This is a genomic window from Azotobacter armeniacus, assembly GCF_054779355.1.
Window position 1 is genome coordinate 1 of sequence record NZ_BAAGYK010000172.1, and the last position, 54,935, is coordinate 54,935.

The following is a 54,935-nucleotide window of genomic DNA, read 5'->3' on the forward strand; positions in this document are numbered from 1 at the left end:
CATCGCCGATGGTAGTGTGGGGTTTCCCCATGCGAGAGTAGGTCATCGTCAAGCGCCTATCCCGAACCCCCGAGCCACGACAGCGGCTCGGGGGTTTTTGCTTGGGCTCGCTAAGGAGAGGCATCCTACAAGCCTCCATGCTCGTTTAAAATGGGCGACCGTTTCACTTGGGCACTTGCCATGCATGATTTGAACAGGTCCCCTGATCTTACAGGGCTTCCTCTAAATGAGCTGGTTGCCTGCCATGAGTGCGACCTGCTGATGCTCAAGCCCAAGCTCGTAGCGGGTGAGCATGCCGAGTGCCCCCGCTGCGGTTTCGAACTGTTCAGCCATCGGCCCCATATGCTGGGGCGCAGTCTGGCGCTGGTCATTGCCGCCTTGCTGCTCTATGTGCCGGCCAATTTCCTGCCGATTTTGCACCTTCGTCTTCTGGGCCAGACGACCCAGGACACGGTCTGGAGCGCTGTTGCCGCTCTTTATGAAAGTGGCCTGCGGGGTATTGGCGTGGTCGTCTTTCTCTGCAGCATGGGGATTCCGTTGCTCAAGCTGCTCTGCCAATTAGCGGTCCTGTTGAGCATCCGCTGGGATGTCGGTCGCGGTTATGGCCTGCTGCTGTATCGCATCTACCACTATCTACGCGAGTGGGGGATGCTGGAGGTCTACTTCATGGGCATCCTGGTTTCGATCGTCAAGCTGGTCTCCCTAGCCGATCTGGCGGTTGGGGCAGGGCTGGTCTGCTTCGTCTGCCTGCTTCTGGTACAAGTCTGGCTGGAGGTCACCATGTCACCGCACCAAGTCTGGGAAGGCCTGTCCCGGGGGAGAGCCCATGCGAGCCATTGATGCGGGTATTCTCGTCTGTCCGGAATGCCATCAGCTGAATCGGCATGAAAAGGGCCTCAGCGGGCAACACTGCGTTCGCTGTGGCGCGCGAGTGCATGCGCGCCACCCGAATAGCCTGGGGCGCACTTGGGCACTACTGCTTACCGCGGCCATCCTGTATATCCCGGCCAATCTGCTGCCCATCATGACCGTCAGCTCCCTTGGCAAGGGAGAGCCGGACACCATTATATCCGGCGTGATCGCCCTGGTGCATATGGGATCCCTGCCTGTTGCGTTGGTGGTGTTCGTGGCAAGCATCCTAGTACCTACCTTCAAGCTGGTCGGCATCGCTCTGCTGCTGATTTCCGTGCAGCGTCACCAGCCGCTATCCGCCCGTCAGCGCATCATCATGTTCCGCTTTATCGAATGGATTGGCCGCTGGTCGATGCTGGACATCTTCGTCATAGCCATCTTGGTGGCCGTGGTCAATTTCGGCACCTTGGCCAAGGTCGAGCCGAACCTGGGAGCCGTCGCCTTCGCCACTGTGGTGATCCTGACCATGCTGGCGGCCGTTACCTTCGATCCACGCCTGATTTGGGACAACACGGAGTCCGACGATGAGCATGAATGACCTGCCCGAGGCCAGGGCTCGCCCGGCTTCTACCTGGTCAGCGATCTGGGTGCTGCCGCTGATCGCCTTGCTGATCGGCGCCTGGCTAGCTTGGCATGCCTATAGCCAGGCTGGCATCGAGATTCAGGTGCGCTTTTCCAGCGGCGAGGGTATTCAGGTCAACAAGACTGAGGTGATCTACAAGGGAATGCCGGTTGGCAAGGTCGTGGAGCTCACCCTGGATGACGAAGGCTCGAACAAGGGGGTGATCGCCACGCTGGAAATGAACAAGGAGGTTGAGTCCTATCTGCGCAGCAATACGCGTTTCTGGCTAGTCAAGCCGCGGGTCACCCTGGCTGGCATCACCGGCCTGGAAACTCTGGTATCGGGCAACTACATTGCGGTCAGTCCGGGGGATGGCGAGCCAAGCGAGAAGTTCACCGCCTTGTCCGAAGAGCCGCCGTTGCCGGACAGTACGCCGGGCTTGCATATCACCCTGAAGGCCGAGCGGCTGGGCTCGCTGAATCGAGACAGCCCAGTGTTCTACAAGCAGATCCAGGTCGGTCGGGTAAAAAGCTACCAGCTGGCTGAGGACCTGAGTACGGTGGAGATCAAGATCTTCGTTGAGCCGGCCTATGCCCATCTGGTGCGCAAGCACACGCGTTTCTGGAATGCCAGCGGCATCACGGTCGATGCGGGGCTCGGTGGTGTCAAGTTCCGCACCGAGTCCCTGGCCAGTATCGTGGCTGGCGGCATCGCCTTCGCCACGCCGGAAAACCGCCAGGACAGCCCGCCCACCGATCCGCGCTTGCCGTTTCGCCTCTATGACAGCTTTGACGCCGCTCAGACCGGCATCAAGGTCATGCTCAAGCTGAGTGATTTCGAGGGGCTGGAGGCCGGGCGCACCCCGGTGGTGTACAAGGGCATCCAGACCGGCATCCTGAAGACGCTGAAGATCAAGCCCGGCCTTTCCAGCGCCACGGCCGAGCTGACCCTGGACCCTCTGGCCGAGGACTACCTGCTTGAGGGAACCGACTTCTGGGTGGTCAAGCCATCGATCTCCCTGGGCGGCGTCACCGGCCTTGAGGCGCTGGTGAGGGGCAACTACATCGCCATGCGTCCGGGCGAGAGGGGCGCAGCGGCCAAGCGTGCATTCGTTGCCCGCTCCAAGGCGCCGCCAATGGATCTTGGCGCTCCTGGCCTGCATCTGGTGCTGAGCAGCGACACCCTGAGCTCGCTGGATATTGGCAGCCCGGTGCTTTACCGGCAGATCAAGGTCGGTTCGGTGCAGAGTTTCCAGCTGTCCCGCAACCGCCGCCGTGTGCTGCTGGGCGTGCACATCGAGCCGGAGTACGCCAGTCTGGTGAACGGCTCGACGCGCTTCTGGAACGCCAGTGGCATCACCCTGACTGGCGGCCTGTCCGGGATTGAGGTGAAGAGCGAGTCCCTGCAGAGCCTACTGGCCGGCGGCATCGCCTTCGAAACGCCGGATCCCAAGGTGCCCGCCAGTACCCGGCGGATTCCACGCTATACGCTGCATGCCGACCGCGAGAGCGCCCTGCAGGCAGGGCTGGAGCTGCAGATCCGCGTGGACAGTGGCGACGGGCTGAAGGCCGGTACGCCGATCCGCTACAAGGGGATGGACGTCGGTAAGGTGGAGCGGGTCGAGTTGAGCGAGGACCTGCAGTCGGTGCTGCTCGACGCCCGGATCACCCAGGCTACCGAGCGCATCGCCCGCGCCGGCAGCCTGTTCTGGGTGGTCAGGCCCGAACTGGGGCTGATGCGTACGGCCAACCTGGACACCCTGATCAGCGGACCCTATATCGAGGTACGCCCGGATCCGGATAACTCCCCACGGCAGACCCGTTTCGTCGCCGTGTCCCAGGCGCCGGCCGCCTTTACCCAGGAGGCCGGACTCAACCTGGTGCTCAGCGCGCCGCGGCGTGGCTCGCTCAAGGCGGGCGTGCCGGTCACCTACCGGGAGGTCACTGTGGGCAAGGTCACCGGATTCGAGCTGGGCCCTAATGCCGATCGGGTGCTGATCGGCATCCTCATCGAGCCGCGCTACGCGCCGCTGGTGCGCAGCGGCAGCCGCTTCTGGAACACCAGTGGCTTCGGCTTCGATTTCGGCCTGCTCAAGGGCGCGCAGGTGCGTACCGAATCGCTGGAAACCCTGCTCGAGGGCGGCATAGCCTTCGCCACCCCGGAAGGTGAGCAGATGGGCAAGCCAGCGATCCCGGGGCAGACCTTTCCGCTGTTCGGCGAGGCGAATGACGAGTGGCTGCAGTGGGCGCCGAAGATCGCCCTGGAGAAAGAGAAGAAGTAGCTCTGGATTAGGACCGATGCTGCGGCCCTTCGTCGTTTCTGACGGCAGGCCGTCGTCTCGAAGGCCTCCTGGATTCGCCCCCGGCTGCTTTCCGCCTGCCACGTTTCCGGCCACAATTCCGCTATTGGCTTGTCCACGGCAAGCTTAAACAATGCCCGAACCCCGCCGCTCGCCCGGCGGGGCCATGAGGAGCCCGCGAATGAGCAGCAAAGACCGCGTCATCATCTTCGACACCACCCTGCGCGACGGCGAACAGAGCCCAGGCGCCTCCATGACCAAGGAAGAGAAGCTGCGCATCGCCAAGGCACTGGAGCGGCTCAAGGTGGACGTGATCGAGGCCGGCTTCGCCATTGCCAGTCCGGGTGACTTCGAGGCGGTCAAGGCGATCGCCGAGAGTATCAAGGACAGCATCGTGTGCAGCCTGGCGCGTGCCGTAGACGCGGACATCGAGCGCGCCGCCGAGGCGCTGAAGAGCGCCAATTCGGGGCGTATCCATACCTTTATCGCCACCAGCCCGATCCACATGCAGTACAAGTTGCGCATGCAGCCCGACCAAGTGGTCGAGCAGGCCGTGCGGGCAGTGAAGAAAGCGCGCGGCCTGTGCGCCGACGTGGAGTTCTCCTGCGAGGATGCCGGCCGTTCGGAAGTCGATTTCCTCTGCCGGATCATCGAGGCGGCTATCGATGCCGGCGCACGCACCATCAACATCCCGGACACCGTCGGCTATGCCATTCCGCACCAGTACGGCGAGATGATCGGCCAACTGCTCGCACGCATCCCCAACGCCGATCAGGCGGTATTCTCGGTGCACTGCCATAACGACCTGGGCCTGGCGGTGGCAAACTCGCTGGCCGCAGTGGTGGCCGGGGCGCGTCAGGTGGAATGCACTATCAACGGCCTCGGCGAGCGCGCCGGCAACGCCGCGCTGGAAGAGATCGTCATGGCGATCAAGACCCGCCACGACCTGCTCGGCGTCTACACCAACATTGATACCCCGCACATCCTCGCCGCCTCGCGGCTGGTGTCGGGGATCACCGGCTTCCCGGTACAGCCGAACAAGGCCATCGTCGGTGCCAACGCTTTCGCCCACGAGTCGGGCATCCACCAGGACGGCGTGCTCAAGAACCGCGAGACCTACGAGATCATGTCGGCGCAGTCGGTCGGCTGGCACACCAACAAGATGGTGCTGGGCAAGCATTCCGGACGCAACGCCTTCCGCACCCGCCTGGAGGAGCTGGGCATCCAGCTCGCCGACGATGGCGCGCTGGATGCCGCCTTTACCCGCTTCAAGGCGCTGGCCGACAAGAAGCACGAGATCTTCGACGAAGACCTGCAGGCGCTGGTCTCCGAAGCCCAGGATGAGGAAGCACCGGAACACTACCGTCTGCACTCACTGGAGGTCGTCTCGAAGAGCGGCACGGTACCGCGGGCGCACCTGCTGCTCGCCGTCGCCGGCCGCGAACAGGAGGCGACGGCCGAGGGGGCAGGCCCGGTGGATGCGATCTTCAAGGCCATCGAGTCGATCGCCGCTTCCCAGGCCAATCTGCAGCTCTATTCGGTCAATGCCATCACCGAAGGCACCGACTCCCAAGGCGAAGTCACGGTGCGTCTGGAGACGGGCGGGCGCATCGTCAATGGCAACGGCGCCGACATCGACATCCTGGTGGCTTCGGCCAAGGCCTACATCAATGCGCTGAACCTGATGCGGGCCGGCGTGCCCAAGGCCCACCCGCAGGCGGCTGACGTTTGATCGACGAGGCCCGTCGCCGCGCTTATCTCGGCGCCATGCAGGTGGTCAGCTGGCTGCCGCGGGTGGCGCTGCCGTTCGCCGCGCCGTCGCGTCCGGAGTTGCTCGAACCACTGGAGCCTGTCGAGGCACCGACGCCGGTGCGCCCGGAAGCGGCGCCCGTCGTTCCACTCCAGGGCCCGCGGTCGATGATTGCCCGACCGAAGATCGAGGTGCCGCGCCCCGCCGCCAGGACCGAAGCGCCAGTCGCGGCCGCCAGCGATCGCGCGGTCGAGCCCGCCGCGCCCAGGGCTGCGCCGATGCCGCCGCCGCGCTTCGCTCTGCAGTTGCTGCGCGCCGGGCGCTGCGCGTTGCTGGTCGAGCTGCCCACCGGTGACCCCTTCCAGAGCCGTGACCCAGCCTATTTGCTGCTCAGGGACCTCTTGCGCGCCGCCGGCCTGGTGGACAGCCCGCGCCCGCTCGGTGAGCCGGTACGCTGGCCGCTGCTAAGGGGCGGCAATCTGGACCAGGGGCCTCAGGCGGCGCTGGAATACGTGCAGACCTTTGTCGCCGCGCGGCTGGAGGAGGAGGGTGAGTGCGCCTGCCTGTGGCTGGTCGGCCTGCCGGCGCTGCGTTTCGCTGGCGCGGTCGAGGCCGATGCCTGCAGTCGCGAACTGCAGATCGAGGGTCTGCCGCCGGCTTGGGCGCTGCCCGGTCTGGAAACCCTGATGGATGAACCGGCCCGCAAGGCCGAGCTGTGGCGCGCCATGCGCCGAGTACGTGTGCGCTGGATGTCCGTGAATGAATGATGCGATTAGCTTTCGCCCAATGACCGAAGCGGATCTGGATATGGTGCTGAAGATCGAATACGCTGCCTTCAGCCACCCTTGGACCCGCGGCATCTTTCAGGATGCCCTGAAGTCTTATGAATGCTGGCTGATGTTCGAGGGCGGCCAGCAAGTCGGCCATGGGGTGATCCAGGTGATCCTTGACGAGGTGCACCTCCTGAACATCACCGTCAAGCCACAGAACCAGGGCCGTGGGCTCGGTCTGCGGCTGCTGGAACATCTGATGGCTCGGTCACGGGAGCGCCAGGCCGCGGAGTGCTTCCTCGAGGTGCGGGCCAGCAACGGCTCCGCCTACCGGCTCTACGAGCGCTACGGTTTCAACGAGGTTGGCCGGCGGCGCGACTACTACCCGGCCGCCGGCGGACGCGAGGACGCCTTGGTGATGGCCTGCACCCTGCTGGATTGAGCGCTCACGATGCTCTGTCGTGCGACGAATCCAGTGGTGCGGGGCCTTTGAGTTCCTCATCGGAAAGGACTTCCTCGTCTGACTCGGCCTCCTTGTCCGCAGGACCGTCCCAAGGCTGACCGTCGAGGGGGAGGACACGTGCCACTTCGGCCTCGTCCAGACCGCCGCCTGCGCCGATCCGGTCGGCAGAGACGATGCTCAGATTCTCGTCTGCCGGTAGCCCGTGGCCGCGCTCCCGCGGCGAGCGGGCGCCATTTTCCAGAATAAGGATTTCCAGATCCGCATCATCCATGGTCGGCTGGCCATTTGGTATTTCGCCACCGGTCATGCCAGCCTCGCGGACCCGTTCCGGCGGGAATTCCTCGCGCAGCTCCTCGGCCGGCCGCAGATCGCCGGCATGACCTTGGCGCTCATCCTTACGGTCGCTGAAATCCAGCGGCTCCAGCGAGCCCATGCGATCCTCGATGTCATCGATTTCCTGCACTTGGGGTTTGCGATGTTTCATGGGAACCTCCTGCCGGGGCTGCGTTCTTGCAGGGTGTGACCCGCGCCACGGCAGATGATTCAGGCAGGCCGCCGGCCGGCATGAGCCGGCTGCTCCTGTGCCATTGATCCAGGTGTGGCGAAACTGCGCCGCTGATTGGCGGTCCCAATCGATATGAACGGTCAATGCCCCCCAAGTGCGCAGGACCTGCAGAGCTGCGCCTTCTTCTTCGATGTGGACGGAACGCTTGCCGAGATACAGCCCCGCCCGGAGCTGGTATTTATTCCCACTGTCATCCTCGCTGCTCTTGACCGGCTCCAGGCCGTCGGTGTTCCGATCGCTGTGATTTCCGGGCGTCGGCTGGAGGATCTCGACCGTTTGTTCGATCCGTTGCGATTGCCGGCCGCGGGCGTGCATGGCGCCGAGCGCCGTGACGCCGACGGGCGGCTGCGCCGGTTGAGCCTGGACCCGGAGGCCCTGCGCCGGGTCGAGAACGAACTGGTGCAGGCCTGCGCCCGGCACCCCGGCCTGCATCTGGAGAACAAGGGCCTGGCCTTCGCGCTGCATTTCCGTCTGGCACCCGAGCTGGAGGCGATCGCCCGCACCCTGGCCGAGGATTTCGCCCGCCGTCATGCCGAACTGCTGACTCTGCAGCCGGGCAAGTGCGTGTTCGAGCTCAAGCCCCGTGGGGCCAACAAGGGGGAAGTGATCCGCGAATTCATGCGCGAGCCGCCGTTCAGCGGTCGGGTGCCGGTATTCGTCGGCGACGATCTCACCGACGAAGCCGGTTTCCAGGCGGTCAACGTTCTGGGAGGGCATTCGTTCAAGGTAGGCCCCGGCGAGACGGCCGCGCGACAGCGGTTGGATTCTGTCACGGCGGTGGAAAAATGGCTGGACGAGTTGGTCCAGCCTCTCAAATCGGAGGTTTATCCATGAACCGTCTAGTCGTGGTTTCCAATCGGGTCGCTCCTATCCGCGAGGGCAAGGTCGCTGCGGGGGGACTGGCCGTGGGCGTGTACGATGCATTGCGGCAGAATGGCGGCATCTGGTTCGGCTGGAGTGGGGAAGTCAGCAAGAGACCGGAGACTGCCTGCGAGACCATCGGCAATATCACCTACGTCACCCTGGGCCTCAGCAAGTCGGACTACGACCAGTACTACCGCGGCTTTTCCAATGCCACGCTCTGGCCGATCTTCCATTACCGTATCGATCTGGCGCGCTACTGCCGTGAGGAGTACGAGGGCTATCGGCGGGTCAACGCGATGCTGGCTGAAAAGCTCAAACCTTTGCTGCGCCCCGACGACATCCTCTGGATCCACGATTACCACCTGATTCCCTTCGCCGCTGTCTGTCGTCAGCTGGGCATCACTAACCGCATCGGCTTCTTCCTGCATATCCCCTTTCCAGCGCCAGAAGTCCTCACCGCCATCCCCCCGCACGAAGATCTGTTTCGAACCTTTTGCTACTACGATCTGATCGGCTTCCAGACCGAAACCGACCGGCTGGCCTTCCAGGACTACATCAGCCGCGAAGTGGGCGGGGTGGTCAAGGCGGACGGCAGCCTGAGCGCCTACGGACAGAACTTCCGCGCCGGCGTCTATCCCATCGGCGTGATGCCTGAGGATATCCGCCGTCTGGCCGAGTCCTACCGGGGGCGCCGCCCAATGATTGGGCAGACCACGGACGGCAGGCTGCGCAAGACCCTCATCAGCGTCGACCGGCTGGACTACTCCAAGGGGCTGGTCGAGCGCTTCCAGGCCTACGAGCAATTTCTCGAGCATTTCCCCGAGCATCGACGCAACGTGGAATTCATCCAGATCGCCCCGACCTCACGCTCGGACGTGAAGACCTACCAGACCATCCGCAAGCAGCTGGAAACCGTGGCCGGGCACGTCAATGGACGTCTGGCGGACCTCGACTGGACGCCGTTGCACTATCTCAACAAGAGCCTCGACCGACGCACCCTGATGGGGTTGTTCCGCTCCGCCAATGTCGGCTTGGTCACCCCGTTGCGCGACGGTATGAACCTGGTCGCCAAGGAGTATGTCGCCGCGCAGAATCCTGCCGACCCTGGCGTGCTGGTGCTGTCGCGATTCTCCGGGGCAGCCCGCGAATTGACCTCGGCGCTGATCGTCAATCCCTACGACTGCCTCGGCGTGGCCGAGGCTCTGGACCGCGCCCTGCACATGCCGCTGGAGGAGCGCAAGGAACGTTACGAGCAGATGATGCGGGCCCTGCGCGCGGCGGACCTGAACACCTGGCGGGACAACTTCCTCCGCGACCTGCGTACGTTCGGCCGGCACCGGGTGGTGACTGCGAGTCGAGCCGCTTCCTGAGACGCTGTGCCCCAGAGGCGGCCTGGTATGGCGAAAAGGCCGGCTTGCCGGGCCTCAGCGCAGGTGCAGCTGCAGGTCCGCTGCCTCCGGCAGCACCAGCGACAGGCCATACCAGGTGAGCATCAATGCCATGCCACCGAGCCAGGTACCGAGGGCGATCTGCAGCACCAGGCTGCCGGTGCTGCTCCGGCGCCGCTCGGCGAGACGGGGCTGGTCAATTTCCAAGCCGAAGTCTTCCAGTTCATCTTCGCGGGCGCTGAAGCCTTCCAGTCTGTTTCGCTTGTTCATCAACTCATCCTGCTGCGCCGTGCTCCGCTGAGGCCGGCCTGTAGCGTACGTAGGTATGTGCGAGCGGTGCTTGCTCGAGAGTCGGGAATGCATCTGCGGAGATACAGCATGCCGTTTGCGGGTTTCGGCTGAATCTTACCGCATCTTTCCAAAGCCCTTGGCCGTTTTCCGCCCCGTCGCGCCAGGGCGTGCAGGTGCCTCACGAGACGAACGAAGCGTACGCGATCTCCAGGCCGGAACGCTGGCGCCGTGCCGGATGAATATCGACCTGGGGCGCTGCGGCCGGTCCGGTGGGCAGCCGCAGCCGGATTTCGCGTTCAAACCTGACGCATGACTTCCTGAGACTGCATATCTAGGTACTTCCCGAGGCGTTGCGAGCGAACTCGACGAAGGCCCGAAGCGCGGCCGGTACATGGCGGCGGCTGGGGTAGTAGAGGTGCAGGCCAGGGTAGTAGGGGCACCAGTCCGACAGCACTTGGATCAACCGGCCGTCGGCGAGCGGCTCCCTGACCACCTCCTCGAAGACATAGGCGAGCCCGACGCCCTGTTCCGCGGGTGCGACCATCAGGCCGACGTCGTCCAGGGTGAGCGGGCCGTCCACCTCGATCTCCAGGTCGATGCCGTCGCGCTCGAACTCCCAGCGGTAGAAGCTGCCACTGGGAAAACGGTGCCTGATGCAGGGCAGCCCGTGCAGGTCTTGGGGTTTCTGCGGCTTGGGGTAGCGCTCGAAGAGCGCCGGCGCGCCGACCACCACCGAGCGCATATAGGGGCCGATGGGCAGCGACACCATGTCCGCCTCCAGGCGCTCGCCGAAGCGCACGCCGGCGTCGAAGCCGGCAGACACCACGTCCACCAGCGCGTCGTCCGAGGCAATCTCCAGGCGCACGTCGGGATAGGTGGCGAGGAAGCGGCTCGCCAGCGGCAGCAGCACCAGCTGGGTGGCGGGGCGGCCGGCGTTGATGCGCAGCGTGCCCGAGGGCTTGTCGCGGAAGCTGTTGAGGTCTTCCAGGGCGTCGTCGATGTCGCGAAACGCCGGCTTGACCCGCGCATAGAGACGCTCGCCCGCCTCGGTGAGGGCCACGCTGCGGGTGGTGCGGTTGAACAGGCGCACGCCCAGGCGCTCCTCCAGCCCGCGCAGCGCATGGCTGAGGGCCGACGGCGATAGGCCGAGCTCGACCGCCGCGCGGCTGAAGCTGAGGTGGTGGGCGATAGCGAGGAAGATCGCCAGATCGGCGGCAGAGACGGGCTTCATTTGTGAGTACGGCTCAAAAGCTCATGCCATTTTATTGGGATTATCACATGAGTAATCCAGCTCTAGAGTGACGTCAACGGCCTCGCACGGTGCGAGACCGAAGACCGGAGGAATCGATATGCGCACTTGGCTGATTACCGGGGCTTCGCGTGGCTTTGGTGCCCTGATCGCGGAACAGGCCCTGCAAGCCGGCGACGCCGTCATCGTCACCGCTCGCAAGCCCGCCGACGTGATCGCGCGGCTGGGCGACCATCCCAACCTGCTGGCCGTCCGGCTGGACGTGACCCAGGAGAGCGAGGCCCGTCAGGCCGTCGCCGCGGGCATTGAGCGCTTCGGCCGTATTGACGTGCTGGTCAACAACGCCGGCTACGGCGTGCTCGGCGCGGTGGAGGAAACCAGCGCCGGCGAGGTCGAGCGGTTGTACGCCACCAACGTTTTTGGTCTGCTCAACGTGACCCGCGCGGTACTGCCGCACATGCGCCGGCAGCGCTCCGGCCACGTCATCAACATCTCGTCTCTGGGGGGCTACCAGGCCTACATGGGCTGGGGCGTGTACGGCTCCACCAAGTTCGCGGTGGAGGGCATCACCGAAGCACTGCATCAGGAGGTCGCGCCGCTGGGCATCCGCGTCACGGTGGTCGAGCCCGGTTTCTTCCGCACTGACTTCCTCGACGAGCAGTCGCTGGTGAAGACCGCGCTGGAACTGCCGGACTACGACGAAACCGTCGGCGCCATGCGGCGCTTCGCCCACTCGGCCAACCACGTGCAGCCCGGCGATCCGGCCAAGCTGGCGGTTGCCATCCTCGCCTTGGCGGATGCTGAGCAGCCGCCGCTGCGCCTGCCGCTGGGCAGCGATGCGGTAGCGCGGATCGAGGAAAAGAATGCGCAGGTCGCCGCCGAACTGGCCGCGTGGAAGGCGCTGTCGCTGTCCACCGATTACGCAGCCTGAGCGGCTGGTGAAGGCCCGCCGGCACAGTGCCGGCGCCCGCCAACGATCAGCCCGAAGCCATCGGCAGAAGCCACGCGGGACACACGAGCAAGGTCCATCAGGCCGTCGATGTGCATGGATTGCCCGTGGCTTTCGAGATCACCAAGGGGCACGCAAGAGGCATGACAGTGAGTTCATCCGCGAACGGATCTTTGTCGCCTGAGCATCTGGAGTCGACATTGCGCCTTTCGCCGCTGGCTCAGTGGGGACACGTTGTAGCCACTTCGTAGTCACAGGCGCAATAAAAAAGGGTTAGCTTTCGCTAACCCCTTGTTTTATATGGTGGCTACACCGGGACTTGAACCTGGGACATCAGCATTATGAATGCTGCGCTCTAACCGACTGAGCTATGTAGCCAAGTGGCGCGCATTATTATCAGCAGTGATTCGGGTGTCAACCCTATTTTTTATAAAAAAGATCAGGAAAATCCGGGCCTTGGCGACGGCAGGAGGGAAAGGGCCGGGCGAGGTTCAATGCCCCGAACTCGTTGGGAGTCGGGGGTGAAGGGCGAATGCCGGTGCACAGGGCGGCGGTGATGGCAGCGATGACGATGCTGATCGTCCGCAGCCTGCCGCCGGTGCCCCAGCTGACCTGCGCCAGCGCCGGCTACGTGGCTCGCCACGGCCTGCCGGCCACGCTCGACGAACTGGCGGAACACCGCTGTATCGACTTCACTGGGCGGCTGCTGGCGCTGGAATTCAGCATCGACGGCCGGATCGAGACGCACAGCCTGCCGGCCAGCCTGGCAGTCAACAACGGCGAGTCCTACGTGGCGGCCTGCGAAGCGGGACTGGGCATCGTCCAGGTGCCGCGCTACCACGTCGAGCGCCAGCTGGCCGCCGGCAGCCTGGTCGAACTGCTGCCGCAACACCCGCCGCCGGCGCTGCCGATGACGGTGCTCTATCTCCATCACCGGCACCTGACGCCGCGTCTGTGGGTATTCATTGACTGGTTGGTGATGCTGTTCGGCTGAGGCCGCTGCGGGATGAACGCAAGGCTTCATCCCGCCAGCGCGCCGGAACGTCCGGTTTTCCGCCGGCTATCGCGTTCGCAAGCGGCGGGCCTCGGTCCGCAGCGGACCCGGTGCGGCGACTACCAACGCGCAATGACGGCCCGGGGATGGTGGCTATCCGATAGCTGGCCCTGTCCTCTTCGAGTCCGTAACATCCGAAGCCCTTTTTCCAGCCATCCCCCCTGCGGTCGGCTTCGCCGGCCAACAGCTCAGGTAAACCATGAAACCGAAACATCTGCGCGCCGATATCCTGGCCGGACTCACCACGTCTTTCGCCCTGGTGCCCGAGTGCATCGCCTTCGCCCTGGTCGCCCACCTCAGCCCGCTGATGGGGTTGTACGGCGCCTTCATCATCTGCACCCTGACCGCCCTGTTCGGCGGCCGTCCGGGCATGGTGTCCGGCGCCGCCGGCTCGATGGCCGTGGTGATCGTCGCGCTGGTGGTGCAGCATGGCGTGCAGTACCTGCTCGCCACCGTGCTGCTGGGCGGGCTGATCATGGTCGCCTTCGGCCTGTTGCGCCTCGGCAAGCTGATCCGCATGGTGCCGCATCCGGTGATGCTCGGCTTCGTCAACGGCCTGGCGATCATCATCGCCCTGGCCCAGCTGGAGCACTTCAAGGACGGCGAGGCCTGGCTGAGCGGCACGCCGCTCTACCTGATGCTCGGGCTGGTGGCGACGACCATGGCCATCGTCTACCTGCTGCCGCGCCTGACCCGCGCCGTGCCGCCGGCGCTGGTGGCGATCCTCGGCGTCGGCCTGCTGGTCTACCTGCTCGGCCTGCCGACCCACACCCTCGGCGACATGGCGCACATCGCCGGCGGCCTGCCCGTCCCGGCCGTGCCGGACGTGCCCTGGAACCTGGAAACCCTGGGCATCGTCGCGCCCTACGCGGTGCTGATGGCGCTGGTCGGCCTGCTGGAAACCCTGCTGACCCTCAACCTCACCGACGAGATCACCGAGAGCCGTGGCTACCCGGACCGCGAATGCGCGGCGCTGGGCGCGGCCAACCTGGTGTCCGGCCTGTTCGGCGGCATGGGCGGCTGCGCGATGATCGGCCAGACCATGATCAACCTCAGCTCCGGCGGCCGCGGCCGGCTCTCCGGGGTGGTCGCCGGGGTGATGATCCTGCTGTTCGTGCTGTTCCTCGCGCCGCTGATCGAGCGCATCCCGCTCGCCGCGCTGGTGGGGGTGATGTTCGTGGTGGCGCAGCAGACCTTCGCCTGGGCCTCGCTGCGGGTGCTCGACAAGGTGCCGCTGCACGACGCGCTGGTGATCGTCGCGGTGACGATCGTCACCGTGTTCACCGACCTGGCCACCGCCGTGCTCTGCGGGATCGTCATCGCCGCGCTCAACTTCGCCTGGCAGCAGGCCCGCGAGCTGTACGCCGACACCCATCGGGAAGCCGACGGCAGCAAGCTCTACCGCCTGCACGGCACGCTGTTCTTCGCCTCCACGACGCCCTTCCTCAACCAGTTCGATCCCGCCGGCGACCCGCCCCAGGTGACCCTGGATTGCCGCCACCTGAGCTTCGTCGACTACTCGGCCATCGCCGCGCTGAAGACCCTGCGCGAGCGCTACGCCAAGGCCGGCAAACACCTGCGCGTGCTGCACCTGTCCGAGCGCTGCAGGCAACTGCTCAAACGTGCGGGGGTGCATCACGATTGATGCAAGGGCTCGTGAGGCCCAGCTCTTTCAAGGGCTTTGCGTAAACTCTCCCCCCGATAATCGATCAGGAGAACAAGGCGATGTGGGATGCGGTTCTGGCGCGGTTCGAGAAGCAGGCACCGGCCAGCGTCATGGTACGTCTGACGCTGGAGCGGGCAATTTGAACATGATGTTGGTTTAAACCGCACTGGGGCCGCATCGAGTTGCGCCTGGATCGGCCGACAGCGTCGGGCGAGTCCGTGCTCTGGCTCTGGAGCAATCTGCCAGCCAGGATCGGTGCGCAGCAGAGCCTCAAAAAGCAAAAGGCCTTGAAAGGGCTGGGCTTAAACCGGCAGCAGGTCAGTGTCAACATAGCCTGAGACAGATCACTTTTCATGAGCGGTGTTCATGGCTCCATTCGCTGCTAGCGGATCAATGAGTGGCGGATTTCGTATATAGATGGCGCCGCAACGAGAGAACTCCAGGAGGCGTCATGCTGGTTAGGCTTTTCAGAGCGCGGTTACTACCGATAGCGGTGTTGATGGCATCCATGGCCACGATTTCAGCCAACGCAGGAGCGGGCGGTGGCGCGGATCACCCTGACACTCAATCACCCGTCATCCGCCAGGAGAACACCATGCAGATCAGCATCGAGATAGAGGGAACCACAATTACCGCGACACTCGAGGATAGTGAGGCCGCCAGGGACTTTGCCTCTCTGCTGCCGCTTTCGCTGACGCTCGAAGACTATGCCGCCACGGAGAAGATCAGCGATCTGCCGAAGCGTTTGTCGACCACCGGTGCATCCGCCGGTATCACCCCCAAAGTTGGCGATCTGGCCTACTACGCCCCTTGGGGAAACCTCGCCATCTTCCATAAGGACTTTCGCTACTCCAGCGGCCTGGTGAAGTTGGGCACGCTCGACTCCGGCATCGAACTCATGCGTCGCCCCGGATCCTTCAAGGCCACGATCCGCAAACTCGAGCGTTGACCGCGAGGCCCGGAGCTGCGGTGATTCACCTCAGTTGAGCATGATCCGCTCGGGCTCGACGACCGAGAGATGGCATTGCCCCTGGCGCGGTATCGCCACGATGCCACGCGCGACATGAGCGGGCACCGGCGGCGGCATAGCTGCCGCCGAGCGGAAGGCGAGGCAGATCAGACGCTCCTCCTAAGGGGCGTCATTTCGCGTACTGTTCGTTGCTGACCTGCTCCAGCCATTCGACATTCTTGCCATCGGCAGCTTCCTGGAGGGCGATATGGCGCATGCCGTTGGTGGCGGTAGCGCCGTGAAAATGCTTGACGCCAGGGGCGATCTGAACCACATCGCCCGGTTTGATCTCTCGCCTCTCCTTGCCCCATTCCTGCGCCCAGCCCTTGCCGGAAGTGACGATCAGCGTCTGCCCACGTGGATGGGTATGCCAGGCCGTGCGGGCGCCCGGCGCGAAGGTGACGTGACCGCCGCTGACCTGGCTGTATTCAGTGGGAGTGAACAGCATGTCGACCACGACGGCGCCGGTAAAGTAGTCGGCCGGGCCCGCCATGCTGGCCTGGTCGCCATTGGGTATCACCTTGATGCCATCGGCGAGCGCGGCGCCGGTGCAGAGCTGGGCGAGAAGCAAGGTGGCCTGGAAGGGACGCTTCATGGTCATCGGTTTCCTTACTGGTAGCGGGGGATGTGATGAGACCGGGCTGGCGCATCAAGCGCCAGCGAAGCGGGTCTTGGACAGGGGGAGGCTGCGTACCCGCTGGCCGGTGAGAGCCGCGACCGCATTGATCACGGCCGGCGGCACGCCCGGCAGTCCGGGTTCGCCAACGCCGCCCATGGGCGCGCCGCTCTCGACGATGCGTACGTACACACGGGGCATCCGGCTGGGCGGCAGGATGGCGTAGGCGCCGAAGTTGCGCGCGCGGGGCATGCCGTTCTCGTACACGACCTCCTCCAGCAGCGTGGACGAAAGCCCCAGCGCCACGGCGGACTTCACCTGGGCCTCGACGATGGCGGGGTTGACGATGCTGCCGGGGTCGAAGGCCACCCAAACATCGTGGATCACCACCGAGCCGCCCTCGATGGACACCTCGGCGATGGTGGCGACCTCGCTGCCGAACGGCGACGCCATGGCCACGCCCCGCGCGCGCTGGCTGCCGTCGCCGGCGGTGAAGGGGCCCCGTTTCCAGCCGCCCGAAAGCTCGGCGACCGCCTGCAGCAGCGCCTTGTGCCGTGGTTTGTCGGCCAGCAGGCGCAGGCGCAGCGCGTACGGGTCCTGCTGGCCGGCATCGGCCACTTCATCGAGGAAGGATTCGTAGAAGAAGTCGTTCATCGAATGCCCCACCGAGCGCCAGTAACCGATGGTGGGCGGATGTTCCAGGTAGACCTGCGCCACTCGCCGATTGGGAATGGCGTAAGGTTTCCTGGCGATACCTTCGACCGCCGACTTATTGGCCTTGTCCGGCTGGCGGCCGAACCAGCGCTCGGTGGGACTCTCGCCGACGGCCTCGGCGTACAGGGCCTGCGGCAGGCCGTTCTCGTCGATTCCGGCGCGAAAGCGCGCCAGGCCCATCGGCCGCAGCGCATCGCGCAGGAACTCCTCTTCGCGGCTCCAGATGAGCTTCACCGGGCGTCCGACGGCCTTGGCCAGCTGGATCGCCTGGGGGAAGGGGTTCGCCGTGCCGTAGAGGAAGTGCCGCCCGAAGAAACCGCCCAGTGGCGAGGAGTGGATGATGACCTTGTCGGGGGCGATGCCCGCGACCTTGGCTGCGGCCTGCTGGAACAGTTCCTGGGCCTGGTTGGGTAGCCAAAGCTCGAGGGTGCCGTCCGCGTTCCAGCGGGCGATCGCCGATGGCGGCTCCAGTTGGCCGTGGACCAGATAGGGGGCGTCGTAAGTCGCCTCGATCACACGGCTGGTCTGCTCCAGCGCCCTGGCGGCATCGCCAATCTCCTCGGCGGCGATGCCTGGGCCGGGAGCGGCGGCAAGCGCGGCGCACATACCGGCGGAGGAGAAATCAGCGGGCATGGCGTGCGGGGTTCCCGGCGCGGCTTCCTTCCAGTTGACCTTGAGCGACTCCACGGCGCGCCGGGCCTGCCACCAGCGCTGGGCCACCACCGCGACGGCGCCGGGCAGGCGATGGATCGAGTGCACGCCCGGCATCGCCTTGACCTCAGACTCATTGGCGATGGCCTCGGGTTCGCCACCCATGCGCGGTGCGTGCTGGACAGCCGCCAGGAGCATGCCTTCGACTTCAGTGTCGATGTTGTACGTCACCTTGCCGGTGGACTTGTCGTGGGCGTCGAGGCGCGGCACAGGCTTGCCGATCCAGCGGAAGTCCTTCCTGGCGCGCAGGGGCACCTGCTCAGGGGGCAGCAGCGCAGCGGCGAGGGAGGAGAGTTCGCCGTAGCCCAGGGTACGGCTGGAAGCCGGGTGCACCACGATGCCGGGTTGCGTGGTGAGGCTGTCCAGCGGCACGTCCAGCTTGGCGGCGGCGGCCTGCAGCAGCATGTGGCGTGCGGAGGCCCCCAGGCGGCGCATCACCTCGTAACTGGAGCGTACCGAGAAGCTGCCGCCCGTGAAGCGGGCGCCATTCACCAGCAGGTAGTCGGCTCCCGGCGGAGCGCATTCGACGGAAAAGCGCTCCGGCGCGATATCGAGTTCTTCGCCGACGATCTGGGCGAAGGCAGTGTAGATGCCCTGGCCGCCTTCGACGAAGGGGCTGCGCAGCAGGGCCGTGCCGTCCGGACGGATTTCCAGGAAGGCCGGAATACGGGTGCCAGGCTTGATTTCGGAGGCCACGCTCTGGGCGGCTCTCACGACCTTGCCGGGCAGCAGGACGCCCAGTACCAGGGCGCTCAAGGAGGTCCCCACAAACCGGCGGCGGGAGAGATTGAAGGTCTTGCCTTCCGTGGGCAGGGAGTCGGGAATGTGAGGCATATTCATCGGCATCATCTCCTTAGCCCTTGGCCAGTTGCTGCATGGCATTGGCAATGGCGTTGTAGGTTCCGCAGCGACAGAGATTCACCATCGACGCGGCGATTTCCGCCTCGCTGGGCTGGGCGTTCTGTTTCAGCAAGGAGGTCGCGGTCAGCACTTGGCCGGACTGGCAGTACCCGCACTGCGGCACCTGGTGTTCGACCCAGGCCTCGACCACGCGCTTGCCCACCGGGTCCTCCTCGATGGCCTCGATGGTGATGATGGACTGGTTGGCCACGCTGCTCACCGGCATGACGCAGGAGCGGATGGGGCGCCCATCCGCCAGTACGGTGCAGGCCCCGCACTGAGCGGCCCCACAGCCGTACTTGGTGCCTGTCAGGCCCAGTTCCTCGCGGATGACCCAGAGTAGAGGCGTATCGGGGGTGGCATCTACCTGGCGCTTCTTCCCATTGATCATCAACTCCATAGGTCTCCTCCTCGGATGGATTGGCTATCGCTGGCGTGCGCGCCAGGCATCGTAGTGTTCTTGACTCGGTGAGAAGTGGCCGGGGCGGCCGTGGCGACAACAGACGGCGCCGTTCCAGCACGCCGGATTCTTCGCGTTCTGCAGCCTGGCGGGCGCGGCCCGGTTGCAGTCTCCGGGTATTAGCCCAGATGAAATACCAGCTCAGGTAGATGGAAAAATTGCATGGACCTATGCGTCCCATCGATTAATCGGTGTGGGGTGGCAGGCGAGGGTGTCGCCGATGCATGCGGTGGTTGCAGCCGAAGAAGATCGCCGGGACCGGAGGCATTGCGGGAATCAGGGGCTTTTACCTGCATGCCGGGACGGGCTTATCGAGAGCGTGGCCTGGGCGGTCCGTGGCCGAACCCCTCGCAAACGGCTCCGTGCGCAGAATGTTGCGGAATGTTTGAGAGGCCGGGCTTGCGCACAGCGAAGGGTCAGCGTGCCCGCAATTTATCAATGGAGCTCATGGAGCCATCCGCTCCAGGCGCCTTATGGAGAAAGAGGGCCAGTGCTAGCTTGGCGTCCGAGCGTTCATCGGGGACTCGTTCTCTCCGCTCGGCGATGCGCGCCAGCGCAACGCTGATCTTCGGCCGTTTGGCAGCCCCTCTTTTTCATGAACTGATGCCCATCGGGCAGGATTGGGTCGTTTGAGTATGCAGCATCTGGACTTGCAGGTTATCGAGCAGGCGTTGGCGTGGTCGCGCGCGGGGCAGGAGGTGTGGCTGTGTACGGTACTGGCCACCTTCGGTTCCTCGCCCCGCGAGCCGGGGTCCCTGCTGGCGGCGCGTCGCGATGGTGTGCATATCGGCTCGCTGTCCGGTGGTTGCGTGGAGGAGGACTTTCTCGAGCGGCTGCAGGGTGGGGCGTTCGAGTGCACCGTCACGACCCTGCGCTACGGTGATCCCCCGGGGCCGCAGGGGTCGCGGATCGCACTGCCATGTGGCGGGATTCTCAAGGTGCTGATCGAGCGCCTGCCCGCGGACAGCGCCACCTGGGATCACCTGGAGAGCCTGCGTGCAACGCTGCAGGGGCAGCGTCATCTGCTTCGGTATGTCGATCTGTGCAACGGCGAGCTGCAGTTGCGCGAGGACGATGGCCTGGGGCCGCGAGTGGTCGAGTCGGCGGATGGGCATTCGGTCGAGATACGCGTTGGACCGGCCGCGCGGTTGATCATCGCGGGTATCTCGCCGGTGTCCGTGGTCTGCGCGCAGTTCGCACTGGCCCTGGGTTTCGAGGTCATTGTCTGCGATCCGCGCGAAGAGGCTCATGCCGGCTTCGATGTGCCCGGTATCGAGGTGCGCCAGGAGCTGCCTTCGCTGTTCATCGGCGCCGATGGCTGCCACACGGCCACCGCCGTGGTGGCGCTGACCCACGACCCGCGAATCGATGATCTGGCGATGATCGAGGCCGTGCGCACGCCCGCGTTCTATATCGGTGTCATGGGGTCTCAACGTACCTCGGCGGCGCGTGCCGAGCGCCTGCGTCGCTCCGGTGGCCTGAGCGAGGCAGAGATCGCCCGTCTGCAGATGCCCATCGGTCTGGCGCTGGGTAGCAAGACGCCGGCGGAAATCGCTCTGGCCGTCATGGCCGATGTCGTCCGTGTCTATCGAGGCAGGCCGCGCGATGCGCTCTGAGCCGCTGCTCAACGATGATGAACAGGACCGGATCATCGACGCGCAGGGGCGGCGGCTGCGTAACCTGCGCGTGAGCCTGACCAGCGCCTGCAACTACGCCTGCGTCTACTGCGTGCCGGATGGCAAGCGCCTGCATGCCGATCGGAAGGCGTTGTCTCTGCCCAGGCTGCTCCTGGCCGTCGAGTACCTCAAGGTCGTCAACGACCTTCGCACCTTGCGCATCACCGGTGGCGAGCCCCTGATCAGTCCGTTGTTCGACGGCTTCATGGCCGAACTGGGGCGATTGAGGTTCGCGGATGTCTCCCTGACCACCAATGGCCAGTTGCTGTCGCGCAAGCTCCCGGTGCTGCTGGCGGCTGGCGTCGAACGCATCAACGTTTCGCTGGATACCCTGGACGCCAAGGTTTTACGCCGCATCGCCCGTGGCGGCGACCTGGATGAGGTGCTGGAGGGTATCGATCAAGCCCTCGCGGCCGGTGTGCGGGTGAAGATCAACATGGTGCCCCTGCGCGGGTACAATCACGAGCAGGTCCTGCCGATGCTCGAATACTGCCTGGCACGCGGTATGGAGCTGCGTTTCATCGAGTTGATGCGCATGGGGCACCTGGCCCGGGACCCTCGCACCTTTCAGCGCCAGTTCTTCGGGATGGCCGAGATCCTCGCGACCATTTCCGAGCGCTACGCATTCGCGAGCGCTCCCCGCGCCCTGGACGCCACCGCGCAACGCTTCGAAATTCCGGGGCGCGGACACTTCGCTGTCATCGCGAACGAGAGTGCGCCGTTCTGCAGCCATTGCAGCCGCGCGCGGCTGAGCTCCACGGGATGGCTGCATGGCTGCCTATCTTCCAGTCGGAGTCACTACCTGGGGGATGTGCTCGAGCTGCCCCGCGCCGAGGCGCTGGCGCGGATTCGCGAGCTCTCCGCGCGAGCGCTGGCGGACAAGCAGGCCGAGCGCTTCTCCGGCGATGTGATGGTGATGAGGGTGATCGGTGGCTGAGGCCCGATAGCGTTTTTGCCGGTGCGGGGTCAGCTTCCTTCCCGGGCGGGGCTGGACTGGGGCTCGTAACGCAGGGCCGCAATCAGCAAGGACATGGCCCCCGACGGTTGCCGCCGGCTGGGGTAGTAGAGATGGTATCCCGACCAGTAGGGGCACCAGTCTTCCAGCACGGATACGAGGTGGCCGGTGCGGATGTAGGGCTGCGCCATGTCCTCCGGCACGTACGCCACGCCGAGGCCGGCCATCGCGGCATCGAGGCAGTCATAGATGCTGTTGTAGGTGAGCTGGCCGTTCACGCGGACGTTCATCTGCCTTCCGTCTTTCTCGAACTCCCAGGCCCAGAGTCCTCCGTGGGTGGGCAGGCGCAGGTTGATGCAGTTGTGCTGCATGAGGTCATCCGGCGTTCCGGGGAGGGGATGCCTGGCAAAGTATCGTTTGGTGGCCACCACGGCGAATCGGATGTCCGGGCCGATGCGTAGCGCGATCATGTCCTGCGCGATGATCTCGCCCAGGCGAACACCGGCATCGAACCGCTCGGCCGCGAGATCGACCAGGCCATTGTCGGCAAACAGTTCGACCTGGATGCCCGGATACTTCGGCAGGAATTTCTTCAGTCTGGCTGCCAGCACGCTACGGATCGCATGATCCGAGGCGGTGATGCGTATCGTCCCCATGGGGCTGTCGCGCAGCGCCGACAAGGCGGACATCTCGGCATCGATCTCCTCCAGCTGCGGAGCGACCGACTGCAGCAGCCTTTCGCCAACCTCGGTGGGCGAGACCGTGCGTGAGTTGCGCGCCAGCAGGCGAGCGCCAAGCTTCGTCTCCAGCGCCCGCACGGCGTGGCTGACGGCCGATTGCGACAGCCCAAGGTGCGCCGCCGCCCGGGTAAAGCTCTTTTCGCGGGCCACGGCAACGAACGCCACCAGTCCGCCGAAGGATTCCCGCAGGATGTCGTCTCTCATGCTCGGTCAGTCTTCGTCATACGCATGGCGCAACCATACCACCGCCGTTCCTCACCCAAGGCGCCTGACAAGGGCGCGGGTCGAGCCGCGGCTTTTGGCTCAGGCCTGTGCCGGTCTCCTGATCCGGGTGCCGTTGCCGATGACCAGCACGGAAAGGATCAGCAGGACCGCGCCTCCCACCAGGGGAGCGGAAGCATTGGCATGGTCCAGCAGTTGGCCACCCAGTGCGCCGCCCATCATGATCGCCAGCTGGATCGAGGCGACCAGCAGTCCGCCGCCGCTTTCCGGCTCGTCATCGATTTCCCTGGCCAGCCAGGTGGACCAGCACACCGGTATGGCGGCGTTCAGCGCTCCCCAGCCGACCATCATCGCCGCCACCGCCCAGAAGAGATGCCCGGCCTCCATCATGGCCAGGGTGACGGCGGCGAGGGCCAGGGGGAGGTAGCGCAGGAGCGGGTAGAGGCGCTGCCGATGAAGCATGGCGCCGGCAAAGTGGGTTCCCGCGAATCCGGCCAGGCCCAGGCCGAGCAGCAGAAGCGACAGCTGGCTCGGGCTCACAGCCATTTCGGCTTCCAGGAAGGGGCGGAAGTAGGTGAAGGCGCCGAACGCACCCGCGAACGTCAGCATGGTCGAGAGCATGCCCAGGGCGACGTATCGGCGTTTGAGCAGCCCGAACAGGCGGGTGACCGGAATGGTCGCCCGCGGCGGCATCGAGGGAAGGCTCCTGGCCTGCCAGAGCAGATTGACGACCACCAGCGGCACGAGGCCGCCGAACACGACCCGCCAGCCGAACAGTTCCCCCACGTAGGCCCCGATCGGTGCGGCGAACGCCGTGGCGATGGCATTGCCCATGAAGAGGGTGCCAAGCGCCTTCGGCACGCGGTCGGCGGGCACCAGCCGAATGACGGTCGCCGTGGCCAGCGACCAGAAACCGCCGATCGCCAGGCCCAGCAAGGCGCGGGCCGTCATCAGCAGGGAAAAGTCGGGCGCCAGGACGATCATCGCCAGCGACAGCAGCATCAGCAGGGTCATGCCCATCAGTACGTGCCGGCGATCGAAGCGTCCGGCGATAGGCGCGATGAACAGGCTGGACAGCACCGCGAAGAAGCCGGACACCGAGATGGCCTGTCCCGCCAGGCCCTGGGTGGCCTGCAAGTCTTCGGCGATCGGTGTCAGCAGGCTGACCGGCATGAATTCGGCGGCGATCAGCATCGCCACGCAAAGCGCCATGGAGCCCACGGCACTGCCCATCTGTCGTTGGGTCGATTCAAGTTCGAGAGTTGAAGTCGTCATCGGGTTTTACTCCGGCAATGCGCAACCCGGCACCGCCTCGCGGAGGAGGGGCGCAACGTGGCCGAGGTCAGGTGGAGGTACGGCTGGGCGTGCAGGGTGTCGCGAGCGGGGTGGTTCGCTTGCCGCCGCTGTTGGAGCCCCATGATAGGGAGACCGGACTATTCGAAAAACACAAAACTCCGAATGGAGCTATGAGTCAGGGTGATTAATCCAGCCGGTTTTCGCAGCCATGGCCAACGGATTCATTACTCTGGCTCATAGGTGCTTTCGAGAAGTCAACGGCTGTGCTGCTAGCTGGACCCCTATCATCGGGAGCCGTATCCCGCTCGTCCGATGGCAAGCCACCCTTTGTCGTCGATGGGCTGACCGTGGCGCTTTCCGTATCCGTCACGCCCCTTTTTCTCTGCTGCCATGAAGGTGCGCACATGCAATATACCCATCTGGGCCGGACCGGCGTGAAGGTCTGCTGGCTGGCGCTGGCGGCTTGCCTCCCCGGCATTTCGTTGGCCGCGTCATCGACGAGCGGAGCCTCGTCCATGCCCACACAGGAGTCCCCCGTGAAGATCCGCCTGCATGTCGATGGTCAGGTCGCGACCGCCACGCTGCACGACAACGCCACCGCACGAGACTTCGCGGCGCTACTGCCGATGTCGTTGACGCTGACCGACTTCGCGCGCATCGAACGCATTGCCGATCTGCCGCGAAAGCTGCCTCTGGACAGGGCCGAGACCACGGTTCCCGTGAAGGAAGGCGACCTCGCCTACTACGCACCCTGGGGCAACCTGGCGATCTTCGTCGAGGACGGTACTGGCAACTACACGGGTGATCTGATGCGGCTGGGCGCAGTGGACACGGGCCTGCCTGCGCTGCAGCGCCCCGGACCGCTGCAGGTCAGGATCGAGTGCATGACCGACTGAACGTCGTCGCAATCCCGAAGCACCTATTCCGCATCTACTTCGACTTGAAAGGTATCGAACATGAGCACGCAGCACATCAATGATCGTGAGACCGTAGAAGAGTCCAGCGTGGCTGCCGACCGGCGTGGTTTTCTGAAGGCAGCGAGCATCGCTGCTGCCGGTGCAGTGCTGCCGATCAGTGCTGCATCGTTGGCTACGCCCGCTGCGGCGCAAACCGCGCAACGCGGTGGCAACAGTGGCCAAGCCTACACCATGAGGACCCGCAAGCTGGGCAGCCTGGAGGTGTCGGAGCTGGGTTTTGGCTGCATGAGCAACAGCCCCGGCCACTACGGCCCAGGTGTGGACAAAGCCCAAAGCATCCGTGTGATTCGCGACGCCTATGAGCGCGGCATCACGTTCTTCGACACCGCCGAGGTCTATGGTCCCTACGTCAACGAGGAACTCGTCGGCGAGGCGCTGGGGCCGATGCGCAACCATGTGGTCATCGGGACAAAGTTCGGTTTCGGGATCAATGGCACCAATGGCGCTGTTGATGGCACCAACACTTTGAATAGTCGCCCCGAACATATCCGCCGCGTGGTCGAGGAGTCGCTCAAGCGCCTGAAGACCGACCGCATCGACCTCTACTACCAGCACCGTGTCGATCCGAACGTTCCGATCGAGGACGTGGCCGGCACCGTCAAGGACCTGATCCAGCAAGGCAAAGTGCTGCACTTCGGCCTGTCCGAGGCGAGCGCGGACATCATTCGCCGCGCCCACGCCGTGCAGCCCGTGGCCGCGATCCAGACCGAGTACTCGATCATGGAGCGCAGCGTGGAGCGCAACGGCGTGCTGCAGGCGTGCGAGGAGCTGGGCATCGGCTTCGTGCCGTGGGCACCGCTCGGTCAAGGCTTCCTGCCCGGCAAGCTGCCGCTGGATGCACAAGCAGGCTTCGATGAGAAGTCGGACCTGCGCACGAAATTCGCCCGCTTCAGCCCCGAAGTCATGAAGGCGAACCAGCCGATCCTCGACTTCCTGAAGGCCTTCGGCGAGACGAAGGGTGCCACGCGCGCGCAGATCGCCCTGGCTTGGCTGATGGCGCAAAAACCCTGGATCGTTTCCATCCCCGGCACGGCCAATCTGGACCACTCGCGCGAGAACCTCAGCTCGATCAACGTCAACCTCACGCCGGAAGACCTGCGCGAGATCGAGGGAGCTTTTGCCAAGATTACCGTCCATGGCGGCCGACCGTGATGGCGCAATAGCCCTCGATCATTTCCATCCCGGCATCCACTTCAACTTGAAAGGTACCGAACATGAACACGCAGAACATCAATGATCGTGAGACCGTAGAAGAGTCCAGCGTGGCTGCCGACCGGCGCGGCTTTCTGAAGGCAGCGAGCATCGCTGCTGCCGGTGCAGTGCTGCCGATCAGTGCTGCATCGTTGGCTACGCCCGCTGCGGCTCAAACCGCCCAACGTCGCGATGGCAGCGGCAACAGCAGCCAGACCTACACCATTGGAAAGCGCAAGCTGGGCAGCCTGGAGGTGTCGGAGCTGGGCTTCGGCTGCATGAGCATCAGCGCCAACTACGGCCCGCCCATCGACAAGGCCCAAGGCATTCGCGTGATTCGTGACGCCTACGAGCGCGGCATCACCTTCTTCGACACCGCTGAGGTCTATGGCCCCTACGTGAACGAGGAACTCGTCGCCGAGGCACTGGGGCCGGTGCGCAATCACGTGGCCATCGCCACCAAGTTCGGCTTCAAGATCGACGGCACGAACGGCCTGGACAGCCGCCCCGAACGCATCCGTCGCGTGGTCGAGGAGTCGCTCAAGCGCCTGAAGACCGACCGCATCGACCTCTACTACCAGCACCGCGTCGATCTGACCGTGCCGATCGAGGACGTGGCGGGCACGATCAAGGATCTGATCCAGCAGGGCAAGGTGCTGCACTTCGGCCTGTCCGAGCCGAGCGCGCGCACCATCCGCCGTGCCCACGCTGTGCAGCCCGTGGCCGCGATCCAGACCGAATACTCGATCATGGAACGCAGCGTGGAGCACAACGGCGTGCTGCAAACGTGCGAGGAGCTGGGCATCGGCTTCGTGCCGTGGGGACCGCTGGGCCAGGGCTTCCTGCCCGGCAAGCTGCCGCTGGATGCGCAGGCTGGCTTCGATGGGAAGACGGACCTGCGCAAGACCTTCCCGCGCTTCAGCCGCGAGGTCATGCAGGCCAACCAGCCCATCCTCGACTTCTTGAAGACGTTCGGCGAGAAGAAGGGAGCCACGCGCGCGCAAATCGCCTTGGCTTGGCTGATGGCGCAAAAGCCCTGGATCGTTCCGATCCCCGGCACGACCAATCTGGACCACTCGCGCGAGAACCTGAGCTCGATCAATGTCAACCTCACCCCGGAAGACCTGCGCGAGATCGAGGCAGCCTTCGCCAAGATCACCGTGCATGGCGGCCGGATGGACGCGAAGCAGATGGATCAGATCGGCAAGGACTGAGATCCATCGGAACCGACGTAGTCCCACGCCGGTTCCGGCGCCGAAGGCGTCGATCCCTATCGCCGTGCTCGCTCCCAGGGACGAGCGCGGTGTTTTCCATATACATCAGGGCAGAACGAAGAATTTCATGACAACCCCGATAGGTGAAGCCCCGACGGGCACCTTGCCCACTCAACACGAGGCCAAGACGCAGCCAGCTTACTGGAGCGGCGTGTTCGCGATGTCGCTGTGCGTCTTCGCCCTGATCGCCTCCGAATTCATGCCCGTGAGCCTGCTGACGCCGATGGCGGCCGACCTCCATGTCACCGAGGGGATGGCCGGGCAAGGCATTGCGATCTCCGGCGCGTTCGCGGTGCTGGCCAGCCTGTCGATCTCCGCGCTGGCCGGCAGCATGAACCGCAAGACGCTGCTGTTGGCATTGACCGCGCTGATGGCCGTCTCCGGTGCCGTGGTCTCGCTGGCATCGAACTACCTGATCTACATGATCGGCCGCGCGCTCATCGGCGTGGTCATCGGCGGCTTCTGGTCCATGTCGGCCGCGACGGCCATGCGGTTGGTGCCTGCTCATCAGGTGCCGCGCGCCCTGGCGATCTTCAACGGCGGCAACGCGCTGGCCACTGTGATTGCTGCGCCGCTGGGCAGCTATCTCGGTTCGGTCATGGGGTGGCGCGGCGCCTTCCTCTGCCTGGTGCCGGTGGCGGCGATTGCCCTGGCCTGGCAGTGGGTCAGCCTTCCTTCGATGCAGCCCGGGTCCCGCCCAGTGGGCTCCGGCAATGTGTTCAAGCTGTTCAAGAGCCGACCCGTCGCGCTCGGTATGGCCGCATGTGGCGCCTTCTTCATGGGGCAGTTCGCCCTGTTCACCTACGTGCGACCGTTCTTGGAAACGGTGACGCACGTCGAGGTGTCCACGCTGTCGCTCATCCTACTCGTGATCGGTGTGGCGGGTTTCATCGGCACCGCGCTGATCGGCTCGGTCCTCAAGCGCGGCCTGTACGGGACACTGATCGCCATTCCGATCCTCATGGCGGTGATCGCCTTGACGCTGATTCCCTTCGGAGCTTGGGTCGCCGCCGTGGTGGCGCTGCTGGGCCTGTGGGGCCTGATGGCGACCTCGGCCCCCGTGGGCTGGTGGAGTTGGATCGCCGAAGCCATGCCGCACAACGCAGAGGCAGGCGGCGGCCTGATGGTGGCGGTGATCCAGTTGGCGATCGCCCTGGGCTCGACCGTGGGCGGCCTGCTGTTCGACTCGGCAGGCTACCGAAGCACCTTCATGGCGAGCGCGGCTGTGCTGCTGTTCGCGGCCTTCCTCACCCTCCTGACCTCACGTTCGCAAACCCGGCAAGCGGCCTGAGCCGCGTGTCACCCCAGGAGAAATCCATGACCATGAGCTTTTGTGTCCCTCGCAGCGGTCAAGGCCGCTCGGCCGTTGAATACCGTCACGCACGCGGCTTGCGGGTTTTGCGCGGGCTGGGCCTGCTCTGCGGTCTACTCGTGCTCGGGGCATGTGACGCCGCCCAGCCCGGGGCGTCAGGCTCGCCCACTGCCGCCGCTGCGACCACTGCCCAACCGGAGGAATCTCGCATGTGGATGACCGTCGGCGACCGTCGCTTCGCCATCACCTTGGCCGACACCGAAGCAGCCCGCGCGTTTTCCGCGATGCTGCCGCTCTCGATAGACATGGCCGACCTCAACAGCAACGAGAAACACGCGGACCTGCCGAAATCGCTGCCGACCAACGCAAGCCGCCCCGGCACGATCCGCAACGGCGATCTCATGCTGTATGGGTCGAGAACCCTGGTCGTCTTCTATCTGACCTTCGACTCGTCCTATTCGTATACGCGCCTCGGCCGCATCGACGACCCCGCTGGCTTGGCCCAGGCACTCGGCAGAGGCGGCGTGCGGATCGCGTTCTCCAAGAACTAGATGTTGAATTGATGCAGGTAATCCCCTTGAAAAAGCCCTACGTCATCATTCACACCCTGACGTCTCTGGACGGAAGAATCCACAACATCGAGCTGCCCGAGTTCGATTCGGCGGCCCTTCAGTACGAGCAACTGGCGCTGCATGCCGATCAACAGGTCTTGAATATCCAAGGCTATTTGAACGGCCGCGTCTCGACCGACGACAACTTCACCCATTACCGCAAGCCTGACCTGAACGAATCGGCGGGCGTTGTTCCAGAAGGTGATTTTGTCGCCGAAACGAATGCGCCGATGTATTACGTTGCGTTGGACCCCGACGGCCGCCTGGGCTGGCAAGAGAACTACGTCGATTACGGAGGCATCCGGTCGCACGTAGTTTCGGTGGTGACCGAAAAGGCGAGCAACGCCTACAAGGACTTGCTGCGCCGACTCAACATCTCCTATGTGATCGCCGGGAAAGACGAGCCCGACAACGCCCTGGCCTTGCACAAGCTGGCGACGCTGTTTGGCATGGAGCGCGTGATGATCGGTGGTGGCGGCGTGCTGAACTGGTCGTATGTGCAAGATGGCCTGGTCGATGAAGTGAGCCTCCTGCTGGCGCCCGTTTCCGATGCCTCGCCCACTGCTCCGGGCTTGTTCACAGCCAAGGAACCGCTTTCCCGGATTCAGCCGCGCGCGTTCACGCTGATCGACGTAAAGCCCCTGAAGGACAGCACCGTGTGGCTGCGATACCGGGTGAACAACCAGCCCTCCTGATCCCGAAATCTCCCCCCAGTTTCGCGAGGCAAACCTCCATGAGAAAGATCGCCCTGCTATTCGGCTTCCTTGCCGCATCTTTCTTGACCCTTGGGGCCAGCGTATCCAACGGCGCCGGCAGCTCTCGTGCGAGTGAGCAAGCGGACGCACAACAGGCCAGTTCAACAATGAAGAACGTCATTCTGATCGGCGCCCATGGAAGTACGTCGAAAGAAATTATTCCCCGTCTGCTGGAACAGGACGATGTGAAGCTGACCTTGTTCCTGCGCCGAGCAAGCCGCATGCAGCACATGCAGAGCGATCGCGTGAATGTCGTGGAGGGTGATGCCACCGAACTCGCAGACCTGACACGTGCGATCCGCGGGCAAGACATTGTCATCAGCACCATGGGCGGCATGGACCTGGACGCCAAGACGGCGAACATCGTGAAGGCCATGAAAGAAGTCGGCGCCCGCCACGTCATCGTCATCAGCGCCGGTGGCATCTATGACGAACTGCCCGAGCCTTTCAACGCCTGGGACAAGAGCATGGTCGGCCGCTATCGCCCCATCAATCTGAAGACGGCCGAGGTGGTCGAGCAATCAGGGCTGACCTATACCGTGCTGCGCCCGGTTTGGCTGACCGACAAGCCGACCGAAGTGTTCCAACTGACCCAAAAAGGCGAAACCTACAAGGGTACGGAAACGTCGCGCGCAAGCATCGGCCGCTTTGTGGCGGACATTGTCAAGAGCTCCGAGCGCTATGCCAATCAGAACCTGGGCATCAGTCAACCCAATACCGATGGCAACAGGCCGGCAGCCTATCGCTGATATTTTTTGACCGACAGAAAGGAAATACACCATGACCGCCAAAGCCTACGGCGCCCACGCGAGCGACTAACCCCTCGAATCCATGGACATCACGCGGCGCGCGCCCAGCGCGCACGACGTGCAGATCGACATTGCCTATTGCGGCGTGTGCCACTCCGACATTTACCAGGTGCGCTCCGAATGGGCGGGCACCCTGTACCCCTGCGTGCCGGGCCACGAGATCGTGGGCCGCGTGTCCGCTGTGGGCGCGCACGTGTCGGACTGAACTTTTACCAGGAGATATTCATGAACGTATGGTCGCCAATTTCGGCCGCCTGGACGCCGCTTTCAACAACGCCTGGATCCAGATTTCGGCCTCGGAAATCGCGGACCAGTCCGCTGAGGACTGCGACTACATCAGCGCCATCAACCAGCGCGGTGTCTGGGCGTGCATGAAGCACGAGATCGCGCAAGTGCGCAAACAGGGCAGCGGCGCGATCGTCAACTGTTCCTCCATCGGCGGACTCACCGGCCGAGCGCTGATTGCGGCCTATCACGGCACCAAGCACGGCGTAATCGGGCTGACCCGGCACTATCGACACGCCGATGGTATCGACGATGCTGGACAAGGGGATGCTGGCGATGGACGACGCTCCTGCGTGACCTGCCGATGAAGCGCCTGGGACGGGGCGAGGAAATCGCCGGCGCCGTGCTCTGGCTGTGCAGCTCGGGCTCGACCTGCGTGACCGGCCAGGCCTTGGCCGTGGACGGTGGACTCACGGTGTACTGATCATGGGGAAGCACGATTTGTCGCAGCAGCAGACATGGAAAGTCGCCAGGCAGTGCGGTAAAGCACTGGCCAGGAAAACCAAGGCCGTCGCCGCAGTGGCATGCCTTGTCGCGGGGGCATGCTTTGCCGCAGGGGTGTCAGCCCAGCAAGGCCCCGCTCCTGCCGGGCTTGTCTACGACACGCAGACGCAGGGCCCTGTGCCCATTCCGCCTGCCGAGCGCGCTCTGCAGGCCGTGGTAGCAACACCCTGGTTCAAGGCCTCGGACGAAGGTCGCGTGCTCGAAGGGGCGATCTTCGATCCCAGCGGCAATCTGCTCTTCTGCGACGTGACCGGCCGCCGCGTGCTGCGCCTGACGCCGGACAAGCAGTTGTCCACCGTCATCACCCTGGACGCGCTGGCGCCGGGCGGCCTGGCCTTTCACAAGGACGGCCGCCTCTTCATCGCGGCGCTGGACATCCCGAATGGTCGCGGTGCGATCTTCGCGGTGAACCCGGACGGATCAGGCCTGCAGGCGATCGTTCCGCCGGTGGCCGGGTACATGCCCAATGACTTGGTGTTCGATGCCCAGGGCGGCTTCTACTTCACGGACTTCAAGGGCACCGCGACCGAGCCCAAGGGCGGGGTCTACTACGCCGCGCCGGACCTCTCGACGATCAAGCCCGTGCTGCCCAATCTGGCGATGGCCAATGGTGTTGTGCTCAGCTCCGATGGCAAGTCGCTGTGGGCGACGGAGTTCGGCCGCAACCTCCTGCACCGGATCGAGCTGGCCGATGCGACCACCATCGCGCCGATTGGCTCGGCCATCGCCTATCACTTTATCGGCCCAGCCCCGGACTCGATGCGCGTCGATGCCGACGGCAACGTGTACGTGGCTATGTACGGGCAGGGCCGCGTGCTGGCGTTCAACCGCAACGGCATTCCGATCGGCCAGGTGCTGCTGCCCGGCCGCGAGCGGGGGCACAACCTGCAATCGACCAGCCTGGCCATCCACCCCGACAGGAACGATCTCTATGCCGTCACCAGCGACGCAGGCGGTGGGCAAGGGGCAACGGTGTTCCATGCCCGAGTGTTCAGCAAGGGCCTGCCGCCCGCTTCATCCCAATGAATCGCTTTGAGAACAGCAAGGCGCCGGGTGCCGCGAAGGACCTGGCGGCCTGATCGGAGGACATGCCCATGGATCGTCGAAGATTTCTCGCTGCAGGTATCGAACTGGGTTCAGGACTGGTCGCGGGGTCGCTCTTGGCCGCTACACCCGTCCTGGCGCAGACACCACCGAATTCCCGAAAGGAGTCCCCCATGTCCAACGCGCAACGAGGCGCAGGCCGCAAGGCCCGCGTGTTCATCACCGGCTCGGCCGACGGGCTGGGCCATGCCGCGGCCAAGACGCTGCTCGCCCAGGGGCACGACGTCGTCGTGCATGTCCGCTCCCAGGTCCGGCTGCCGGCCGTGAAGGAACTCGTGGACCAGGGCGCCGTCGCCACGATCGGTGACCTATCCGACCTCGCGCAGATCCGCGATCTCGCCCGCCAGGTCAATGCGATCGGCCGGATGGATGCCGTCATCCACAACGCGGGCGTCCTCTCCAGTGCGCAACTGCTGGTCGTCAACGTCGTCGCGCCGTACCTGCTCACGGCCCTGATCCAGCGCCCCCAGCGCCTGATCTACCTGAGCAGCAGCATGCACACGGGCGGTCACGCCGACCTGACCGGCATGGACTGGTCCGGTCGCACCTCCACGGGCAGCTACTCGGACAGCAAGCTGTTCGTCACCGCCCTGGCCGCGGCCATTGCACGGCGGTGGCCGGACGTGTTCAGCAACGCCGTCGATCCGGGCTGGGTGCCGACCAAGATGGGCGGCCCGGGTGCGCCCGACGACCTGCGGTTGGGGCATCTGACCCAGGAGTGGCTCGCTACCAGCGACGACCCCGAAGCGCTGACCAGCGGCGGCTACTGGCATCACCAGCGGCGCCAGCAGCCGAACCCCGCCGTCGACGACATCCGCTTCCAGGACCAGTTGCTGGCCGAGCTCGCGCGCGCCACCGACACGACGCTGGCGTGATGGCATCGACGGTAACCCTCTGCATGAAAAGATTTTGGACTCGTCTCCTCATGGTTTGCGTCGGCATCGCCATCCTCGGCGTGGTTAGTGTCATCACCTATTTGCAGCATCCCGTGTTCGGGGAGTTGCCCAGCGGCGAGCGGCTGGCGTACATCGAGCGCTCGCCCAACCATGCCGATGGCGTGTTCCGCAACCAGATCGACACGCCCATGCGGACGACGGATCAGTCCGAGTGGTCGATGTGGATGGAAACCATTTTTGGTGAGAAAGGCCAGCCTCGACCGCCGGGCGCCGTTCCTGCCATCAAGACCGACCTCAAGGCGCTCGATCCCGCGCAGGACCTGGTGGTCTGGATGGGCCATTCCTCCTACTTCGTGCAATTGGGCGGGCAGCGCATCCTGATCGATCCGGTCTTCAGCACCAATGCCGCACCCATACCCGCGGCGAACAGGGCTTTCGAGGGCACCAGCCTCTATACGGCCGACGACGTGCTCGAGATCGATGCGCTGCTGATCAGCCACGACCACTACGACCATCTGGACTATCCGACCATCCAGGCCCTCAAGCCCAAAGTCAGGCAGGTGATCGTGGGGCTGGGCGTGGGGGCGCATTTCGAGGCCTGGGGCTACGACATGCGCACCGTGCGCGAGGCCGACTGGAACGAGGTCGTCGCGCTGACGCCGCAGTTGCAGATCCACGTCACCCCGGCCCGGCACTACTCCGGGCGCACCTTCACCCGAGACCAGGCGCTGTGGGTCGGCTTCGCGCTGGTTTCCCCTGAACACCGTCTCTTTTTCAGCGGCGACTCGGGCTACGCACCGCATTTCGCCGAGATCGGCCAGCGGCTCGGCCCATTCGACTGGGTGGCGCTCGACATGGGCCAGTACGACCCGCGCTGGGCCAACGTCCACATGAACCCCGAGCAGGCCGCGCAGGCGGCCGAGGACTTGCGGGCGAAGGTGCTGATGCCCGCACATGCCGGCCGTTTCTCGATTTCCCCCCACGATTGGGACGCCCCGTTCAAGCGCATTACGGCCGCCAGCCAGGGGCGCGCCTATGCGCTGTGGACGCCAGAGATTGGCCGCCCCATCCATCTGGACGGCCGCGCGCAGTCGTTCACGGCATGGTGGGAGAACGGCGCAATGAACACGCAGCCCCAGCTTGCGGCTGGCGCCAAGGAGAAATAGTGCGGCCCACCGTACCGTCCCTGTGGCAGCGCCTGACAGGCGTCTGTCCTGAAGAAGCGCCCGCAGTCCTGTGGTCCATGCTGTACGTCATCGCGCTGTTTCTGGCGTACTACGTGCTGCGCCCGATCCGCGACGAGCTGGGCGTGGCCGGCGGCGTCCAGAACCTGCCCTGGCTATTCACCGGCACGCTGGTGGCGATGCTGGTGGTCAGCCCCTTGTTCGCGCTGGCGGTGCGCAACCTGCCGCGCAGGCAGTTCATCGCCTTGGCCTACCGCTTCTTCGCGGCGAACCTGGTGCTGTTCGCGCTACTGCTGCATTTCGCCGACCCACAGTGGCAGGTCTGGGTGGCTCGGGCCTTCTTCATCTGGATCTCGGTCTTCAACCTGTTCGTCGTCTCGGTGTTCTGGTCTTTCATGGTGGACATCTTCGATAGCGAGCAAGGCAAGCGACTCTTCGGGCTGTTGGCCGCCGGCGCGTCCATCGGGGGCATCCTGGGCTCTGCGCTCACGTCCGGTCTTGTCGAGAACATCGGCCGCTCCTGGCTGATCGCCATTTCCATCGTGCTGCTGGAGATGGCGGTGCTCGCCTCCCACAGGCTGTCGGTCATGGCGAAAGCCTTCGAGCCTCCAACGCGCAACGACGATCCGAGCAAGCCGCTGGGCGGGGGTATCTTTGCCGGCTTCGTCCACACGCTCCGCTCGCCCTACCTGGCCGGCCTGGCGCTGTTCATCCTGTTGTACTCGATCACCTCGACGTTCCTGTACTTCCAGCAGGCGAACATCGCCCAAGAGTACTTCCCCGACCGGGCCGCCAGGACGGCGTTCTTCGCCAACATCGACCTGCTGGTCAATTCGATCACGCTGATCCTTCAGGTGTTCGTCACCGGACGGCTGATCGGCTCGCTGGGCATCGTGGCCACGCTCGCCATCTTGCCCCTGGTCAGTGTGGCCGGGTTCTCGGCCCTGGCCGCCAGCCCGGGCACGGCTGTGCTGGTGGCGGCGCAGGTCGCACGCCGGGCAGCGAACTTCGCGTTGGCTAGGCCGGCCCGCGAGATCCTGTTCACTTCCAGCGCGCGCGAGGATCGCTACAAGGCGAAGAACTTCATTGACACGGTGGTCTACCGTGGCGGCGATCAGGTCGCGAGTTGGGGCTACGCCGGCCTCATGGGGCTGGGGCTCGGCTTGACGCAATTGGCCGTGATCGCCGTGCCGATCTCGCTCGTCTGGCTCGCGCTGAGCATCTGGCTGGGCCGCTCCCATCAGAAACAGGAAGCATCCGCCGCGCAGTTCAACGTGGCGGGACAGCCTCTGCCCGCCGACACCCCCTGATGTTTCATCGAGAAAGAGGACACCGAAATGACGCTCTCTCGTCGCTCCCTGCTGAAATCGCTCGGCGTCATGGCCATCTTGCCGTGGATGCTGCCTCACCTCGCGCGTGCGGCGCCCGCCATGCGGATCGGCGTGATCGGCGCCGGCTCGTTGGGCGGAACAGTGGGCCGGCTCTGGGTCAAGGCCGGGCATGAAGTCATGTTCTCGTCCCGCCATCCCGAGGAGCTGGAGTCCATGGCGCGCGAGCTCGGCCCGCGCGCCTCGGTAGGCCAGCCGGCGCAGGCCGCGGAGTTCGGAACCGTCCTGCTGCTCGCGGTGCCGTTCGAGGCGCTGCCTCAGGTCGGGCGCGACCTGCGCAGTTCATACAGCGGCAAGGTCGTGCTGGACGCGACCAACCCGCCGCTGTCAGGAGGTTCGAGCCCCCTCATTCTCGAAGCCCGGGCGAACGGCGTGGCGCAGACAGTGGCGAAGTACATGCCGGGCGCGCGCCTGGTTCGCGCCTTCAGCTGCGTCGATGCCAATGTCGTGGAATCGTTTGAAACCCGGGCGGGAGGCAGGATGATCGGCATGCCGATCGCCAGCGATGATGCGCAGGCGATGCAAGTCGCCGCCGGCCTCGTGCGCGATGCGGGATGCGATCCGGTGGTCGTCGGCAATCTGGCGGCGGCCGTCGCGTTCCAGCAAGGCGGACTCGGTTGGCGTGCCCACTTGACTGCTCCGGATCTGCGCCGTCGCCTCGGACTTCCCGCTGCGGGCCGAGTGTCGGGGCTGTGACCGCGCCAGCTCACTGTCGCAGCCCGTTCATCGACGTCGTTCAATAGGCCTGGCAGGTTCAGCCTGGGGGATCTCCTGCCGTGGCCTTCCGCGCCCGTCTAGTAGGCCAAGGATCGGCCGGCAAAGATCACCAAAGTCCACGCCACGGCCGAGATGGCGCCTGCAGTTTTGGCTCGCCACGGCGTTTCAGCGTCGATATTCCACTCGTTGACCGAGCGATAAACGCCTGCGTGGAAAACCAGGATGTTGATGCCCGCAATGACGATCAGCCCAAGTTTCCTATGCATTGCCCGATCTCTCGGCGGTCACGCCCATGCTGCCGCGCCTTGCGATGGCCAACGGTGTTGCGCTCGGCCCCGACGAGAAGGCGCTGTGGGCGACGGAGTTCGGGCGCAATCTCCTCCATCGGATCGAGCTTGCCGACGCCACGACCATCACCCCGTTGGGCTCGGCGATCGCCTACCACTTCACCAGCCCCGCGCCCGACTCGATGCGAGCGGATGCCGACGGCAACCTGTATATGGCGATCTACGGGCAAGGCCGCGTTCTGGCCTTCAACAGGAACGGCATTCCCATCAGCCAGGTTCTGTTGCCGGGCCGGGAGCAAGGACACCATCGCAATCCACCAGCATGGCCATCCGGCCCGGTACGAATGATTTCTACATCGTGACCAATGATGGGAGCGGAGGGCAAGGCGCTTACGATCTTTCATGCCAAAGTGTTTGCAGAGGCATTGCGGCCGCTTTCGTCGGACTGACGTCGGCGGCGATCTCCTCAGAAGAGAGGGATACCGTTCAATAACTAAGGTAATCCCCCGGCTTAGCCGGGGGGAGTTTGAACACGCGCTTCGAGGCTGACGTAACTGAACATCAACGCTTGGGGATCTTCGTGTCCGCGCATGGCTTGGGAGGAAAAGTAGGTAGTGAAAATCAGCCCGTAGTGTGCCTCACAATCCAGGCGCCACAAGGGGGCTCGGGGTTTCTAACCATCCTGCCAGGCGGCAGCGTGCCTTTTTTGGGCGAGGCTATTCCCTGTAGCGCAGCGCCTCGATCAGGATCTGCATGGCCCGCGAGGTTTCGCGCTGGCTGGAGTAATAGAGGTGATACCCGGGAAACGTGCGCCACCAGCTCTTCATCACCGGCAGCAAGCGTCCCGATTCGAGATGCGGGCGAGCCAGGTCTTCGGGAACGTAGGCCAATCCATATCCCGACAACGCGGCGTTCACGATCTGGTAGATACCGTTGAACACCAACTGGCCGTCTACCCGCACATTCAGCTCGCTCTGGTCCTTCCTGAGTTCCCAGGCGTACAGGTTGCCCCGCGTCGGGAGCCTGAGATTGATGCACTCGTGGTTCGTCAGGTCCTGGGGGTTGGCAGGCATCGCGCGCGAGGCGAAATACGATGGCGCGCCGACGATGGCGAATTGCAGGTCGGGCGCAATGCGCACGGCCGAGCTGTCCCTGGTCAACTCATCGCCCAGGCGCACGCCGAAGTCATACCTGCCCTGGACGATATCGGTGAGGGCGTAGTCGGAACTCAGCTCCACCTTGATCTTCGGGTAGGCGGTCAGGATCCCGGAGAGCTTCGGCCACAGCAGCGTGTCGATGGCATGTTCGGTGGCGGTGATGCGGATCGTGCCGGCGGGTGTTTCGCTCAGCTCGGTGACATGCCGCAGCTCAGACTCGATATCCTTGAAGCGGGGGGCGACGACGCGCAACAGCCGTTCGCCGGCCTCCGTGACCGATACGCTGCGCGTGGTTCGCGTCAGCAGCCGCACCCCGAGTCGTGCTTCCAGTTCACGGATCGTATGGCTGAGCATCGACTGGGAGATGCCAAGCTGGGCGGCAGCACGCGTGAAGCTGCGCTCTTGTGCAACCGCGATCAACGCGAGCAACTCGCTGTAGTGTTCCCGAGGCATTGATTCATTCCAGGCATGGACGGCGGAATTGTACCAACCAAGCACGACTTGTTCCCTTTTCACGTGCCTTGCGCGGGGGGACAATGTCGGCGGAAGGGTTGGGGCGGAGCGCGGGTTATGGAGCTGGCCGGAGGGCTCGCCTTGGCGGTGGACAGGCATCCATCCGCAGTGCCGGCCGCATTGAGCCGAAGCCTGGCTTGATGGATCCTGCGGGCCTCTTGGCTATCAACCGTTACAGGAGCTGAACAATGAAAATCGGGATACTTGGCTCCGGCCGCATGGGTGGCAACCTCGGCACGATCTTCGCCCGTGCGGGGCACGACGTCAGCTTCAGCTACTCCCGCAGCGAGCAGAAGCTTGCCGAACTCGCCCGGCAGGCCGGACCCGGCACGCGCGTCGCCACGCCCGGCGAGGCGGTGGAGGACGCCGACCTGGTGCTCCTGGCCGTGCATTGGTTGCAGGTCGACGATGTGTTGTCGAAGGCGGGTAGCCTAGCGGGCAAGACGGTAGTGAGCTGCTGCAACCCCCTCAACGCCGATGACACCGAACTGGTCATCGCCCACACGATGTCCGGCGCCGAAACGATTGCCCGCAAGCTCCCCGAATCAAAGGTGGTTTCGGCGTTCCAGGCCACGCCGAGCGAGTTGCTGCCGCATGTATTCGAAGCCCGGAACCGGCCGAACCGTCCCAGCCTGGTGTTCTGCGGCGACGACGCGGACAGCAAGGCCGTGGTGGCACAGTTGATCCGTCAGATCGGGTTCGATCCGGTGGACGCCGGCTCTCTCAAGGTGGCGCGTTATATCGAACCGTTCGGCATGCTTTCCGCCGTCCTGGCCTATGAAACCGACCAGGGTCCGGAATGGGCCTATCGCTTTGGCAGGTTCGCCCCGCTGATCGAATGACGCTGCGTTCCCCCAGGCCATCGCATCATCGGTGGCCCACAAACACTGACCCCGGCGGGTGACGGCACCTGCCGGGGGCGAAGGCTGCTTCGAGAGGGCCTCAGTACGCCGTGAAACCGCCGTCGACGGCCAGGGCCTGGCCGGTGACGAAGGTGGAGCCGGGGCTGCACAGCCACAGCACCGCATCGGCGATTTCTTCGGGGCGTCCCAAGCGGGCCATCGGCAGCTCGCGCAGCAGGTCATCCATGGCCAGCATGCCTCTGTCCAGCATATTCGACACCATGGGCGTGTCGATCGTGCCGGGGCACACGGCGTTCACGCGGATGCCGCGCGCGGCGTATTCGAGGGCTGCGCTGCGGGTCAGGCCGATCACGCCGTGCTTGGAGCCATGGTAGGCGGCAAGCAGTCCGCGGCCGACCAGTCCGCCAATCGACGAACAATTGACGATCGCACCACTGCCCTGGCGCCGCATCTGCACCAGTTCGTGCTTCATGCAGGCCCAGACACCGCGCAGGTTGATGGCGGTGACGCGGTCGAAATCCGCTACCGGCTGATCGGCGATCTCGCTGGCGGGAACCTGTATTCCGGCATTGTTGAAGGCGGCGTCCAGTCGGCCGAAGGTCGAAACGGCCTGTCCGACCAGCGCTTCCACCTGCGCCTCATCGGAAACGTCGCAGACCACGCCGATGACGTCGCCACCGGCGTCCTTGAGGGGCTCCGTCGCGTGCTGCAGGGCCGCCTCGTTCACGTCGGACAACACGACCGACGCTCCGGCGGCGGCAAAGGCGCGAGCCGTGGCCAGTCCCATGCCCGAGGCAGCGCCGGTGACCAGTGCTACCTGCCCCTTGAAGTCATAGGTGATGCTCATGAGCCTTCTCCCAGTCAAACCGCCAGAGTGGCGGAGTCGATCACGAAGCGGTACTTGACGTCGCCTTTGAGCATCCGCTCGTAGGCCTCGTTGATCTGCTCGGCCCTGATCAGCTCGATGTCCGCGACGATGCCGTGCTCGGCGCAGAAGTCGAGCATTTCCTGGGTTTCCGGGATGCCGCCGATCATCGAGCCGGCGATCGAGCGGCGCTTGAAGATCAGGTTGAAGACGTCGGGGGAAGGGTGGGGCGAGGCCGGTGCGCCCACCAGCGTCAGGGTGCCATCCCGCTTCAACAGGGCCAGGAAGGCATCGAGGTCATGCGGGGTGGCAACGGTATTCACGATCAGGTCGAAGCTCTTCGCATGGGCCGCCATTTCCGCGGGATTGCGCGATACCACGACCTCGTCGGCGCCAAGTGCCTTGGCGTCGTCGCGCTTGGACTCGGAGGTGGTGAACGCCACCACGTGCGCACCCATCGCATGGGCGAGCTTGATGCCCATATGGCCCAGGCCGCCGATGCCGCCGATGCCGACCTTCTTGCCCGGGCCGGCCTGCCAGTGACGCAGCGGCGAGTAGGTCGTGATGCCCGCACACAGCAGCGGCGCCACGGCGGCGAGCTGGTCTTCGGGGTGCCGGATGCGCAGCACGTAACGCTCGTGCACGACGATCTGCTGCGAGTAGCCGCCTAGCGTCCAGCCCGGCTCGTCCGGCGTCGGGAAGTTGTAGGTGCCGACCATGCCATCGCAGTAGTTTTCCAGGCCGGCGTCGCATTCTTCGCAGTGCTTGCAACTGTCGACGATGCAGCCGATGCCCACCAGGTCGCCCGGCCGGAAGCCCGACACATGCGCACCGACGGCCGATACGCGGCCGACGATCTCGTGGCCCGGAACGCAGGGGAACTGGGTGCCGGCCCACTCGGCGCGTACCTGGTGCAGGTCGGAATGGCAGACGCCGCAATATGCGATGTCGATCTGGACATCATGCGGCCCCGGGGTCCGGCGGGTGATCTCCAGCGGTTCGGGGGGCTTGTCGCCGGCATAGGCACCGTAAGCTTTTACAACCATGGGAGGCTCCTTCCATCAACGTGCCGTGCGCTCGATATGACGCGCAGGCGAGATGGCCAATGTAAGCCGATACGGGCTGACCAATAAGGCGCCAAGGCCGCACGTACCTATGCAGCAGGTTGATCAATCCGGGCTCGTTGCTTGCCTCCGGGCCCCTGGCAGGCTCCGGGTGCAAGTGCGGGTGGCGGGGTAATCTGCGTTGAGCAAAAAGGCCACGCCCAATGGCGTGGCCTTTTTGTCGAGCGACCCGTGCAAACACGGATAGTCGGGTTACTTCAGGTTGTTACGGAAGAAGGTGGCAAGTTTGTCGAATGGGATCAGGTTGACGCGATCATAAAGATCCACATGGCCGGCGCCCGGAATCACCAGCAGTTCCTTGGGCTCGCCCGCGAGCTTGTAGGCCTCCTCGCTGAACTCCCGGGAGTGGGCGTTTTCCCCGGTGATAAACAGCATGGGCCGGGGCGAAATTGTCTCGATGTCCGCAAAGGGATAGAAGTTCATGAACTTGACGTTGCTGGTCAGCGTCGGGTGCGTGGTGAGTTCGGGCGACCGGCCTTCGGAGGTATATTCGCCTCGGGGGGTACGGTAGAAGTCATAGAACTCACGCTGGATCGGATCGGTATTGGCATCCAGTTTGTGTACCGTGCCGCTGGTATAGCGGGTTTCACCACCGGTGAACTCCACATAGCGTTGCTGGGCGGCTTCCTCGAGGATTTTCTTCCGTTGCTCTAGGGTCAGCGAATGCCGAAGTGCATTGCGGTTGGCACCACCCATGTCGTACATGCTGAGGGTGGCAATGGCCTTCAGGCGAGGGTCGATCTTGGCCGCGCTGATGGCAAAGCTGCCGCTGCCGCAAACCCCGATCACGCCAATATGGTTCCTGTCGACCAGAGCGTGCGTGCCCAGGAAATCCACCGCTGCGCTGAAGTCCTCGGCGTAGATATCTGGCGATACGGTGTTGCGAGGCTGGCCTTCACTTTCGCCCCAGAAAGACAGATCCAGGGATAATGTCACGAATCCCTGTTCCGCCATCTTCGTGGCATACAGGTTCGCACTTTGCTCTTTCACGGCTCCCATCGGGTGGCCGACAATGATGGCCGGGTTTTTCGTACTAGGTGTGATGTCCTTGGGAATGAACAGGTTTCCCGCCACCTTCATCTTGTACTGGTTTTCAAAGGTAACCTTCTGCACGGATATCTTGTCGCTGGTATAAAAGTTGTTCGCGCCGTTGGACATGTCTGCAGCCATTACAGTGAGTGAGTTCAATAGAAAGCCAAGCAATAGAATCAACTTTCTCATTGGGACTTCCTTCCTTCAGTGATCGGTGAGGTCGCCTCCCCACTTGGGAATCGTCGATCGGGTCGACCCCGGGCAGATCACTCTATGCCGCGTCAGGCTGTCCGGTAAGGTGAAAAGACCACACGGACCTATGCACCAGATTGATCAATCTGTTTCGCGGGCCTGCCATCCAGTCCGCTGCTGATTCAGCTGTTCGGCTTATGGCAGTATTCGCTTTCATGGGCGTGATGTGTCGAAAGGCCGCTCTATCATGCTCCCGCCGAATGCTGTTGCTCGGCGTCCTGTCGAGACTCGTGATGGCCGCCGGTCCTGTCGATTGTCAGGGGCATTGCCGGTCACGCGGTCGTCATGGGCCCGTCAGGTTGCCTGACGCCTGGCAGAGGAGGGGAGGGATGGCCTTGAGACCCATCACACGCCGGCAATTCAACATCCTGGGCGTCTCGGCCATTGCTGCGGGCGCCATGCTCGCTGCGAACACAAGAAAGTCGAGATGCTCTTCGCCCGTCTCAAGCGGATCATGAAAGTCGACCGCTTGCGACTGCGCGGCCTGACGGGTGTCACTGACGAATTCACCTTGGCCGCGATGGTGCAGAACCTGCGGCGCATCCAAGCTCTTGCCCCAAGGACCTCCGATCACGGGATAGGTACGTCTGCTCCGAGCAGAGACCCTCGGATTAACCGTCAAACCTGAGCCCGGAAGCTCAGTGAAATGCCGAAAGGCTGCTTGAAGTGGCAAACAGCCACTTCGACCGCCCGCGTGGCTAGCCGACTGGCGACCGCAAAACCGCCTTTTTCAACAGAATCGGCCGCTCTCTGCCTGTCGCAGCAGCTCGGTTGGAGACGCGAAGCACTTATCAGTGCGCACGACCTTCTGGCCGACTCAGGACAAAACTTCATTTTCATCCCATTCCCAACGCCCGAGCGAAGCGGCTATAACGCCGCTCCGCGCCGGCCCCGTCGTCAGTGCGGCGAGACGATGATCTTGACGTTGTGTTCCTTGTTGTTGACCAACTCCTCGAAGCCGCGGCCGACGATGTCCTCCAGGCCGATGCGGCCGGTGATCAGCGGTTTGACGTTCAGCCGGCCGTCGGCGATGAAGGCGATCACGTCGGCGAATTCGCCGTTGTAGGCCAGAGAGCCGATGATCTGCTTCTCGGTGGAGACCAGTTCGAAGAAGTTGAACGCGCTGGGTTCCTCGAAGATGCCGACCAGCACGCTCTTGCCGGCGTTGCGGATGACGTCGATGGCCAGCTTGGCGGTGTGCTTGTTGCCGATGCACTCGAAGCTGACGTCGGCGCCGAGGCCGTTGGTGCGCGCGCGGATTTCCGCCAGCGCGTCGCACTCCTTGGGATCGAGCACCAGGCTCGCGCCCACTTCCAGCGCCTTGGCCTTGCGCGCCGAGGACATTTCCAGGGCGATCACCTGGGCCGCGCCGGCTGCCCTGGCGCACATGATGGTGCACAGGCCGATGGTGCCGGCGCCGACCACCACCACGTTCTGGCCGAGCAGGTTGCCGGCCTTCTTCACCGCGTGCATGCCCACCGCCAGCGGCTCGATCAGCGCGCCGGCCTCGGCGGGGAAGCCTTCCGGCAGCTTGTAGAGCAGTTCGGCCGGCACGTTCACCAGTTCGGCGAAGGCACCGTCGTTCATCAGGCCGGTGAAGGCCAGCTTTTCGCAGAGGTTGTACAGGCCGCTGCGGCAGTAGTAGCAGGTGCCGCAGTGCTGGCAGGCGTCGGCGGCGATCCGCTCGCCGGGGGCGAAGCCGCTCACGCCGGCGCCGAGCTTGACGATCTCGCCGCTGAATTCGTGGCCGAGGATGCACTGGCCCTGGATGCCGGTGAGCGGGTGGGGCTTCTCGACCGGGATGAACACCGGGCCGGCGACGTACTCGTGCAGGTCCGAGCCGCAGATGCCGCACCAGTCGACGCGGATCTGCACCCAGCCGGACGGCGGGTCGGCCGGCCGCGGCACGTCCTCCACGCGGATGTCCTGACGGCCGTGCCAGACGGCGGCGCGCATGGTTTCGCCAAGGGATGTTGTCATTGTTGTTCTCCTTCGGGACTTGCAAGGCAGCGGCGACCGGCCTCAGGGGCCGGTCGCCGCCGGTTTCAGTGTTTGGCGAGGAAGGCCTGGATCAGCGTGTTGACCTGCTCGGCCGCTTCCATCTGCACCATGTGCGCCTGGCCCGGCAGGATCTCCACCTGCGCCGGCAGGCCCTGGGCGTGGGCGACGGGGATGATCGCGTCGTCGCTGCCCCAGATCACCAGCGCCGGATGGCGGCCCTGTTCCAGCACGCTGCGCAGGTCGATCTGCTGGCGGCCGTCGGCGGACAACCGCTCGACCAGTTGGCGCAGCGCCGCCTCGACGCCCTCCAGGCGCTTGTACTTGAGCATGTCCTCCAGCATCTGCCGGGTGACCAGCGCGGGGTTGGAGAACAGCTGCACCAGTTGCGGCTTGAGGGCGTTGCGGTTGCTCGCCTCGACGAAGCCGCGCAGATAGTCGCCGTTGATCTCCGCGCCGAGGCCGGCGCTGCAGATCAGGGTCAGCGAGAGCACCCGCTCGGGTGCCAGGCGCGCCAGGCTCAGCGACACCGCGCCGCCCATCGAGTGGCCGGCGATGTGCGCGCGCTGGATGTCCAGGTGGTCGAGCAGGGCCAGCGCGGTCCGGCTCAACTCGTCGAGGTCGCCGCTCTTCAGCGTCTTGCCCGACTCGCCGTGGCCCGGCAGGTCGAGGGCGATCACCCGGCGGCCGGCGGCCAGTGCCTCGTGGTTGAACAGCCAGTTGTTCAGGTCGCCGCCGAAGCCGTGGATCAGCAGCAGCGGGGCGCCGCCCTCGCCGCGGTCGAGGAAGCGGAGGGTGCGGCCGTCCAGCTCGACCTTCTGCGGTGCCGGGCCGCCGGCTTCCTCGTCTTCGCCGCCGGGCACGAACTCGGCCTGGAAGCGCTGTACCACGGCGTCGATCTCCGCGTCGGAGGCCTCGCCTTCCACCACCACGGCGAGCAGGGCGCCGACCGGCAGGGTTTCGTCCTCCTGGGCGACGATGCGCCGCAGCACGCCGGAGAAGGGCGCCTCGACGCTGCTGGAGATCTTGTCGGTTTCCACGTCGAGCACGTCATCACCCTTGGCGATGCTGGCGCCTTCTTCCTTGAGCCAGGCGTTGACCTTGCCCTCGGTCATCGAGAGACCCCACTTCGGCATGGTCAGGGTATGGATCTGGCTCATGCAACCTTCCTCGCGTCGACGATCTTCAGGACGGCGGCTTCGATCTTCGCCGCGTTGGGGATGTACAGGTCTTCCAGGGAGTCGGTGAAGGGCACCGGGGTATGCGGCGCGGTGACCATCTCGATCGGCGCCTTGAGGGCGGAGAAGGCCTTCTGCGCGACCAGCGCGGAGATGTCGGTGGCCACCGAGCAGCGCGGGTTGGCTTCGTCGATCACCACCAGGCGACCGGTCTTCTCCACGCTCTCGAGGATGCTGTCCTCGTCCAGCGGGCTGGTGGTGCGCAGGTCGAGCACCTCGCAGCCGATGCCCTGGCGGGCCAGGCTGGCGGCGGCGTCCATCGCCAGGTGGACCATGCGGCCGTAGGTGACCAGGGTCACGTCGTCGCCCTCGCGGAGGAAGTTGGCCTCGCCGAAGGGCACGGTGTACAGCTCCTCCGGCACCTCGCCCTGCATGCCGTAGAGCATCTTGTGCTCGAGGAAGATCACCGGGTCGTTGTCGCGGATCGCCTGGATCAGCAGGCCCTTGGCGTCGTAGGGCGAGGCGGGGCAGACCACCTTGAGGCCGGGGATGTGGGTCCACAGCGAGGTGAGCATCTGCGAGTGCTGGGCGGCGGCGCGCAGGCCGGCGCCGTACATGGCGCGCAGCACGAAGGGGGTGACCGCCTTGCCGCCGAACATGTAGCGGAATTTCGCCGCCTGGTTGAGGATCTGGTCCAGGCAGCAGCCGGCGAAGTCGACGAACATCAGTTCGCACACCGGGCGCATGCCGCGGGTGGCGGCGCCGACTGCCGCGCCGACGTAGCCGATCTCCGACAGCGGGGCGTCGAGCACCCGGCCGGGGAACTGGTGGTAGAGCCCCTTGGTGACGCCGAGCACGCCGCCCCAGGCATCCTGCTCGCCCGGTGCGCCGGCGCCGCCGGCGATGTCCTGGCCGATCAGGAAGACGCTTTCGTCGCGGCGCATTTCCTGGGCCATGGCTTCGTTGATGGCCTGCTGGTAGCTGATTTTTCTTGCCATGATGGTTCTCCTAGGAATGGGGGCTCAGGGGTAGGACACGTAGACGTCTGCCAGCAGATCGGCCGCCGGCGGCTTGGGATCGCTCTTGGCCTTGATCACGCTGTCCTCGATCTGCCGTTCCACCTCGCCGTCGATGTCGTCGAGTTGCGAGATGTCGAGCAGGCCGGCGGCGACGGTGTGGTCGCGGAACTGCTTCAGGCAGTCGCGCACCTCGCGCATCTCCTTGAGTTCGTCCATGTCGCGGTAGGTCTGGGCGTCGCCCTCGAAGTGGCCGTAGTAGCGAGTCAGCTTCACCTCGATCAGCGACGGGCCAAGGCCTGCGCGGGCGCGGGCCACGGCGGCGCCGGCGGCCTCGTGGACGGCGAAGAAGTCGAAGCCGTCCACCGTCACCCCGGGCATGCCGAAGCCGGCGGCGCGGTCGGCGATGTGGTCGCAGGCCACCGACCAGTTGGAGGCGGTGGCCTCGGCGAAGCCGTTGTTCTCGGCGACGAAGATGCAGGGCAGGTTCATGATCGCGGCCAGGTTCATCGCCTCGAACACCGCGCCCTCGTTGGAGCCGCCGTCGCCGAAGAAGGCCACGGCCACCGCGTCGGTGCCCTTGAGCTTGGCGGCCAGCGCCGCGCCGGCGACCAGCGGCGCACCGGCGCCGACGATGCCGTTGGCGCCGAGCATGCCCTTGGACAGGTCGGCGATGTGCATGGAGCCGCCCTTGCCCTGGCAGACGCCGGTCTTCTTGCCGTAGATCTCGGCCATCATCCCGTGCACGTCCACGCCCTTGGCGATGCAGTGACCGTGGCCGCGGTGGTTGGAGGCGATGCAGTCGTCGTCGCGCAGGTGGGCCATGACCCCGGCGGCGGAGGCTTCCTCGCCGGCATAGAGGTGGACGAAGCCGGGAATCTCGCCGGTGGCGAATTCGATGTGCAGGCGCTCCTCGAAGACGCGGATGGTGCGCATCACCCGGTAGGCATGCAGCAGCTGTTCGGCTGACAGGTGGGTGGTCATTGTTGTTCTCCTGGATTGTTTCAACACGAAAGGTTCACGGGGTGTTGCGGGTGTTCGCGGCCGATGGACAGCAGGCGGTGGCGCGCCGCATACGCAAGGGCGGCCTCCACGTCGATGCTCAGCGGGCCCTGGGAATCAAGGGTGATGGTCGGGCGGTCGCCGGCGGCGAAGGCGATCTCGCGCTCGCCGTCCAGCGCCAGGGTGCCGCCGTTCAGGCTGGGCGCGTGGGCCACGCCCGGCTCCAGGGTGCCGGCGGCGACCACCCCGCAGCCCTGCAGCAGGCCGGGAGCGAGCGGCGCCAGCAGGGCGTCGCGGGCCTGCGGATGCAGGCGCATCCAGGCGCCTTCGGGGGCCTGCCGGGAAACCGGGCACCAGAGGCCGCAGAGTGCCGACAGGCCGATGGCGTGGGGCTCGGCGAAGGTCACGAAGACTTCGGCCAGGTCCTCGGCGCGGCTGATCGCCCGGCCGCCGACGAAGCGCAGCGGCGATACCGCCACGTCGACCAGTGCCCATTCGCAGAGGCCGCGGCGGGCTTCGCGGACCAGCAGGCGCTTGTTGCGGCGCAGGCCGATCTCCGGCGGAATCCGCCCGGCGGCGAAGAGCCCGCCGGCGAGCCCGGCGCCGGTCGCCTCGCGCAGCTCTGGAAAGGCGTTGTTGGTGCCGGTGGAGAGGGTCAGCAGGGGGATGTCGCCGACTTCGGCGGCCACCGCCTTGTGGGTGCCGTCGCCGCCGAGCACGGCGATCAGCGCGACGCCGCGCTCGGCCATCAGGCGCGCCGCCAGGCGGGTGTCCTCGACGGTCTGGCGCAGGCGGATATCGAGGATTTCCAGCTCCGGCCAGCGGTTGTCCCGGGCGTGACGGCCGCGGCTGGCCTTGAGCACCGCGGCGGCGATGCCGGTCATGTCGGTCGGCAGCAGCACGCGCTGGATGCCGGTGGCGCCGAAGGCGCCGAGCAGGCGCTGCACCACCGAGGCCTTGTCGGTGCTGGAGAACAGCCCGGCGTTGGCGGTCAGGCGGCGCAGGTCGCGGCCCGAGGCCGGGTTGGGAATGATCCCCACGGTCAGCGGAGGTCGGTTCATGGCGGAGTTCCCCGGAGTCAGAGCGAGAAGCCGCCGTCGACGGCGATGGCCTGGCCGGTGACGTGCGGGGCGCCGGCCAGGTAGACGGCGAGCTGGCCCATGTCCGCGGCGGTCTGCGCCTCGCCCTGCGGCAGCAGGCTGGCCTGGTGGCGTTCCCAGGACTGCGCTTCGCTCTCGCCGGCCTGCCGCCAGCGGTTGGCCAGGCCCTGTTCGCCGCGCCACATGCCGGTGCCGACGATGCCGGGGCAAAGCGCGTTGACGGTGATGCCCTCGCGGGCGACCTCCTTGGCCAGGGCGTTGCTGAAGCCGACCACCGCGAACTTCGAGGCGCAGTAGTGGGACAGGTCGGGAAAGCCGACCTTGCCGGCGATCGAGGCGACGTTGATGATCCGCCCCCAGCGCTGCGCGCGCATCGGCTCCAGCTCGGCCTGGCAGCAGAGGAACACGCCGCGGGCGTTGACGTTCAGCACCCGGTCCCATTCCTCGACGGTGAGCTCGCCGACCTTGTGGATGCCGATCACCCCGGCGTTGTTGACCGCCACGTCGAGGCGGCCGAAGCCTTCGACGATTTTGGCGACCATGGCCTGCACGCTGTCCTGGCGGGCGACGTCGACCGTCAGCGCCAGGCTGCGCCGGCCGAGGGCCTGGATTTGCGCGGCGGTTTCCTCGGCACCAGCGAGGTCGGCCACCGCCACGTCGGCGCCGGCGCGGGCCAGGCTCAGGGCTATGCCCTGGCCGAGGCCGCGACCGGCACCGGTGACCAAGGCGACTTTTCCGGACAGGGAGAATTCGGGAAGGGATGACTCGGACATGGGGCACCTGTGCTTGTTGTTATGGGCCGGGGCTGCCGGCCGCTTCTGCCAGGGGAGAGAGCAAGGGTGGTGCCAGAGTGCTGGAAGTTGCCGAAAAGCCCCGTTCCAGAGCGGCTTTCTCGGCAGGCTGGCGGGCTTGGCGGAGGCACGGGCGAGACGCCGGGTTTCAGCTCGACGGCCGTTGCGCTGAGATGCCGAGACGCTCCGTCTCAGCGTCGGGCTTCTCCGCTCCGGCGCTTGTCGCTGCTGGGGGAAGGGTGCTTAATGGGGAGACAACAACAAGACGACGAGAAACGGAGACAGCATGCTTTCCGCACACTCGAAAGCCCACGTGGACTGTGTCAGCCGCGTGTTGAAGAACGCCGCCCGCTTGCCCCAGGCGCCGGTTCCCGCGCCGATCCTCGATTCCTGGCGCCGCTCGGAGCAGCACCGGCTCGATCCCGGCTCCCTGCAGGGGCCGCGCATCCTCGACCAGACCCTGCTCAAGGAGTGCCGCGAGCGCGCCGAGCTGTTCCTGCGCATCGCCAGCGAAGAAGTCGGCCGCCTGCACGGCCAGGTGCGCGACGCCGACTACTGCGTGATGCTCGCCGACGCCCAGGGGCGGACCATCGACTACCGGGTCGATTCGACCATCCGCAACGACTGCCGCAAGGCCGGCCTCGACCTCGGCACCTGGTGGTCGGAGGGCGAGGAGGGCACCTGCGGGGTGGCCACCGTGCTGGCCAGCCGGATGCCGCTGACGGTGCACAAGCGCGACCACTTCCGCGCCGCCTTCATCGGCCTGACCTGTTCGGCGGCGCCGGTCTTCGACCCGCAGGGCGAGCTGCTCGGGGTGCTCGACGTCTCGGCGGTACAGTCGCCCGACGACCGCCGCAGCCAGACCCTGGTCCGCCAGCTGGTGGCGCAGAGCGCCCGGCAGATCGAGAACGCCTTCTTCATGCACAGCGCCGGCGGACACTGGATACTGCGCGCCCACGCCGCGCCGGGCTACGTCGACAGCCAGCCCGACTACCTGTTCGCCTGGGACGCCGACGGCCGCCTGCTGGCGCTCAACCCGGCGGCGCGCCGCTACCTGCGCCAGCGCTTCGGCGAGGTGCCGACCCACATCGCCGAGGTGTTCGACCCGGACGCCCTGCGTGCCGCAGGGGACGGGGTTGCCCAGCCGCTGCTCGGGCGCGGCGGCGCGCCGGCCCTGTACGTCCGGCTGAGCGCACCGCCTCGCCAGAGCCGGCCGGTGCCGCGGGTCGCGGCGCGCGGCGTCGAGCTCGATCCGCGCATCGCCGAGAACCTGCGCCTGGCGGTGCGGGTCAAGGACCGCAACCTGCCGCTGCTGATCCAGGGCGAGACCGGTGCCGGCAAGGAGGTCTTCGCCCGCCAGGTGCACGAGGCCAGCGCCCGCCGCGGCAAACCCTTCGTCGCCCTGAACTGCGCGGCGATTCCGGAAAGCCTGATCGAGAGCGAGCTGTTCGGCTATGCCGCCGGCGCCTTCACCGGTGCCTCCAGCAAGGGCATGCGCGGCCTTTTGCAGCAGGCCGACGGCGGCACCCTGTTCCTCGACGAGATCGGCGACATGCCGCTGACCCTGCAGACCCGCCTGCTGCGGGTGCTCGCCGAAGGCGAGGTGGCGCCCTTGGGCGCCGCGCGGCGCCAGGCGGTGGACATCCAGGTGATCTGCGCCACCCACCGCGACCTGGCGGCGATGGTCGCCGAAGGCAGCTTCCGCGAGGACCTGTACTTTCGCATCGGCGGCGCGCGCTTCGAGTTGCCGCCGCTGCGCGAGCGCAGCGACCGCCTGGCGCTGATCAACCGCGTGCTGGAGGAGGAGGCGGCCTCCTGCGGCGAGCCCGTCGGCCTGAGCGCTGCGGGGCTGGAGTGCCTGCTCGGCTACCGCTGGCCGGGCAACGTGCGCCAGCTCCGCCACGCCCTGCGCTACGCCTGCGCGGTGTGCGCCGGCGGGGTGATCCAGCCGGGCGACCTGCCGGCCGAACTGCGCGGCGAACGCCTGGTCACCGGCGAGGATGCCGGCGGGCTGGCCGACGACCCGGAGCGCCAGGCGCTGCTCGATGCGCTGGTCCGCCATCGCTGGAAACCGGGGCCGGCGGCCGAATCCCTCGGCATCTCCCGCGCCACCCTGTACCGCCGGGTGAACCAGCACGGCATCGAGATGCCGGGGAAAAGGCGCAGCTGAGGGCGGCTCCGGCCGCCCGGGGCCTTTTCTTCTTTAATGGAAAGAAGGCCGTGGCTGCCAAGGCCGCTCGTTCGCCTGTCGGACGCCAGGCGTTCCTTGCCGGCCCTTCCGAACGGATCGCTGCATGTCCCGTCGAAATAGTCGGAACGGGATGAACCTGACCCCCCACCACGCAATTGCAAGGAGTCTTTCATGTGGACCAAACCCGCCTTCACTGACCTGCGTATCGGTTTCGAAGTGACCCTGTACTTCGCCAACCGTTGATTGACCAGCCCCGGCGTGCCGGGGCTTCTCCCCTACGGGACTGCCATGCACATTCGTATTCTCGGCTCGGCTGCCGGCGGCGGTTTTCCCCAGTGGAACTGCAACTGCCGCAACTGCCGCGGCCTGCGCGAAGGCACCCTGCGCGCCACGCCGCGCAGCCAGTCGTCCATCGCCCTGTCCGACGACGGGGAGAGCTGGATTCTCTGCAACGCCTCGCCGGACATCCGCGCGCAGATCGAGGCCTTCCCGGCCCTGCAGCCGGCCCGCGCGGTGCGCGACACGGCGATCCGTGCGCTGATCCTGCTGGACAGCCAGATCGACCACACCACCGGCCTGCTCACCTTGCGCGAGGGCTGTCCGCACGAAGTCTGGTGCACGGAGATGGTCCATCAGGACCTGACCACGGGCTTTCCGCTGTTCAACATGCTCGGCCACTGGAACGGCGGCCTGCACTGGAAGCCCATCGCCCTGGATCGGCCGTTCGTCATCGACGCCTGCCCGGCCCTGCGCTTCACCCCGATTCCCCTGCGCAGTGCGGCGCCGCCGTACTCGCCGCATCGCAACGATCCGCACCCGGGCGACAACCTCGGCCTGCTGGTCGAGGACAGCCGCACGGGCGGCGTGCTGTTCTACGCCCCCGGCCTCAGCCAGGTGGACGAGGCGCTTCGGGAGTGGATGGGCCGCGCCGACTGCCTGCTGGTCGACGGCACCCTGTGGCGCGACGACGAGCTGGTGCAGGCCGGCATCAGCGACAAGCTCGGCCGCGCGATGGGTCATCTGCCGCAGAGCGGCGCGGGCGGCATGCTCGCAGTGCTCGACGGCCTGGGCGGGCGCAAGGTGCTCATCCACATCAACAACACCAACCCGATCCTCGACGAGGACTCGCCCGAGCGCGCCGAGCTGACCGCGTGCGGCGTCGAGGTCGCCCGGGACGGCATGAGCATCGAGCTGTAAGGCGGATCGTAGGGTGGGTTAGCCGCGTAGCGGCGTAACCCACCAACGATGCCGTCAGGCGTCGCGATTGCCGGCCTTGCAGCCGGTTGGTGGGTTACGGCCTCTGGCCTAACCCACCCTACGCAAGGTGCCAGGCACCACCAGAACAACAACGCGCCGTGCCGATCGCGGCCGCCGAGGAGTCACGATGACCGAGCCAGCCATGAGCCCTGCCGAATTCGAGCAGGCGCTGCGCGCCAAGGGCGCCTACTACCACATCCACCACCCCTTCCACGTCGCCATGTACGAGGGCCGTTCGACCCGCGCGCAGATCCAGGGCTGGGTGGCCAACCGCTTCTACTATCAGTTGAACATCCCGCTCAAGGATGCGGCGATCCTGGCCAACTGCCCGGACCGCGAAATCCGCCGCGAGTGGATCCAGCGGATCATCGACCACGACGGCGTGCCGGGCGTCGCTACGTCGGGCGAGGAGGGCGGCATCGAGGCCTGGCTGCGTCTGGGCGAGGCGGTCGGGCTCAAGCGCGAGCAGCTGCTGTCCCAGGAGCTGGTGCTGCCCGGGGTGCGCTTCGCGGTGGACGCTTACGTCAACTTCGCCCGTCGCGCCAGCTGGCAGGAGGCCGCCAGCAGCTCGCTGACCGAGCTGTTCGCCCCGACCATCCACCAGTCGCGTCTGGACACCTGGCCGCAGCACTACCCGTGGATCGAGGCCGGCGGCTACGATTACTTCCGCAAGCGCCTGAGCGAGGCGCGCCGCGACGTCGAGCACGGCCTGCGCATCACCCTTGCGCACTACACCACCCGCGCGGCCCAGGAGCGCATGCTGGAGATCCTGCAGTTCAAGCTCGACGTGCTGTGGAGCATGCTCGACGCCATGAGCATGGCCTACGAGCTGAACCGCCCGCCGTACCACACGGTGACGAGCGAGCGGGTCTGGCACAAGGGGATCGCGCTGTGATTGCGAGGCGCGCGATTTCGGTAGGGTGGAAAACGACCGCGAGTCTTTTCCACCGTCACGGATCCTGGTGGGAAAGCGCTGCGCGCGTTTCCCACCCTACGATAGAGGCTCGCCCATGAGCGAAGACATCCGGCAAAAGGTGCCGGTGCTGCGCCGCGGCTTCCGCTTCCAGTGGGAGCAGGCGCAGGACTGCCATGTGCTGCTCTATCCCGAGGGGATGATCAAGCTCAACGGCAGCGCCGGGGCGATTCTCGCCGAGGTCGACGGGGTGCGCAGCATCGCCGCCATCGTCGCCGCCCTGCGCGAGCGCTTCCCGGATGCCGAGG

At 65.5% G+C, this 54,935-nt stretch carries 54 protein-coding genes, 1 tRNA gene and 3 pseudogenes (1 of these 58 running past the window's edge); 38 read left to right on the forward strand and 20 right to left on the reverse strand.

Annotated features, from left to right (window positions below; all coding sequences use genetic code 11):
• Positions 1–180 precede the first annotated feature (180 nt).
• From ACYVD0_RS23085 to rimI, 6 genes are all read left to right on the forward strand, one after another.
• Positions 181–840 carry a paraquat-inducible protein A gene (locus ACYVD0_RS23085; protein WP_460428964.1) on the forward strand — a complete coding sequence of 220 codons (660 nt, stop codon included), beginning with the start codon at positions 181–183 and terminating at the stop codon, positions 838–840.
• Positions 827–1,450 (forward strand): paraquat-inducible protein A, encoded by a 624-nt coding sequence (locus ACYVD0_RS23090; RefSeq protein ID WP_460428965.1) that lies wholly within the window; start codon positions 827–829, stop codon positions 1,448–1,450. Before ACYVD0_RS23085 ends, ACYVD0_RS23090 begins: the two co-directional genes overlap by 14 nt.
• Positions 1,443–3,755 carry a PqiB family protein gene (locus tag ACYVD0_RS23095; protein ID WP_460429042.1) on the forward strand — a complete coding sequence of 771 codons (2,313 nt, stop codon included), beginning with the start codon at positions 1,443–1,445 and terminating at the stop codon, positions 3,753–3,755. Before ACYVD0_RS23090 ends, ACYVD0_RS23095 begins: the two co-directional genes overlap by 8 nt.
• A 199-nt stretch (positions 3,756–3,954) precedes the next feature.
• Positions 3,955–5,505, forward strand: coding sequence for a 2-isopropylmalate synthase (locus tag ACYVD0_RS23100; protein WP_460428966.1), 1,551 nt, complete (start codon positions 3,955–3,957; stop codon positions 5,503–5,505).
• A complete protein-coding gene (locus ACYVD0_RS23105) occupies positions 5,502–6,290 on the forward strand; it encodes an energy transducer TonB (RefSeq protein WP_460428967.1) in 789 nt (262 codons plus the stop codon). The genes ACYVD0_RS23100 and ACYVD0_RS23105 overlap by 4 nt, the downstream gene beginning before the upstream one ends.
• Positions 6,283–6,735: a GNAT family N-acetyltransferase gene (rimI, locus tag ACYVD0_RS23110; RefSeq protein ID WP_460428968.1), complete on the forward strand. Its 453-nt coding sequence runs from the start codon at positions 6,283–6,285 to the stop codon at positions 6,733–6,735. The genes ACYVD0_RS23105 and rimI overlap by 8 nt, the downstream gene beginning before the upstream one ends.
• Positions 6,736–6,739: 4 nt before the next feature.
• Here the strand turns inward: rimI and ACYVD0_RS23115 are convergent, their stop codons facing one another.
• A complete protein-coding gene (locus ACYVD0_RS23115; RefSeq protein WP_460428969.1) occupies positions 6,740–7,240 on the reverse strand; it encodes a hypothetical protein in 501 nt (166 codons plus the stop codon).
• Between the two features lie 153 nt (positions 7,241–7,393).
• Between ACYVD0_RS23115 and otsB the strand changes: the two genes are divergently transcribed.
• Positions 7,394–8,155, forward strand: a complete 762-nt coding sequence (gene otsB / locus ACYVD0_RS23120; protein ID WP_460428970.1) for an HAD family hydrolase — start codon at positions 7,394–7,396, stop codon at positions 8,153–8,155.
• The gene (gene otsA, locus ACYVD0_RS23125) at positions 8,152–9,555 is read left to right on the forward strand and encodes an alpha,alpha-trehalose-phosphate synthase (UDP-forming) (RefSeq protein WP_460428971.1); all 1,404 of its coding nucleotides are present in this window, start codon (positions 8,152–8,154) and stop codon (positions 9,553–9,555) included. Before otsB ends, otsA begins: the two co-directional genes overlap by 4 nt.
• 54 nt (positions 9,556–9,609) lie before the next feature.
• On the opposite strand, the gene ACYVD0_RS23130 is transcribed toward otsA, so the two are convergent.
• Together ACYVD0_RS23130 and ACYVD0_RS23135 are read right to left on the reverse strand one after the other, a co-directional pair.
• Positions 9,610–9,843 carry a hypothetical protein gene (locus ACYVD0_RS23130; RefSeq protein WP_460428972.1) on the reverse strand — a complete coding sequence of 78 codons (234 nt, stop codon included), beginning with the start codon at positions 9,841–9,843 and terminating at the stop codon, positions 9,610–9,612.
• Between the two features lie 352 nt (positions 9,844–10,195).
• Positions 10,196–11,095, reverse strand: coding sequence for a LysR family transcriptional regulator (locus ACYVD0_RS23135; RefSeq protein WP_460428973.1), 900 nt, complete (start codon positions 11,093–11,095; stop codon positions 10,196–10,198).
• A 118-nt stretch (positions 11,096–11,213) separates the two neighbouring features.
• On the opposite strand from ACYVD0_RS23135, the gene ACYVD0_RS23140 reads away from it, so the two are divergent.
• The gene (locus ACYVD0_RS23140; protein ID WP_460428974.1) at positions 11,214–12,044 is read left to right on the forward strand and encodes a Rossmann-fold NAD(P)-binding domain-containing protein; all 831 of its coding nucleotides are present in this window, start codon (positions 11,214–11,216) and stop codon (positions 12,042–12,044) included.
• 7 nt (positions 12,045–12,051) lie between these two features.
• Positions 12,052–12,211, forward strand: a pseudogene (locus ACYVD0_RS23145) (IS5/IS1182 family transposase); the annotation flags it as partial.
• 152 nt (positions 12,212–12,363) lie between these two features.
• Here the strand turns inward: ACYVD0_RS23145 and ACYVD0_RS23150 are convergent.
• Positions 12,364–12,440: transfer RNA gene (locus ACYVD0_RS23150), tRNA-Met, on the reverse strand.
• A gap of 154 nt (positions 12,441–12,594) precedes the next feature.
• Between ACYVD0_RS23150 and ACYVD0_RS23155 the strand changes: the two genes are divergently transcribed.
• The 3 genes from ACYVD0_RS23155 (at position 12,595) to ACYVD0_RS23165 (ending at position 15,731) form a co-directional block, all read left to right on the forward strand.
• Positions 12,595–13,056: a type 2 periplasmic-binding domain-containing protein gene (locus ACYVD0_RS23155; protein ID WP_460428975.1), complete on the forward strand. Its 462-nt coding sequence runs from the start codon at positions 12,595–12,597 to the stop codon at positions 13,054–13,056.
• Between the two features lie 259 nt (positions 13,057–13,315).
• Entirely contained in the window at positions 13,316–14,761 is a 1,446-nt protein-coding gene (locus tag ACYVD0_RS23160; RefSeq protein WP_460428976.1) for a SulP family inorganic anion transporter, read from the forward strand.
• A 616-nt stretch (positions 14,762–15,377) separates the two neighbouring features.
• Positions 15,378–15,731 (forward strand): cyclophilin-like fold protein, encoded by a 354-nt coding sequence (locus ACYVD0_RS23165; protein WP_460428977.1) that lies wholly within the window; start codon positions 15,378–15,380, stop codon positions 15,729–15,731.
• A 190-nt stretch (positions 15,732–15,921) separates the two neighbouring features.
• On the opposite strand, the gene ACYVD0_RS23170 is transcribed toward ACYVD0_RS23165, so the two are convergent.
• Genes ACYVD0_RS23170 through ACYVD0_RS23180 form a run of 3 tightly spaced genes read right to left on the reverse strand, consistent with a single transcriptional unit; the run spans position 15,922 to position 19,132 of the window.
• Positions 15,922–16,386, reverse strand: a complete 465-nt coding sequence (locus ACYVD0_RS23170; protein WP_460428978.1) for a cupin domain-containing protein — start codon at positions 16,384–16,386, stop codon at positions 15,922–15,924.
• A 54-nt stretch (positions 16,387–16,440) separates the two neighbouring features.
• Positions 16,441–18,681 carry a xanthine dehydrogenase family protein molybdopterin-binding subunit gene (locus ACYVD0_RS23175; RefSeq protein WP_460428979.1) on the reverse strand — a complete coding sequence of 747 codons (2,241 nt, stop codon included), beginning with the start codon at positions 18,679–18,681 and terminating at the stop codon, positions 16,441–16,443.
• Between the two features lie 4 nt (positions 18,682–18,685).
• Positions 18,686–19,132, reverse strand: coding sequence for a (2Fe-2S)-binding protein (locus ACYVD0_RS23180; protein WP_460428980.1), 447 nt, complete (start codon positions 19,130–19,132; stop codon positions 18,686–18,688).
• A gap of 695 nt (positions 19,133–19,827) precedes the next feature.
• Here ACYVD0_RS23180 and ACYVD0_RS23185 point away from each other — a divergent pair.
• On the forward strand, positions 19,828–20,808 hold the full coding sequence (locus ACYVD0_RS23185; RefSeq protein WP_460429043.1) for an XdhC family protein: 981 nt from the start codon (positions 19,828–19,830) through the stop codon (positions 20,806–20,808).
• Positions 20,798–21,805, forward strand: a complete 1,008-nt coding sequence (locus tag ACYVD0_RS23190; protein ID WP_460428981.1) for a GTP 3',8-cyclase MoaA — start codon at positions 20,798–20,800, stop codon at positions 21,803–21,805. The genes ACYVD0_RS23185 and ACYVD0_RS23190 overlap by 11 nt, the downstream gene beginning before the upstream one ends.
• Positions 21,806–21,834: 29 nt before the next feature.
• On the opposite strand, the gene ACYVD0_RS23195 is transcribed toward ACYVD0_RS23190, so the two are convergent.
• Both ACYVD0_RS23195 and ACYVD0_RS23200 read right to left on the reverse strand, forming a co-directional pair.
• Positions 21,835–22,767 (reverse strand): LysR family transcriptional regulator, encoded by a 933-nt coding sequence (locus tag ACYVD0_RS23195; protein WP_460428982.1) that lies wholly within the window; start codon positions 22,765–22,767, stop codon positions 21,835–21,837.
• A 99-nt stretch (positions 22,768–22,866) separates the two neighbouring features.
• A complete protein-coding gene (locus tag ACYVD0_RS23200) occupies positions 22,867–24,060 on the reverse strand; it encodes an MFS transporter (RefSeq protein WP_460428983.1) in 1,194 nt (397 codons plus the stop codon).
• A 557-nt stretch (positions 24,061–24,617) separates the two neighbouring features.
• Here ACYVD0_RS23200 and ACYVD0_RS23205 point away from each other — a divergent pair.
• The 15 genes and pseudogenes from ACYVD0_RS23205 (at position 24,618) to ACYVD0_RS23275 (ending at position 37,067) form a co-directional block, all read left to right on the forward strand.
• Complete coding sequence (locus ACYVD0_RS23205; protein ID WP_460428984.1) at positions 24,618–24,977, forward strand: cyclophilin-like fold protein; 360 nt, start codon at positions 24,618–24,620, stop codon at positions 24,975–24,977.
• Between the two features lie 252 nt (positions 24,978–25,229).
• The gene (locus ACYVD0_RS23210; protein WP_460429044.1) at positions 25,230–26,210 is read left to right on the forward strand and encodes an aldo/keto reductase; all 981 of its coding nucleotides are present in this window, start codon (positions 25,230–25,232) and stop codon (positions 26,208–26,210) included.
• Positions 26,211–26,473: 263 nt separating this feature from the next.
• Positions 26,474–27,463, forward strand: coding sequence for an aldo/keto reductase (locus ACYVD0_RS23215; protein ID WP_460429045.1), 990 nt, complete (start codon positions 26,474–26,476; stop codon positions 27,461–27,463).
• A gap of 127 nt (positions 27,464–27,590) precedes the next feature.
• Positions 27,591–28,814: an MFS transporter gene (locus ACYVD0_RS23220; RefSeq protein ID WP_460428985.1), complete on the forward strand. Its 1,224-nt coding sequence runs from the start codon at positions 27,591–27,593 to the stop codon at positions 28,812–28,814.
• A gap of 230 nt (positions 28,815–29,044) precedes the next feature.
• Positions 29,045–29,386 (forward strand): cyclophilin-like fold protein, encoded by a 342-nt coding sequence (locus ACYVD0_RS23225; protein ID WP_460428986.1) that lies wholly within the window; start codon positions 29,045–29,047, stop codon positions 29,384–29,386.
• 26 nt (positions 29,387–29,412) lie between these two features.
• The gene (locus ACYVD0_RS23230) at positions 29,413–30,141 is read left to right on the forward strand and encodes a dihydrofolate reductase family protein (RefSeq protein ID WP_460428987.1); all 729 of its coding nucleotides are present in this window, start codon (positions 29,413–29,415) and stop codon (positions 30,139–30,141) included.
• Between the two features lie 38 nt (positions 30,142–30,179).
• A complete protein-coding gene (locus ACYVD0_RS23235; RefSeq protein ID WP_460428988.1) occupies positions 30,180–30,950 on the forward strand; it encodes an SDR family oxidoreductase in 771 nt (256 codons plus the stop codon).
• Between the two features lie 82 nt (positions 30,951–31,032).
• Positions 31,033–31,212: pseudogene (locus ACYVD0_RS23240) on the forward strand (alcohol dehydrogenase catalytic domain-containing protein); the annotation flags it as partial.
• Between the two features lie 31 nt (positions 31,213–31,243).
• Positions 31,244–31,603 carry a Rossmann-fold NAD(P)-binding domain-containing protein gene (locus ACYVD0_RS23245; RefSeq protein WP_460428989.1) on the forward strand — a complete coding sequence of 120 codons (360 nt, stop codon included), beginning with the start codon at positions 31,244–31,246 and terminating at the stop codon, positions 31,601–31,603.
• Entirely contained in the window at positions 31,600–31,719 is a 120-nt protein-coding gene (locus ACYVD0_RS23250) for an SDR family oxidoreductase (RefSeq protein ID WP_460428990.1), read from the forward strand. The genes ACYVD0_RS23245 and ACYVD0_RS23250 overlap by 4 nt, the downstream gene beginning before the upstream one ends.
• A gap of 2 nt (positions 31,720–31,721) precedes the next feature.
• Positions 31,722–32,825, forward strand: a complete 1,104-nt coding sequence (locus ACYVD0_RS23255) for an SMP-30/gluconolactonase/LRE family protein (RefSeq protein WP_460428991.1) — start codon at positions 31,722–31,724, stop codon at positions 32,823–32,825.
• 191 nt (positions 32,826–33,016) lie between these two features.
• Positions 33,017–33,778, forward strand: coding sequence for a Rossmann-fold NAD(P)-binding domain-containing protein (locus ACYVD0_RS23260; protein ID WP_460428992.1), 762 nt, complete (start codon positions 33,017–33,019; stop codon positions 33,776–33,778).
• A 50-nt stretch (positions 33,779–33,828) separates the two neighbouring features.
• Positions 33,829–34,965: an MBL fold metallo-hydrolase gene (locus ACYVD0_RS23265; RefSeq protein ID WP_460428993.1), complete on the forward strand. Its 1,137-nt coding sequence runs from the start codon at positions 33,829–33,831 to the stop codon at positions 34,963–34,965.
• A 77-nt stretch (positions 34,966–35,042) separates the two neighbouring features.
• Entirely contained in the window at positions 35,043–36,293 is a 1,251-nt protein-coding gene (locus ACYVD0_RS23270; RefSeq protein WP_460428994.1) for an NTP/NDP exchange transporter, read from the forward strand.
• A 27-nt stretch (positions 36,294–36,320) separates the two neighbouring features.
• Positions 36,321–37,067: an NADPH-dependent F420 reductase gene (locus ACYVD0_RS23275; protein WP_460428995.1), complete on the forward strand. Its 747-nt coding sequence runs from the start codon at positions 36,321–36,323 to the stop codon at positions 37,065–37,067.
• Between the two features lie 98 nt (positions 37,068–37,165).
• Here ACYVD0_RS23275 and ACYVD0_RS23280 read toward each other — a convergent pair whose 3' ends face one another.
• Entirely contained in the window at positions 37,166–37,354 is a 189-nt protein-coding gene (locus ACYVD0_RS23280; protein ID WP_090733941.1) for a hypothetical protein, read from the reverse strand.
• A gap of 26 nt (positions 37,355–37,380) precedes the next feature.
• Between ACYVD0_RS23280 and ACYVD0_RS23285 the strand changes: the two genes are divergently transcribed.
• Positions 37,381–37,737, forward strand: coding sequence for an SMP-30/gluconolactonase/LRE family protein (locus ACYVD0_RS23285; protein WP_460428996.1), 357 nt, complete (start codon positions 37,381–37,383; stop codon positions 37,735–37,737).
• 354 nt (positions 37,738–38,091) lie between these two features.
• On the opposite strand, the gene ACYVD0_RS23290 is transcribed toward ACYVD0_RS23285, so the two are convergent.
• Complete coding sequence (locus ACYVD0_RS23290; RefSeq protein ID WP_460429046.1) at positions 38,092–38,985, reverse strand: LysR family transcriptional regulator; 894 nt, start codon at positions 38,983–38,985, stop codon at positions 38,092–38,094.
• A 248-nt stretch (positions 38,986–39,233) separates the two neighbouring features.
• Between ACYVD0_RS23290 and ACYVD0_RS23295 the strand changes: the two genes are divergently transcribed.
• Positions 39,234–39,887 (forward strand): NADPH-dependent F420 reductase, encoded by a 654-nt coding sequence (locus ACYVD0_RS23295; protein WP_460428997.1) that lies wholly within the window; start codon positions 39,234–39,236, stop codon positions 39,885–39,887.
• A gap of 100 nt (positions 39,888–39,987) precedes the next feature.
• On the opposite strand, the gene ACYVD0_RS23300 is transcribed toward ACYVD0_RS23295, so the two are convergent.
• The 3 genes from ACYVD0_RS23300 to ACYVD0_RS23310 all read right to left on the reverse strand — a co-directional run bounded on the left by ACYVD0_RS23300 (position 39,988) and on the right by ACYVD0_RS23310 (position 43,118).
• Positions 39,988–40,755 carry a Rossmann-fold NAD(P)-binding domain-containing protein gene (locus ACYVD0_RS23300; protein WP_460428998.1) on the reverse strand — a complete coding sequence of 256 codons (768 nt, stop codon included), beginning with the start codon at positions 40,753–40,755 and terminating at the stop codon, positions 39,988–39,990.
• 14 nt (positions 40,756–40,769) lie between these two features.
• Positions 40,770–41,819, reverse strand: a complete 1,050-nt coding sequence (locus tag ACYVD0_RS23305; protein ID WP_460428999.1) for an NAD(P)-dependent alcohol dehydrogenase — start codon at positions 41,817–41,819, stop codon at positions 40,770–40,772.
• 270 nt (positions 41,820–42,089) lie between these two features.
• Positions 42,090–43,118, reverse strand: coding sequence for an alpha/beta hydrolase (locus tag ACYVD0_RS23310; RefSeq protein ID WP_460429000.1), 1,029 nt, complete (start codon positions 43,116–43,118; stop codon positions 42,090–42,092).
• 463 nt (positions 43,119–43,581) lie between these two features.
• Here ACYVD0_RS23310 and ACYVD0_RS23315 point away from each other — a divergent pair.
• Positions 43,582–43,762, forward strand: a pseudogene (locus ACYVD0_RS23315) (transposase); the annotation flags it as partial.
• Positions 43,763–44,078: 316 nt separating this feature from the next.
• On the opposite strand, the gene ACYVD0_RS23320 reads toward ACYVD0_RS23315, so the two are convergent.
• The 6 genes from ACYVD0_RS23320 to ACYVD0_RS23345 all read right to left on the reverse strand — a co-directional run bounded on the left by ACYVD0_RS23320 (position 44,079) and on the right by ACYVD0_RS23345 (position 50,248).
• Positions 44,079–45,137 (reverse strand): 2,3-butanediol dehydrogenase, encoded by a 1,059-nt coding sequence (locus ACYVD0_RS23320; protein ID WP_460429047.1) that lies wholly within the window; start codon positions 45,135–45,137, stop codon positions 44,079–44,081.
• 89 nt (positions 45,138–45,226) lie between these two features.
• Entirely contained in the window at positions 45,227–46,339 is a 1,113-nt protein-coding gene (locus tag ACYVD0_RS23325; protein WP_460429001.1) for an acetoin dehydrogenase dihydrolipoyllysine-residue acetyltransferase subunit, read from the reverse strand.
• Positions 46,336–47,355: an alpha-ketoacid dehydrogenase subunit beta gene (locus ACYVD0_RS23330; protein ID WP_460429002.1), complete on the reverse strand. Its 1,020-nt coding sequence runs from the start codon at positions 47,353–47,355 to the stop codon at positions 46,336–46,338. Before ACYVD0_RS23330 ends, ACYVD0_RS23325 begins: the two co-directional genes overlap by 4 nt.
• A 24-nt stretch (positions 47,356–47,379) precedes the next feature.
• Complete coding sequence (locus ACYVD0_RS23335; RefSeq protein WP_460429003.1) at positions 47,380–48,357, reverse strand: thiamine pyrophosphate-dependent dehydrogenase E1 component subunit alpha; 978 nt, start codon at positions 48,355–48,357, stop codon at positions 47,380–47,382.
• 20 nt (positions 48,358–48,377) lie between these two features.
• A complete protein-coding gene (locus ACYVD0_RS23340; RefSeq protein ID WP_460429004.1) occupies positions 48,378–49,436 on the reverse strand; it encodes an ATP-NAD kinase family protein in 1,059 nt (352 codons plus the stop codon).
• A gap of 17 nt (positions 49,437–49,453) precedes the next feature.
• A complete protein-coding gene (locus ACYVD0_RS23345; protein ID WP_460429005.1) occupies positions 49,454–50,248 on the reverse strand; it encodes an SDR family NAD(P)-dependent oxidoreductase in 795 nt (264 codons plus the stop codon).
• Between the two features lie 304 nt (positions 50,249–50,552).
• Here ACYVD0_RS23345 and ACYVD0_RS23350 point away from each other — a divergent pair, with 304 nt between their 5' ends.
• The 5 genes from ACYVD0_RS23350 to pqqD form a co-directional block, all read left to right on the forward strand.
• On the forward strand, positions 50,553–52,436 hold the full coding sequence (locus ACYVD0_RS23350; RefSeq protein WP_460429006.1) for a sigma-54-dependent Fis family transcriptional regulator: 1,884 nt from the start codon (positions 50,553–50,555) through the stop codon (positions 52,434–52,436).
• A 192-nt stretch (positions 52,437–52,628) separates the two neighbouring features.
• A complete protein-coding gene (gene pqqA, locus ACYVD0_RS23355; protein ID WP_072432761.1) occupies positions 52,629–52,700 on the forward strand; it encodes a pyrroloquinoline quinone precursor peptide PqqA in 72 nt (23 codons plus the stop codon).
• 45 nt (positions 52,701–52,745) lie between these two features.
• On the forward strand, positions 52,746–53,654 hold the full coding sequence (gene pqqB, locus ACYVD0_RS23360; RefSeq protein ID WP_460429007.1) for a pyrroloquinoline quinone biosynthesis protein PqqB: 909 nt from the start codon (positions 52,746–52,748) through the stop codon (positions 53,652–53,654).
• 187 nt (positions 53,655–53,841) lie between these two features.
• Positions 53,842–54,609, forward strand: coding sequence for a heme oxygenase-like domain-containing protein (pqqC, locus tag ACYVD0_RS23365; protein WP_460429008.1), 768 nt, complete (start codon positions 53,842–53,844; stop codon positions 54,607–54,609).
• A gap of 115 nt (positions 54,610–54,724) precedes the next feature.
• On the forward strand, positions 54,725–54,935 hold the 5' portion of the coding sequence (gene pqqD, locus ACYVD0_RS23370) for a pyrroloquinoline quinone biosynthesis protein PqqD (protein ID WP_460429009.1). The gene runs 68 nt beyond the window's last position; the window shows 211 of its 279 coding nt (coding positions 1–211); its start codon is at positions 54,725–54,727; its stop codon lies beyond the right edge, outside the window.

What these genes read in the sequence shown, in the direction of transcription:
- ACYVD0_RS23085 (WP_460428964.1), top strand. Translation starts at nt 181, where the DNA reads ATGCATGATTTGAACAGGTCCCCTGATCTTACAGGGCTTCCTCTAAAT.
- ACYVD0_RS23090 (WP_460428965.1), top strand. Translation starts at nt 827, where the DNA reads ATGCGAGCCATTGATGCGGGTATTCTCGTCTGTCCGGAATGCCATCAG.
- ACYVD0_RS23095 (WP_460429042.1), top strand. Translation starts at nt 1,443, where the DNA reads ATGAATGACCTGCCCGAGGCCAGGGCTCGCCCGGCTTCTACCTGGTCA.
- ACYVD0_RS23100 (WP_460428966.1), top strand. Translation starts at nt 3,955, where the DNA reads ATGAGCAGCAAAGACCGCGTCATCATCTTCGACACCACCCTGCGCGAC.
- rimI (WP_460428968.1), top strand. Translation starts at nt 6,283, where the DNA reads ATGAATGATGCGATTAGCTTTCGCCCAATGACCGAAGCGGATCTGGAT.
- ACYVD0_RS23115 (WP_460428969.1), bottom strand. Translation starts at nt 7,240, where the DNA reads ATGAAACATCGCAAACCCCAAGTGCAGGAAATCGATGACATCGAGGAT.
- otsB (WP_460428970.1), top strand. Translation starts at nt 7,394, where the DNA reads ATGAACGGTCAATGCCCCCCAAGTGCGCAGGACCTGCAGAGCTGCGCC.
- otsA (WP_460428971.1), top strand. Translation starts at nt 8,152, where the DNA reads ATGAACCGTCTAGTCGTGGTTTCCAATCGGGTCGCTCCTATCCGCGAG.
- ACYVD0_RS23130 (WP_460428972.1), bottom strand. Translation starts at nt 9,843, where the DNA reads ATGAACAAGCGAAACAGACTGGAAGGCTTCAGCGCCCGCGAAGATGAA.
- ACYVD0_RS23135 (WP_460428973.1), bottom strand. Translation starts at nt 11,095, where the DNA reads ATGAAGCCCGTCTCTGCCGCCGATCTGGCGATCTTCCTCGCTATCGCC.
- ACYVD0_RS23140 (WP_460428974.1), top strand. Translation starts at nt 11,214, where the DNA reads ATGCGCACTTGGCTGATTACCGGGGCTTCGCGTGGCTTTGGTGCCCTG.
- ACYVD0_RS23155 (WP_460428975.1), top strand. Translation starts at nt 12,595, where the DNA reads ATGCCGGTGCACAGGGCGGCGGTGATGGCAGCGATGACGATGCTGATC.
- ACYVD0_RS23160 (WP_460428976.1), top strand. Translation starts at nt 13,316, where the DNA reads ATGAAACCGAAACATCTGCGCGCCGATATCCTGGCCGGACTCACCACG.
- ACYVD0_RS23165 (WP_460428977.1), top strand. Translation starts at nt 15,378, where the DNA reads ATGCAGATCAGCATCGAGATAGAGGGAACCACAATTACCGCGACACTC.
- ACYVD0_RS23170 (WP_460428978.1), bottom strand. Translation starts at nt 16,386, where the DNA reads ATGAAGCGTCCCTTCCAGGCCACCTTGCTTCTCGCCCAGCTCTGCACC.
- ACYVD0_RS23175 (WP_460428979.1), bottom strand. Translation starts at nt 18,681, where the DNA reads ATGATGCCGATGAATATGCCTCACATTCCCGACTCCCTGCCCACGGAA.
- ACYVD0_RS23180 (WP_460428980.1), bottom strand. Translation starts at nt 19,132, where the DNA reads ATGGAGTTGATGATCAATGGGAAGAAGCGCCAGGTAGATGCCACCCCC.
- ACYVD0_RS23185 (WP_460429043.1), top strand. Translation starts at nt 19,828, where the DNA reads ATGCAGCATCTGGACTTGCAGGTTATCGAGCAGGCGTTGGCGTGGTCG.
- ACYVD0_RS23190 (WP_460428981.1), top strand. Translation starts at nt 20,798, where the DNA reads ATGCGCTCTGAGCCGCTGCTCAACGATGATGAACAGGACCGGATCATC.
- ACYVD0_RS23195 (WP_460428982.1), bottom strand. Translation starts at nt 22,767, where the DNA reads ATGAGAGACGACATCCTGCGGGAATCCTTCGGCGGACTGGTGGCGTTC.
- ACYVD0_RS23200 (WP_460428983.1), bottom strand. Translation starts at nt 24,060, where the DNA reads ATGACGACTTCAACTCTCGAACTTGAATCGACCCAACGACAGATGGGC.
- ACYVD0_RS23210 (WP_460429044.1), top strand. Translation starts at nt 25,230, where the DNA reads ATGAGGACCCGCAAGCTGGGCAGCCTGGAGGTGTCGGAGCTGGGTTTT.
- ACYVD0_RS23220 (WP_460428985.1), top strand. Translation starts at nt 27,591, where the DNA reads ATGACAACCCCGATAGGTGAAGCCCCGACGGGCACCTTGCCCACTCAA.
- ACYVD0_RS23225 (WP_460428986.1), top strand. Translation starts at nt 29,045, where the DNA reads ATGTGGATGACCGTCGGCGACCGTCGCTTCGCCATCACCTTGGCCGAC.
- ACYVD0_RS23235 (WP_460428988.1), top strand. Translation starts at nt 30,180, where the DNA reads ATGAGAAAGATCGCCCTGCTATTCGGCTTCCTTGCCGCATCTTTCTTG.
- ACYVD0_RS23245 (WP_460428989.1), top strand. Translation starts at nt 31,244, where the DNA reads ATGGTCGCCAATTTCGGCCGCCTGGACGCCGCTTTCAACAACGCCTGG.
- ACYVD0_RS23250 (WP_460428990.1), top strand. Translation starts at nt 31,600, where the DNA reads ATGAAGCGCCTGGGACGGGGCGAGGAAATCGCCGGCGCCGTGCTCTGG.
- ACYVD0_RS23255 (WP_460428991.1), top strand. Translation starts at nt 31,722, where the DNA reads ATGGGGAAGCACGATTTGTCGCAGCAGCAGACATGGAAAGTCGCCAGG.
- ACYVD0_RS23260 (WP_460428992.1), top strand. Translation starts at nt 33,017, where the DNA reads ATGTCCAACGCGCAACGAGGCGCAGGCCGCAAGGCCCGCGTGTTCATC.
- ACYVD0_RS23265 (WP_460428993.1), top strand. Translation starts at nt 33,829, where the DNA reads ATGGTTTGCGTCGGCATCGCCATCCTCGGCGTGGTTAGTGTCATCACC.
- ACYVD0_RS23270 (WP_460428994.1), top strand. Translation starts at nt 35,043, where the DNA reads ATGCTGTACGTCATCGCGCTGTTTCTGGCGTACTACGTGCTGCGCCCG.
- ACYVD0_RS23275 (WP_460428995.1), top strand. Translation starts at nt 36,321, where the DNA reads ATGACGCTCTCTCGTCGCTCCCTGCTGAAATCGCTCGGCGTCATGGCC.
- ACYVD0_RS23280 (WP_090733941.1), bottom strand. Translation starts at nt 37,354, where the DNA reads ATGCATAGGAAACTTGGGCTGATCGTCATTGCGGGCATCAACATCCTG.
- ACYVD0_RS23285 (WP_460428996.1), top strand. Translation starts at nt 37,381, where the DNA reads ATGCTGCCGCGCCTTGCGATGGCCAACGGTGTTGCGCTCGGCCCCGAC.
- ACYVD0_RS23290 (WP_460429046.1), bottom strand. Translation starts at nt 38,985, where the DNA reads ATGCCTCGGGAACACTACAGCGAGTTGCTCGCGTTGATCGCGGTTGCA.
- ACYVD0_RS23295 (WP_460428997.1), top strand. Translation starts at nt 39,234, where the DNA reads ATGAAAATCGGGATACTTGGCTCCGGCCGCATGGGTGGCAACCTCGGC.
- ACYVD0_RS23300 (WP_460428998.1), bottom strand. Translation starts at nt 40,755, where the DNA reads ATGAGCATCACCTATGACTTCAAGGGGCAGGTAGCACTGGTCACCGGC.
- ACYVD0_RS23305 (WP_460428999.1), bottom strand. Translation starts at nt 41,819, where the DNA reads ATGGTTGTAAAAGCTTACGGTGCCTATGCCGGCGACAAGCCCCCCGAA.
- ACYVD0_RS23310 (WP_460429000.1), bottom strand. Translation starts at nt 43,118, where the DNA reads ATGAGAAAGTTGATTCTATTGCTTGGCTTTCTATTGAACTCACTCACT.
- ACYVD0_RS23320 (WP_460429047.1), bottom strand. Translation starts at nt 45,137, where the DNA reads ATGCGCGCCGCCGTCTGGCACGGCCGTCAGGACATCCGCGTGGAGGAC.
- ACYVD0_RS23325 (WP_460429001.1), bottom strand. Translation starts at nt 46,339, where the DNA reads ATGAGCCAGATCCATACCCTGACCATGCCGAAGTGGGGTCTCTCGATG.
- ACYVD0_RS23330 (WP_460429002.1), bottom strand. Translation starts at nt 47,355, where the DNA reads ATGGCAAGAAAAATCAGCTACCAGCAGGCCATCAACGAAGCCATGGCC.
- ACYVD0_RS23335 (WP_460429003.1), bottom strand. Translation starts at nt 48,357, where the DNA reads ATGACCACCCACCTGTCAGCCGAACAGCTGCTGCATGCCTACCGGGTG.
- ACYVD0_RS23340 (WP_460429004.1), bottom strand. Translation starts at nt 49,436, where the DNA reads ATGAACCGACCTCCGCTGACCGTGGGGATCATTCCCAACCCGGCCTCG.
- ACYVD0_RS23345 (WP_460429005.1), bottom strand. Translation starts at nt 50,248, where the DNA reads ATGTCCGAGTCATCCCTTCCCGAATTCTCCCTGTCCGGAAAAGTCGCC.
- ACYVD0_RS23350 (WP_460429006.1), top strand. Translation starts at nt 50,553, where the DNA reads ATGCTTTCCGCACACTCGAAAGCCCACGTGGACTGTGTCAGCCGCGTG.
- pqqB (WP_460429007.1), top strand. Translation starts at nt 52,746, where the DNA reads ATGCACATTCGTATTCTCGGCTCGGCTGCCGGCGGCGGTTTTCCCCAG.
- pqqC (WP_460429008.1), top strand. Translation starts at nt 53,842, where the DNA reads ATGACCGAGCCAGCCATGAGCCCTGCCGAATTCGAGCAGGCGCTGCGC.